Source organism: candidate division WOR-3 bacterium (genome assembly GCA_026418155.1).
Taxonomy (GTDB): Bacteria; Hydrothermota; Tepidihabitantia; order Tepidihabitantales; family CAIPLT01; genus JAOABV01.
Genome location: JAOABV010000010.1, coordinates 1 through 44235 on the forward strand (window position 1 = coordinate 1; position 44235 = coordinate 44235).

Consider the following 44235-nt stretch of genomic DNA (forward strand, 5'->3'; position numbering starts at 1 on the left):
GACAATAAGTCGGTCCTTTTATTATGAACAGATTGGGTTTACGAACAATTATTTATTTTCTAATCAAATGAATCGTATTTTTTTATACTTTGCGGTTAAAATTAATTACAGCCGTATCGTAAAATGTAGTTAAATTTTCAATTTTTCTCTGGCTTTATACCTTTCTATCAAAAATTTTTATCTTTATTAATCTATGACTTCTCTTAAGTTAGGAGATTTGAGTTTATGTTATGTATTTACTTATATTTTTACTTCTCAACATTCAGTTATCACTGCTCATCATTTCAGCATCAGCATCTTTCTTTGCATCTTATTGTCATCGGTTTTCAGAACATAGAAATAGATGCCTTGTCGAACTCTTTTATTATGATTATCAGTGCCATCCCAGTTTGCACTATATGTACCTGCTTCTTTTTGTTCTTTAACTAAATGTTTAATCAATGTTCCGGAAGCATCGTAAATAGAAATTAAGACATTGCTTTTTTGTGGTAGGGAGTATTGTATTGTTGTTTGGTTTATGAAGGGATTAGGAATTGCATTTAGCGTGAGGAGATTTTTTGTAGGCAAGAGCAGTTTTTCTTCTATACCGGCAGTTTGGACATATTTAATTGTTACACAGTCACCACTGCTTGTGCCAGTCACATAGACATAACCTTGGTTATCTACTTCTAAATCAGCAGCACCGTCACTGGCGTTATTCGGACTATTATATCTTATTACCCATTGTTGAACTCCATTAGAGTTATATTTAACTGTGGCATAATCGTGCGATGTGCCTCCACCATAACTTTTACCCGTGACATAGAGATTACCTGCGTTGTCGATTGCGATCGCAGTTGACTTATCTTCTCCATTGGCTGGTCCATTATATCGTTGTGCCCAAATTTGTGTGCCTGATGCATTATATTTGATGGTGACATAATCGTATACTCCTGCAACCGTGCTCGGACCGGTAACATAAACATTGCCTTGACTATCTACTGTAATATCTGTTCCATAATCATAACTATTATCTGCATTATATCTTTGAACCCACATTTGATTACCAGCGGCGTTGTATTTAATTGTCAAGATATCGCCAACAGTTCCGACACCTTCGCTTTCGCCCGTAATATAGACATTGCTTTGAGCATCAACTGCTATAGCATATGGTTCATCCCAATTATTTCCTGTGCCGTTATATCTTTGAACCCATTGCATTTGTCCTGTAGGATGATATTTAATTGTGACATAATCAGCGGTCGTGCCTATTCCTTCACTTCGGCCAGTCACATAGATATAGTTTGAATCATCAATTGCGATTGCTTTTGCAACATCAGCGCTATTTGCTGTCCCGTTGTATTTACGAACCCATTCAATGTTACCTGAAGGATTATATTTAATTATTAAATAGTCTCGGTTGTTGAGACTATCACTATAACCAACAACATATACATTATTCAAATCATCAACCATTATTGCATTGCCGCAATCTATACCATTACCAAAACCATTATATCTTTGCACCCATTGGATTGTTCCTGATGAATTATATTTAATAGTGGCACAATCATAACCAGTTGCATAACTAAAACTTATGCCTGTAACATAAATATTGCCCAAATTATCAATTGCTATTGCGCTTGCTCGGTCATTACCATTATCAGTGTGGTTATAAGTTTGTGCCCACTGTTCGACACCGTTAGCAGAATATTTGATTGTTATGTAATTAAACCCTTGATTGGAATTATAAGTATAGCCCGTGATATAAACATTTCCAGCGTCATCCACGACTAATGCTTCAGCACCGTCGTCATCATTAGTTATCCCGCTGTATCTTCTTACCCAAGCAGTGTCAATCTGTGAATATAGAAACGAGGGAATAAGTATATTTAAGGAAATACCAAACAACAAAATGATATAGAGTATGTGCAATATATTAAACTTATGACGAGTTAGCATCGGTTTAGTTGTTGTGTTATTTACTGACCAATTAGGGTGTTTAGGATTATCTGTTGAGATTTTGTTTCTGGTATGAGCATAGTTTATCATATTTATTTGTTTTTTCATAGGTGCTCCTTTCCGTGATTCATATTATGTTATTGGTTTAATACTTATTATAGCAATTAAATTTAGTTTTATTAGTTAGTTTTAATATTTTTAATTTTATAATTTTAGTATCTATTTAGACCCTGTCAAGATAATAAAGCAACTCTTTCGATTGTAAAGATATTTACTGTTTTCTTTAATGAAAATAAATAATTAGCAGATAGACTTTTAATTTTATAAATTTATTATTTTTTGAGTTATGTCTTAATGTTCTTATTGACTCTTGGCAAAATTTTTTGTAATGTAGGGTATGAAGATTAGACTGGCTGGTTATAATGTTGATTTGGACCATCTTAAAAAGTTAATTGGCGACCGAACCTTTGAGTTAACCCCGGAAACTTTTAGTGCCGCATATGCTCGGATAAGCCGAAGCCCTAAGCCTATTTCTGAATTAAGAAAAATTGCTCGGAAAGAAATTGCTAAAGCCCGGGAACAGAATCGCCGGGTTATTTTTGAGATGGGACATCATTCAGTAGCTGAACATGCAGTATTTAATTTTGATATTATGAATATTTCTCGTTTAGCGGTAGAATATTTGGAATCTCACCGGTTAATGTCCTATACTGAAGCGTCGCAAAGATATATTCGTTGGCATTCACAATTTATCGTTCCTGAGGAAATAAAAAAGACTAAATTCTTAAAACCATTTCTTAAGACAATAGAAACTCAGATTCAAGGATATGATGTTTTGAGTGAAAAACTTAAATCATTTGAAACTAAACTGACAAAGCCAATTGAGGATGCTCGTTATGTCACTTCATTAGCAATGACAACTCAGTTAGGTGCAACAATGAATGCGCGTAATTTGGAATTGGTTATTAGACGGTGTGCTGCTTCTAAGATTAATGAAGTGAGGATGTTAGGCAAAAAATTATTTGATTGTGCGGTTAAAATTGCGCCTTCAATTCTGCTTTTTTACCAAAAGACTAATTATGACAGCAAAACTTATGACGAACTGAAAAAGAGCTACCAGCAAATTGGAAAACTATCAAAGGCAAAATCGGAAACTAACTCAATTTGCCGGTTAGTTGACTACACAAAAGATGCTGATGAAAAATTGATTGCCGTATTGATTCATAAAACGAGCAATATGTCGTTTCCCTTAGCAATGAGACAAACATTAAGTCTTAACTCAAATCAAAAATTGGAGATTGTAAAAACCGCTTTTAAGTATGCAAATTTTTATGATGCGGCATTAAGAGAATTTGAGCATATTTATTTGACTTTTGAACTAATTTTATCTGCTTCCTGTTTTGCCCAACTCAAACGGCATCGGATGGCAACGATATCAACTCAAGATTACGATTTAAATTTAGGTGTTACGATACCCGAATCGATAAAATTGGCAAAACAACTTGACCTATTTAATAAAATTATTGAAAAGACCGAAAAGACTTATGAAAAAATTCATAAAGAATTGCCCCACATTGCGCCGTATATCTTAACTCAAGCCCATCGCCGACGAGTTTTGCTGACATTAAATATTCGAGAACTATATCATATTGCCCGCTTGCGTATGGACCAAACTGCCCAATGGGATATTAGAGAACTGTCAAGAAAAATGGTTGAACAAGCACAAAAAGTAATGCCGATTTCTTTAGCCTTTTGTTGTGCTAAAGACCAATATGATACATTTTATCAGAAATATTTTAAGGAGAGCCTATGTCAAGAAAAACAGCGATGAGATTTAGATATTATATTATATTTAGATTAAAAAACATTTTTAAGAAAAAGAGTTTTTACGAAGCAACGAAAATGAAATTATTGAGAGATATCTCGGTCTGGACAACTTTAGTTGTGCTCGGCATAAGCAGTTGCTCAAAAGTTATTGTGCCGCCGGCAATTGACCTTAAGCAACATCAAGCAATCGGGATTATTAAATTCAATTGTTCTGAGCCGGGTAATCTGGATGCGTTTGTCACTCAGAAATTCATTCAAGAGATTACTAAAGACCAAAAATCAATTGAGATTATTGAGTTAGGAACCCAAACCGATGTGCTAAATGCAGTTGGCCAATCTGCAATTGGTCCTGATGCGTATAAAGCGATGGGTATAAAATATAATGTAAAAAGTATAATTCTTGGCGATATTGAGATTTCCGATATTAAACCCGAAATTAGTATTGCGCCGGGATTTTCCTATGTTGAAGCCCAAGGTATTATCGAAGCCTCATTGATTGTTCGAATGGTTGAAACGAGTAATGGAGCAACAATTTGGTCTGGCACAACTCGTGATAAACGAGAAGTCGGTTCAATTGGTATCATTGGAGGTAAATTTATGTTTGATGCTGAAGACCCAGAACATTCTTATGGGTCCTTAGTTGATGCGCTGGTGAAAAGAGTGACTAAAGATTTTAAAAATACTTGGTATTGGAAGAGAAAATGCCTATAACTTAAAAATATCCAAAGACTTTAAGAATACTTGGTATTGGAAAAGACCTTGCCTATGATTTGAATACCTAACATTGGAAAAGAAATGCTCATAACTTAAAGAACCCAAAATTTTTGAGCGAGACCTAATAAGAAAAAGATATATATCCAATTTAAGTTTAATATACTGAATTGATTCCAAGGTAGCGTCAAGAATTTTGTGTAAATTCTTTTTTCTTCCATAACAAATCTTGACAATATGCTATTTAATAGTTATGCTATATATTAATATTTTTAATGAAAAATTAAAAGAGATGAGACTTCGTTATGACAAAGGCTCCAGAAGTGGATGCATATTGTAAAAATGAAACAAAGAATTTTTATCATAAGTAGCCTAATTCTTTTGGCGGTCTATTGGAACTGTGGCAATAAGGCGCCAAATAAACCCCAAAAGCCTGACGGACCGTCTTCCGTAATTCCTGGAGTGCCAGATACTTTTTCAACAGTAACTACTGACCCAGAAGGTGATAATGTTAAGTATCAATTTGGCTATAAACCTGAAGGTGGCACAGAATCTTATACTAACTGGAGCGATTTAGTTTCCAGTGGTACTGAATATAAGACTGCAATTACCTTAACGCAACCTGGTAAATATTATTTAAGATGCCAAGCCAAAGACCAAAAAGGGAAAATTTCCAAATGGTCGGATAATTATGAAGTCGCTTGCGGTTATGGAATTCAAAAATGGTTTTTTACCTGCTATGACCAACAATTAGAAGACTATGCCGAGTTCAATAGCACTCCCGCAATTGATGACCAAGGTAATATTTATCTTGGATGCTCAATGGGACATATTCACGCATTAAGACCAAATGGCACTGAACTCTGGCGGTATCCGGTTGATGGTGAAATTACTTCCTCAATAGCCTTGGCAGCTAATGGCACTATTTATGCTTGCACTCGAGAAGGAAAGATTTATGCATTATATTCTAATGGCACTTTAAAATGGCAAAGAAATGTTGGTAGTGAAATTGTCGCAAGTCCAGCAATTGGACAGAATAATGAAGTTTATGTATGTACTATAGATGAAGGACTATTTGCTATTGATGCTAATAACAATTTGAAATGGGTAAAAGATTATATCTTCGGTTTATCCTCAGTGGCAGTTGACCGAGCCCATAATCTCTATGTCGGAAGTTATGAAGGTTTTCTTTTCTCACTTGATAGTTTTGGTGATATGCGCTGGAACGAACCTTTTGATGCTGGTGATGAAATAATCTCTTCGCCGGCAATTACTCCCACGGGTAAAATCTGTTTTGGCACACAAGCCGTAGATAGTAATTTTATTATATTGAATCCTGATGGTACTGTCTTCAAAAAAGTCAGTTTACAAGGCTCGATCTCGGCTTCTCCAGTAATTGGAAGTGATGGCTCAATTTATATTGCCACGGAAGAAGGTGTTTTGTATCGACTTAATGCTAATGGAAATGTTGTTTGGAACATTCAGACCAACGGAAGTTTTGCTTCAAGTCCAGCAGTTGTTAAATATCCGCAACATTCTGAGGATGTTATCTATTTCCGAGTCTCTTGGGCAATGAAGGGTAAAAAATCATCTCATAAAACCTTTCAAGATGAATTAGATACTCTGTTCTACATAAAGTCAGATCGAACAAGACTGGGCACAGCAGTTATTCCGCCTATTCAATATGCGAGTGCTGAACTTATTTCTTCACCCATGGTGGGTTCCGATGGCACAATTTATATTGGTGGTGGATATTATGAACCTGATGAACCCGCAACACCTTACGGCGGAGTCTATGCATTTTCTGGTCGAGGCGTAGTGGCAAATTCCTGTTGGCCATTATTTAGACAAAATAGAAAAAATTCTGGCAGGATTGAATAAAAATGAGAATTTTAATATTAGTACCACATTTTAACCACAAAATACTAACCGGGCTGAAGGAAACGAAAGGACTATTATTAGTGCACGATTTTGACCAAATGAAACCCATCAAAATACCAATGGTTAGAAATTATTCTACAAGAATAGAATGAGCATCAAAATGAAAATACCAGTTCCAGTTCCCGACTTTCCTGCAATCGAAAAAGAAATCTTAAAGTTTTGGGAAGAAAAAAAGATTTTTGAGAAACTACGAACTAAAAATAAAGGCAATAAAAAATTCTCTTTCTTAGATGGTCCAATCACAGCGAATAATCCAATGGGCGTGCATCATGCTTGGGGCCGAACCTATAAAGACCTGTTCCAACGCTATAAAGCAATGCTCGGCTATGACCAAAGATACCAAAACGGATTCGATTGTCAGGGCCTATGGGTTGAAGTTGAAGTGGAACGAGAATTAGGCTTCAATTCCAAGCGCGATATTGAAAACTACGGCATTGCTAATTTTGTTAATAAATGTAAAGAACGAGTGCTGAAATATTCTAAAATCCAAACCCAACAATCAATCCGACTTGGTCAATGGATGGATTGGGATAATTCTTATTATACGATGTCAGATGAAAATAATTATACCATCTGGTATTTCTTAAAAGAATGTCATAAACACAATTGGATTTATAAGGGTCATGATGTTATGCCTTGGTGTCCAAGATGCGGCACTGCGCTCTCAGAACACGAAATTGTAACTGAAGGTTATAAAGAACTCACTCATCCGGCAATCTATCTTAAATTTCCGATAAAAGGTAAAGACAGAGAATATTTATTAGTCTGGACGACAACACCTTGGACCTTATCATCTAATGTCGCTTGTGCAGTACATCCTGATTTATATTATGTCAAAGTTAAAGCAGATACCGATATTTATTATCTCATAAAATCTCGCATCGAAGTGATTAATGGGAAATATCAAATACTGGATGAATTCCTTGGCAAAGAACTTTTAGAAATGGAATATATCGGTCCGTATGATGAATTACCTGCGCAAAAAGATGTTGTGCATAAAGTTATTCCTTGGGATGAAGTCTCAGGAACCGAGGGCACAGGTATTGTCCATATTGCCCCAGGTTGTGGAAAAGAAGATTTTGAACTGGGTAAAGAGTTTAATCTACCTGCCATCGCACCATTAACTGAAGATGGCTATTTTCTTAATAACTTTGGTTTTTTAACCGGGAAAAATGTCAAAGATAGTGCTCAATTAATCTTTGACGATTTACAGAAAAAAGGTATGGTCTATAAGATTGAAGACTATACGCACCGTTATCCCGTATGTTGGCGCTGTGACTCGGAAGTAATCTTCCGATTAGTTGATGAATGGTTTATATCAATGGACGAATTGCGCTATAAGATTATGGATTCTGCTCGACAGGTGCGATGGATACCAGAGTTTGGATTAGAACGAGAATTGGACTGGCTGAGAAATATGCAAGACTGGTGTATCTCCAAAAAACGCTACTGGGGATTAGCATTGCCGATTTACGATTGCCAATGTGGTAAATTTGAAGTCATTGGTGGTAAAGAAGAATTAAAAGAGAGAGCAGTGCGTGGTTGGGAGAAATTTGAAGGCAATTCGCCCCATCGACCTTGGATTGATGAAGTGAAAATCAGATGCAACTACTGTGGCCAAGAAATCTCCCGAATCCTTGATGTCGGTAACCCCTGGCTTGATGCCGGCATAGTACCTTTTTCCACGCTACATTATCTTACTGACCGAAAATACTGGGAGCAATGGTTTCCGGCAGATTTTATCACTGAGTGTTTTCCCGGTCAATTCCGCAACTGGTTTTATGCAATATTAGCAATGAGTACCGTCTTAGAAAACCGCGCACCTTTTAAGACCCTATTAGGACATGCCTTAGTAAAAGATGAGTATGGCGAAGAAATGCATAAAAGTAAAGGCAATGTTATCTGGTTTGATGAAGCTGCGGAGAAGATGGGCGCAGATATAATGCGTTGGATCTTCACAAACCATAACCCTCAGGAAAATCTTCACTTCGGTTATCAGGCGGCATATGAAACAAAAAGAAAACTTTTAACCCTATGGAATATTTATAGTTTTTTTGTCAACTACGCACGCATCGACCAACCAAAACTACGACTATTATCAGAACATAAAGATACTGATACATTTGCTGGTCTCCCCTTAACGGTTTTGGACCAATGGATACTATCACGGCTCAACTATGTAGTGCAAAAAGTACGAGAACACCTCGACGATTTCGACCCAGCCCCAGTGCCTAAAATAATTGATGAATTTATTGATGATTTGTCGAGCTGGTATGTGCGCCGCAACCGTCGTCGGTTCTGGAAACCGGGTAAAGACGATGACAAACTTGCCGCCTATCAAACGTTATATGAATGTCTGGTTACATTGATAAAACTAATAGCACCAATAATGCCATTTTTATCTGAAACTATATATCAAAACATCGTTCGTTCCATAGACCCCCAAGCACCAGAAAGTGTCCACCTCAATTCCTTTCCCGAACCTAAATTAACATTTTATAACCCCCAACTAGAGAGAGAAATGGCATTAGTTCGCGAATTGATCTCATTGGGGCTTTCTGCGCGCAAAGCAGGTGCATTAAAAGTTCGACAACCATTACCAACAATCGCCATCATTGGACTTAATTCCGAAGAAAAGGAAAGTCTTAAAAAGTATTTTTGGCTCATTCAGGATGAATTGAATATAAAAAGCATTGAGATTTTTGAAAGCGAAGAAACCTTCAACCTCCTGCGGGATAATAAAAACTACCTTTTTAGTTCTAAAAGCGAAATCGAGCAAACACCCAAGTCAAAATATAAAGTTGCGATTAATAAAGAACTCACTCAAGAGTTAATCGAAGAAGGGCTGGCACGCGAATTAGTTCATAAAATACAGAATCTAAGGAAAACAGCCGGCTTTGATATCATTGACCGAATTGAATTCTATTATTCTGCAACAGAAAAACTTGGTGCAGCAATAAAAACATTTGAGGATTATATTTGCCAAGAAGTTTTAGCCGTCACAATCCAACCGATTAAAAGCGACCTCGCTAATAAAGAAGATTTTGAAATTGCTGGCGAAACCTTAAAAGTAAACCAAGAAACTGTGACCGTTTACTTAAAGAGAGTTCCGCGATGATTAAAAATCGTAAAGAATTACTTGAATTCGAGAAGAAACTAATTAAACTCAAAGAAGCGCTCTTAAAACAACGAGACTTTACGCGAGAGATACTGTTAAAACCACAAGGAGAATCTGCCGGCGAATCGTCAAGTTATCGGACTCATGTCGGAGATATTGGAAGCGAAGCTTATCAACGAGAAATAATTTCACAGGTGACGACATATGAAACAAAGATACTGATGGAAATAGATCTTGCCCTAAAAAAAATTCGGGAACGAAAATACGGAGATTGCGAGCGCTGCAACAAACCAATTTCTAAAACCCGGCTCAAAGCACTACCCTATACCCGGACTTGCATTAAATGCCAGAAAGAACTCTCAAATCGTTAAGCAAAATAACTAAAAATTCAATATATTATATTTTATAGAATATATTATATTTTTATAGAGTGATATAATATAAATTGTTCTTAAATCTTTTAATTGCGAAAAGTGTACTATAAATTTATTACAAATTATAAATATACTAATATCAATCAGTTTTTATAGTTTTTAATATCACTTAACTCATTTTAAATGAATGTGTTAATCGAAATTGAATATGATGGGACAGAATATGCAGGATGGCAATATCAACCGCATAGACGAACAATCCAAGGTGAAATTGAAAAAGCGCTATATAAAATCCTACGGAAAAAGATCCGGATTATCGGTGCCGGGCGTACTGATGCCGGTGTTTCTGCGTTAGGTCAAATTGCTAATTTTCATCTCGACGAAAACTGGTTTTCTCAAAAAGATAATAAATCATTACTAAATCTCCAAAAAGGGTTGAATGCAATATTGCCAGATGATATTTTTATTAAAAGCATTAGGATAGTGGCAGACAATTTTAATGCCCGTTATTCGGCAAAAAGTAAGATTTATCAATATCGCCTTATTACTACTAATTCGCCTTTACGAAAAAGATTTGCCTGGTTCATACCATATGAATTAGATTTGAATAAAATGAAATACGCTGCAAATTTATTCCTCCATCAATTTAATTTTAGTAAATTTTGTCACTTGAAAAATAAAGACGCCATAGTCAGGATTAAATCCCTGAAAATTATGATGTCTTCCAATCCCATTTTCAAAAACCAAAGGCAAGATGAAATTATCATTCGAATTGAAGCCGACCGTTTTTTATATAAAATGGTTCGAAGAATCGTTGGCGCTTTAGTTGATTTTGCACGGGGAAAAATAAACGAATGCGATATTTTGAATAGTTTTTGTGGTGAGAAACATCGACCTATAGTTTGCGCTCCTGCCAATGGATTATTATTATTAAAAGTTAAATACTAAAGAATTTAATTTTAGTGGTAATTTAAAATTAATGAAGTTAGTTTAAGTAGGAAACTCCGAATGGAATCTTATCAGCGATATTTAATTCCCGAAGTTCTCGCTAAACTTAAAAGAATTGATTTAAAAGCTCGACTGGTAGTTGAAGGATTTCTCACAGGGTTGCATCGTAGTCCCTACAAAGGATTCTCTTGTGAGTTTGCGGAATATCGGCCTTATATGCCAGGTGACGAACTTAAACGCATTGATTGGAAAATATATGCTAAAACTGACCGTTTTTTCGTTAAAGAGTATGAAGAAGAAACTAATCTTAAAGGTTATCTTTTGTTAGATGCATCTGGTTCGATGAGTTATACTTCAGGTAAAATTTCTAAATTAGAATATGCTGAATATTTAGCCGCCAGTTTGGGGTATTTGCTAATTAAACAACGGGATAGTGTCGGCTTAGCAGTTTTTACTGCTCAATTGGATAAATATATTCCACCGCGAAGTGCCCCAGCCCATCTTTCTTCTTTACTCAAAGCAATTGAACAAGTTAAACCCGGAGGGGATACTAACTTGGCAAACACTTTTCATCAGCTTGCCGAGAAGATACATCGTCGCGGTCTCGTAATTATTTTTTCTGATTTGTTTGATGATAAAGAAAAAGTGCTCTCGGCATTACACCATTTTCGCCATAAGAAACACGAGGTTCTGGTGTTCCATATTTTAGATAAGAATGAAATCGACTTTAAGTTTTTTAAACCCTTAATCTTGAAAGACCTTGAAACTAATAAAGAAATGACATTAGACCCAAGAGTGATTCGAAAGGATTATCAAAAGGCACTTAATGAATTTATACTCGATTTTAAGCGCCGGTGCCGGGAATACCTGATTGATTATCATCTGATTACTACGGATACTTCTTTAGATAAAGCGCTTTTTGATTATTTAGAAAAACGTAAGCGTTTAGGATGAAAAGAAATTTACTAATGCATCATATCACCACGATTGTCTTCTTATTAGGGCAGCAAGGGTATACTGATTTATGGGCTTTTTAGCTCCATCTTGGCTTTGGCTTTTGGGTTTAGCCGGTATTCCCATATTAATTCATTTGTTACATCGTATTCGTTTGCCAAGAATTCCATTCTCGTCTTTGTTTTTTTTAAGTAGCTCTAAAAAGGAAAAGTTCTCTTGGTTACATTTGAAAGAGATCCTGCTTTTGATTTTCCGTACGGCTTTTGTCTTCTTTTTGTTGTTATCTTTAGCCCGACCGTATTTCAAAAAACATCTTTTTATTAACTTTAACCGGAGCGGCAAATATGATGCCAGTAGAGTTATTATTCTTGATGATTCTTATAGTATGGCTTATGGTGATAATTTTTCTCGAGCAAAAGAGCAAGTTGGTAAACTGCTTCGAGATTTAAGTCGTTCTTCTGAAGTGGCAATTATCACATCCTCAGGAAAATTTATTTCCGATTTTGTTACTCAAAAGGCGTTATTACCAAAGATGCTGGACACGCTTTCGGTCTCGTATTTTGCCAAGTCAATGGAGGAAGCGTTACATAAATCTTTTGATATGTTACAAAAAGCATCGTTTACGCAAAAAGAGATTTTTATTGTTACTGATTTGCAAAAAAGCGCTATCGAACCAATTCTGCCATTGCTCGCTTCTAAGGATTTGTCGCAAATTAAATTTTGGATGATTGATGTCGGTTCGAAAAATCCTGATAATATTGGTATAAAAGAAATTTTTTTGCAGCCAAGTTTTCCTACACCTGATTTGCCATTTCAAGTAAATGTTAAACTTAAAAATTATACTGCAAAAAATAAAGAAGCAGTTTTGCAATGTAATATTAAATTTATTAACTCTAATCTGTCTTTCTCAAATTCCAAAGTATCTGTGCAAAATGCCGTATTGAAAAATGATGTGGTTGAGAGTCAAATTTTACAATCTGCTGTTTTCTTAAAACCAAATGAAGAGAAAGTGATTACTTTTAATACTGAAATTAAAAAACCTGGACATTATCTAATTCAAGCATCGATTAGTGATGATTCTTTATTCGTAGATAATCAATATTATTGGACTTTAAATATTCCTCAAACAACACCAATTCTTTTACTCTATGAGCATCGTCCTGATATTCAATACATTGAGAAAGCACTAGCTCAAAGTTATTTTGAAATTACTGCTTTGGAAGCAAAATTGTTAAGACAACATAATCTGAATAAATATCGGGCGATTGGAATCTTCGCACCTAGCCAATTGAATTATGCTGATTGGGAACGGTTGGCATATTTTGTTCAACAAGGTAAAGGTTGTTTCGTTGTCCTAAATAAAGAGATTAAAGAGACTCGATGGCATAAGATATTAAATCTGCAATTAGATCTAACGGGCTATAATGTAACTTTAGATACACGATTTGGTTTTGTGACGATTGACAAGATAAATTATTCGCATCCGATTATGGAAATATTTCGAGATATTGATTTGAGTTCGGCAAAGTTTTTTAATTACTGGAAACTCAGTGATGTTTCGGATACATCCGTATCGGATAAATCCGTATCGGATAAATCCAATTTAAGTTTAAGACAAAAACAGACTCTGGCTTATTTCTCATCCGGAAATCCATTTTTATTAGAAGACCCTAATCAAAGGATTATCATTGCGCTATCAAGTTTTGATATTCGCACAACTGATTTTATGTTCAAACCAATCTTTCTGCCAATGTTACATCGAATTTTTAGTTATTTGGCGCTTTCCGATTTACCCACAAAATATCAAGTTGGTGATGTCATTAAATTACGGCTTTTATCGTCCCATCCGATGTCGAATGTTAAAATTAAGACACCAACGAGCGAAATATATCAAGTAATAAATCAATCCCCAGAAAATAAAATAATGTCTAAGCCCATGCCGAATGTCAAAACTAAAAATCTGCCCAACGAAATGGACGAATTTATAATTCAGACCTCAAACCTCAAAACTCAAAACCTACTTGAGTTTACTAATACCTCGGTCCCAGGATTTTACCAGATTCAAGACCAATTTTTTTGTGTTAACGTTAATCCCGAAGAAAGCAATCTCTTAAAAATTCCTGAAGGACAACTTAAACAGTATGGAATATCGGTAATCAAAGATGTTGAAGGTTCGTTTATTGATTTTAGCCGAGCCTCAATATATTTATCATTTATGTTTCTTATTTTGGAATTGGTGGTTTTATGTATTTAGCAGAAACAACTGGTCATATCTTCAGCATATATTTGACACTAATCTTCATCCTTTGCGCTTTGTTTATATCGGAAATTGTCTTTTATGTATTGAGTATCGAAATTGGTAATTTTATATCTTTAGAGACCGACTTAATACAAAATACAAAGACTATGCCTGTAATAATCAAAATTATCGGCAGTTATCATTCGGTATTGTATTATTGACAAGGAATAAAAGCATCTATCGTGGCGGTTATAAGCGATGCCCATAATCCTGTTTCGCATGCAGTGTCATCTTTTCAGATTGTGCTTCAAATTAATGTTGACAACAGATAAAAGAATCTATTATTATTGATTATGAGTTTTACAATACGGATTTTGCGACATCTAACACTTAGTCTGCTACTGATTTCTTGTGCTTATTATAATACTTTTCATAATGCCAAAAAATTTTATAAAGAGGCAGTTGTTTTACAACAGAAAGGTTCTGCTCAAGCCAAAGCTAATTTTGAAAAAGCCATTGAAAAATCGGCATTAGTAATTAGTCGTCATCCCCGCTCAAGATATGTCAGCCAAGCGTTGTTTCTTATCGGTATGTCGTATTATCATTTGGCTGAATATCCGAAAGCAATTGCCAAATTCGAAAACTTGATAAATGTCTTTCCCAATTCTAAATTCGTTAACCAAGCAAATTTATATTGGGCATTGGCGTTATTAGAAAATAAAGATTATAACTTAGCATTAGAAAAACTAACCCGACTAAAATCTGATAAAGGTATACAGTTCTTGAATCGAGAAGAACAAGCATTAGTTACCTATAAACTGGCTGAACTTTATTATCGCAAAGGCGACTATTTTTTGGCCAGCCAAGAGTTAGAAAATTTTCGGCTGCGTTATAAAAAATCAAAATATTACAAAGACGCGCTATTACTCCTTGGCAATTTATATCGCGAACAGAAAAATTTTGATGAAGCAATCGCCGCTTATAAAACCTATATAAAATTATTTAGCGAGAGTCACAAATCGGAAAGAATTTTAGGTATTATTGGATTAGCTGAGTGTTTAATGCTCACTGAGCGTTTAGAAGAAGGACAAAAAATCTTAAACGAAATTCTCAATTACGAACTGGATAGTAAAAATTATTTGGCATTAGGTAAATTTTTTCTTAAAATTAATCAATCCGCTCAAGCCCGACAATATTTACGCAAAGTAAAAGGAATCGATGCCCCCCAAGCCTATTTTCTTATAGCCTCAAGTTTCGAAACTGAAGGTATCTTCGACTCGGCAAAAATTTATTATGATAGTCTTCTCATAAAGAAAACAAGTTCAGAATACACGAAATATGCTGAAATTCGACTTGCGGTATTAAATCCTTTATTCACCATTACAAAAAGTGATTCTCAAGTTAAGTCCGATGTGGCTAGATTCGATTCGGTCAGAGCAAAGGCCGAGAGTTTGTCAAACAAATACCAAAACGATTCAATTGTTGAATTAATTGATACTGTTGAAAATAAAAAGACAGGTCCCGCAATCGATTCCGCACAAATCTACTATCTGTTGGCTGAAGTCTATAATCTCAACCTCAATCAATTTGTACGCGCAATAAATGAATACGAAAAAGTGTATCAAAAATTTCCTACGAGTCCATATGCACCCAAAGCACTATTAGCCATTGCCTGGATATATAAAAATAAACTAAATGCCGAATCAGACACGAGTCAATTCTTTACAGCATACCATCAAATATTAAATCAGATTATTCGTCAATATCCAGAAACTGATTATGCAAAAAAAGCATCGGAAATGCTGAAAACATTAAGCCCTAAAAAGTAATAATAATCTTTAAAGTAAAGACCAAAGAGTAATACCAATTGAAACTACCATATGCTTAGAGAACAAACTAAAATTATTCAGCATCAACAATTGGCTCCTGAAATCTATTCTTTATGGCTTTTAGCACCAAAGATTGCTCAACGCACGAAACTCGGTCAGTTTGTCCAATTACAAATATCTGCAACCATCGAGCCATTTTTGCCAAGACCTTTCTCAATTGCCGATGTGAAAGATAACAAAATTAGAATCATTTATCGACTAAGAGGTAAAGGCACTAATATACTGAAACAGAAAACTACCGGTGACTATCTGTGGTTATTCGGACCACTAGGAAAACCCTTGTCGGGAGAACGAATTGTAAACCCAAAATGTCAAACAATAATTATATGTGCTGGCGGAATTGGTATCGCACCATTATTATATGTGGCAAAATCTCTAAAAGATAAATATTTGCTCTCTCTATTTTATGGCGCAAAATCAAAAAGCGAACTCATTCTTTTAGATGAATTTAAATCATTATGCGCCGAAATTTTCTTAGCCACTGAAGATGGTTCAGAAGGCAAAAAAGGATTAGTCACTGACTTATTAGACCTAACTCGACTTTCAGCAACTACAATGTTTACTTGTGGACCAATCCCGATGCTAAAAAAAATTCAGCAATTCTTATTAGAAAATCCCTTGTTGGAAATCTACGGCTTTATTGAAAATATGATGGGATGTGGATGTGGTCTCTGCTTTACTTGCGCTATAAAGAAGAAGACGGAAATGGAAAGTTATTTTCATTTGTGTACTGATGGTCCAGTTTTCAATTTAGCAACAATCGAACTATGAAGAATAGAATTTCTGGTTTTTGATTTAGCGACAAATGAATTATGAAGACAGATATTTCAATTTTCACTTTAGCAGCAATCGAATTATGAAAAATATTCGATGGAAATGCACTAATGTTAAGGTCGGGAACCTTACATTTAAGAATCCGCTAATTTTGGCATCAGGTACTTTCGGATGGGGCGATAAGTTTATTGAAGTTGCAAATAAGATGGGAGGAATTGTCACTAAAGGTTTGACTGTCAAACCGCGCCAAGGTAATCCACCTCCTCGTATATATGAAACTTCAGCCGGGATTCTTAATTCAGTTGGTTTAGAAAACCCTGGCGTAGAAAAGTTTTGTAAAGAAATATTACCGCGACTAAAACCTTTAAAAACAAATTTAATCGTCAATATTGCCGGTAATTCAGTTCAAGAATATAAGACATTAGCCGAGGAATTATACCAAGACTTAATTGCTGGTATAGAAATAAATCTTTCTTGTCCGAATATTGAAACTAAAAAATTAATCGGACAAAACCCGAAAATGACCTATAAGGTCGTTAAGACAGTTAGGGATGTTTCTAAAAAGTTTCTTATTACAAAATTAACCGCTAATTTTATCGACCCATTACTGACCGCACAAGCAGCGGTTGAAGCAGGAACTGATGCTGTCTGTCTCATCAACACATTGTATGGCATCGCATTTGATTATAAGACTGGTAAACCGATTTTAGGTGGTATCAGCGGCGGACTTTCCGGTCCAGCAATTAAACCTTTTGCTTTGTATTGCGTTTGGCATGTCAGCCAAAAATTAAAAGTTCCAATTATTGGCTGTGGTGGTATTACCACCGGAAAAGATGTTTTGGAATATTTGTCAGCAGGTAGTGTTTTAGTTGAAATAGGTTCCGCTAATCTACGCAACCCTTATGTCGGACTTGAAATATTAAAGGAAATTGATATAATGAGCCCATACAAGAGTTGAGATAATATATGACTAAATTGATTTTAGCCGTTCAGGCGGACACAACACAAAAAGCAAAGAAAATTTTTTCTGCAACTGAGGGCTGGATTGACATATATAAAATTGGTATTGATTTATATACCTATGCAGGTTCCCGATTAATTGACTATCTTTTGCACCGAGATGCCAAAGTGTTTTTAGACTTAAAATTCTGCGATATTCCTTCTATTGTCGCCGCTGCCGCTGAAGTTTGTGTTCGATTAGGGGTTTCGATGTTTACCATCCATACAATGGGTGGCGAAGTGATGATGAAACAAACAGTTGACCATCTCAAAGAATATTGTGCCAAAAAACGCATAAAACAACCACCCTTAGTTATCGGCGTAACTGTCCTTACTAGCATTTCCGAAAGAGAATTCAAAAATGTTTGGGGAACTAAATCAAAAGCTGGCATTCTTGGTCAAGTGTTAAAATTATCCGGCTTGGCTAAAAAATGCGGTTTAGATGGTGTGGTTTGTGCAAGTAAAGAAATCGAAGCAATTAAAAAAGAGTGCGGTAAAGACTTTATTACGGTTGTGCCCGGTATAAGAGTCCCACCTTCTATGTTGAGTGAAGAAGAACGAGAAAATGAAATGCAAAATATAACCAATGATGACCAATCTCGCATTGCAACTCCGGCTGAAGCCGCAAAATTAGGTGCAGACTATATTGTTATCGGACGACCAATAATTCGGGCAATAGATAAAGTTAGTCTAATTGAAAAAATTTTACAAGACTTAAAAATCTATTCCTCTAAATGAGAAAATGCACATTCCGATTTCATTATTCTATTCGTATTTTATGAGGTTTTTTGAGGAACAACTATAATTTAAAACTTTGCTCAGCCTAATGAAAAATAAATCTCGAATTCATATTCAGTCGATATTTTTGAAAATTCAATCAATGCTAAATAATAATATAAATTGATAATTTCGAATTTCGACTAATACTAATAGATGTTAATTGAATCAATTTTAAAAGAGAAAGGCGTAATTCGCTCTGGACATTTTTTGCTTTCTTCAGGCCTCCATAGTGCTATTTATTTTGAAAAATTTCGTATTTTAGAAAACCCTGATTTGGTAATAATGTTCTGCAAGATGATTGTTGACTATTTCCGAAAGCATAACATCTCGATTGTCTGTGGACCGACAACAGGAGGCGTAATAATTGCTTATGAGGCTGCCCGGCAATTAAATGTCAAATGCATCTTTGCTGAAACTGCGCCTTCGCCCCAGAAAGGGAGGGTGATAAGGCGAGGTTTTACTATTCATCCAGAAGACCGAGTTTTAATTGTGGATGATATCCTAACGACAGGTAGTTCAATCAATGATACCCTGTCGGCTTTAGATACCTATTCGGCAACTATTATCGGCATCGGTGTTTTTATTGACCGCAAAACTAATCCTGTTACATTTTATCAAGATAACAAAATTTTAGAATTATATGCTTGCTATCAAATTCCTGTGGAAAACTATCCTCCAGAATCTTGTCCTTTATGTAAGATGAATATTCCTATTGAAAAACCCGGCAGTAAGATGATATAAAAATATGGTAAGGTCTAAGACAAGACATCCACTCCAAGGACCTAATTTTATTTTTACTTTATCCAAATGTTGACTTTTTTCTAATTTTTGTTATTATAAAAATTTTAATATGGAGCAAAACAAGAAATTTAAATTCGGTTTTTATTGGGCCGCATCTTGCGGTGGTTGTGAAATCGCAGTTTTAGACCTTAATGAGAAAATTTTAGATGTTGTAAATCTTGCAGATATTGTCTTATGGCCCGTGGCAACTGATTTCAAATATAAAGATGTGGAAAGTTATCCGGATGAGTATATTGATGTTTGCTTTTTTAATGGTTCAGTTCGCAATGCAGAACAAGAACATCTGGCAAAACTCTTACGCAAAAAATCAAAACTGTTAATCGCTTTTGGTTCTTGTGCCCATCATGGATGTATTCCCGGCTTAGCCAATTTACACAACCGCCAAACTATCTTCCAAACTACTTATCAAGAAACCGTCTCAACCAATAATCCCGCAAACAAATTACCACAAATTAATTTTTCATTAAATAATATTCAATTAACTTTACCTGAATTTTATGATGAGGTAAAACCTTTAGACCGAGTGGTTGCGGTCGATTATTATTTACCAGGATGTCCTCCACCTGTACCAATAATTGCTAATGCTGTGGAAGCAATTGCCAAAGGACAATTGCCAGATAAAGGAACAGTTTTAGCACCAATCAAAGCATTATGTGATGAATGTGAACGAAATACTAATCAAGATAAAAAGATGCCGGATATAAAACGAGTTTATGAAATTCAGGCAGACCCGAAAATCTGTTTTTTAGAACAGGGAATTATTTGTATGGGACCAGCAACCCGAAGTGGCTGTCAGACCCGATGTATTAATGGCAATTGGCCCTGCACTGGTTGTATGGGACCAGCCCCTGAAGTTCTTGACCAAGGCGCCAAGATGATTAGTGCGATCGGCTCAATTCTTAAAATTGATGAAGAAAAAAAATTGACTGAAGAAGAAGTTGAAAAGTTAATCGATAAAATCAAAGATCCGATTGGCACATTCTATATGTATGGTTTAGCATCCGCAATCATAAATCGGAAAATAAAAAATGAAAAATAGCAACAAAAAACCTATATTAAAAATGAAATAAATACAAAAATGTTTCTTTCTATATTTTTTTGATTTCGGTATTTGTTTTTTAATTTTAGACTGGATTAAATAAATGTATAATCAAAGACTCATCAAGACTATGTACCTCTTTGTCTTGGTGTCGGGAAATTAATATGAACCGAATAACAATTGACCCAATTACCAGATTAGAAGGACACGGAAAAATAGAAATATTTTTGAATGGCAAAGGTGAAGTTCAAGAAGCCTACCTTCAGGTTCCGGAGTTGAGAGGATTTGAAAAATTCTGTGAAGGTAGAAAAGCCGAAGATATGCCACAACTCACTAGCCGAATTTGTGGCGTTTGTCCGGTTGCCCATCACTTTGCAGCAACCAAAGCTTTGGATATGGCATTTGGCGTTGAACCGACTTCAGTCGCCAAAAAATTAAGAGAACTTATCTATTGCGGATATATTATTTACGACCATATTTTACATTTCTATTTTCTTGGCGGGCCGGATTTCATTGTAGGACCGACTGCTCCAAAAGAGAAACGAAACATTATCGGAGTGATTGAAAAAGTGGGGCTGGAATTGGCCAATGAAGTAATTAAACATCGGGCTTACGGGCAAAAGATGACAGAAATTTTAGGTGGCAAACCAACTCATCCAGTTTGTGGATTACCCGGCGGGCTCACCAAATCACTAACTAAAGATGATAAACTTGAAATAGAAAGGATGGCTCAATCCTGTTATGAATTTGCCCAAAAGACACTGGAAATCTTTCATAAAATTGTTTTAGAAAACCCGAGTTATATGGCTTTAATTGTTAATCCGGCATTATCGCTAAATGTCTATAATATGGGTTTGGTTGATGAAAAAAACCGAGTCAATTTTTATGATGGCATGGTTAGAGTTACTGACCCCAAAGGAAAAGAATTTATTAAATTCCATCCTTCTGATTATCTCAATCATATTGGAGAAGAAGTTTTAGAATGGTCCTATGTCAAAATCCCCTATCTTAAAAATATCGGTTTTCAAGGATTAAAAGAGGGCATTGAATCCGGTATTTATCGGGTAGGACCCTTAGGTCGATTAAATGCGGCTGACGGTATGGCAACACCTAAAGCCCAAGAAGAATATGAGTTAATGTATCAGACCTTTCAAACCAAACCAGTTACCAGCACCTTAGCTTATCATTGGGCAAGATTAATTGAGTTGCTATATGCTACGGAACGGGCATTGGAACTTCTTTCTGACCCAGAAATTACTGATACCAATATCCGTAATATGAATTTCAAGCCACAAAAAGCCGGTATAGGGATTGTCGAGGCCGCACGTGGAACTTTAATCCACCATTATGAAGTAACTGAGGATATGTTAATTAAAAAAGTCAATTTAATTGTCGCCACAACTAATAATTATGGTGTAATTAATATGTCAATTCAAAATGCCGCTCGCCAGTTTATCAGAAACAATAATATCAACCAACCAGATTTAGTCGATGGAATCTTAAATTCAATCGAGATGTTTTTTCGTGCCTATGACCCTTGTTTTGCCTGTGCCTCTCATACTTTAGGCACAATCCATTTACAAATTAAAATCTACGACCAAGATAAAAATCTCATCGCTTCAATTAACCAATAGATTAAAAAATCTCAAGCAGTCTTCGGAAAACATTTTTCTTATGCGGAGTTTAAGATATAATAGTTAAGAATATGAATTATAAAAAAATATTGTCTTTCGCAATACTTTTAATTTCAGATATTTTTGTCCTTGTCATTGCCTATCTGATAGCTTATTTAATTCGAGCATATCTTTTACCAAAGATTTTCCCTTGGTTAGTACCAATTTTGCCTTTTCAAGTATTTATCTCACGATTTTATTTAGTGTTACCATACCTTTTAATCTTTGCTTACGAAGGACTCTATAATCGACGGTTTGAATTTTGGGAGGAAACTCGACGACTGTATAAAAGTAATCTCATTGCAACTGCAATTATTATGATTATACTTTATATTACTCGCGGATTTATTGTTTCTCGACTAATCATCATATTAGTTTTCCTCATCAATTTTATCTTATTACCGATTTATCGACTCATCGTCAAAAAAATACTACTTAAATTAAAAATCTGGTCGAATAATTTATTAGTCATTAGTACTCAAGAAACTTATCAAAAATTACGGAATTATTTTCAACACCATACTACATTAGGTTATCAACCCACTGCATTTATTGAGGTTAACCAAATTAATAATAGTAACATTAGCCAAATTTTGAGAAAAGAAAAAATCAACTCAATTATTGTTTCTGTTCAAGAATTAAGTCAAAATCAATTATTGGACCTTTATGAACAAGCCGAAGGTAAAATCGAAGAATTTTTTGTTATACCGGCAATAGCGCAATTACAAACTATCGGTGTTGGCGTTGAACAATGGGAATCATTATTAGTAATGAAGTTTCGTTACAATCTTTTGCGTTTTGAAAGTCAACTCTTCAAACGGATTATTGATTTAGTCTTAGCAAGTCTTTTCTTGATTATCTTTTTACCCTTTTACTTGATTATCGCAATGCTAATTAAATTATCCTCACCGGGACCAATTTTATTTATCCAAAAACGATTAGGCAAAAACCGACGTATCTTTTCTTGTTATAAATTCCGAACCATGTATCTCGATGCGGATAAGCGATTAGAAAAAATCCTTGACAGTTCTCCAAAACTAAAAATGGAATGGCAAAAATATTTGAAAATCGCCAATGACCCAAGAGTAACTCCGGTTGGAAAATTTTTAAGACGCACCAGTCTGGATGAGTTGCCACAATTATGGAATGTTATCAAAAACGAAATGAGTTTAGTTGGTCCTCGGCCCTACCTAATAAAAGAAGTGGAAAATGCTAAAAAATCGATGGAGATTATTGGACGAGTCAAACCCGGCATTACCGGTCTCTGGCAGGTATCGGGTCGAAGCGATTTGAGTTTTGAAGAAAGAATGCGATTAGATGAACACTATGTTAAAAACTGGACAATTTGGATGGATTTGGTTATCCTGTTAAAGACAATCAAGGTCGTTATCAAGGCACAAGGAGCATACTGATGAACGCAAATACTAAATGGCGCAAGCTAAATACTAAATCTTTTCTATTGGCAATATTACTGATTACTACAATCTGTTTGGCACAATGGCGAACTTATACCAATACCAATTTTATTAATGACATTATTGGTCAAGGAGATTATTTATATTGTGCAACTCGGGGTGGTCTGGTCGTGTTTTCGCGAACAGATGAATTATTTGTTGAATATTATACTAATGTCGAAGGACTACCTTCGAATCGGATTAATTGTCTGATATTCGATAAATCACAACAAATTTGGCTTGGAACTAACAATGGTCTCGCTATCTTTAACCCTAATACAAAAGAAATTAGTCGTTATCCGCTAATTGACCATTCTGCAGACAATATCGACTGTCTCAATGTTTCTGGCGACACAATTTTAGTTAGTTGTAATAACACTTTTTATCTTATTGATACCAAAGGCACAATTCCGTTTTCGGATGATATTATACTACAACCGACTTTACCATCTGTTGCGGGACGAAAAATCTTTTCCTTGCAAGCTGGCCCCAGTGATTTTTGGATAGGCACTTTTCCCGAAGGTGTTATTAAATATAACCGAAACTTACAAAACTACACAATATATCGGGCAATTGGCGATTCCGTTAAAGCGATGATACTAATTGGCGATACACTATATGTGGCAACAGAAAAATCACTATCCCGATTTAATGGAATAAGTTTTGATACTATCAAAATGTTTCCACAGAATTATGTCATATTTGACTTAAAATATGAACGCAACCATTTTTATATCGCAACACGCTCTGCTCTTTTTGACTATGATCGAAGCAACTTATTTGCTTCAGCAACTTTACCGGTGATACTTTGGGAAGATTCCAGATGCATCTATTTATCCAATGGAATATGGGTCGGAGTTGGTGGTCAAGTATTTTTGGGTGGTGGCTTACGATATTATTTTAAGCACTGGCACTATTATTTTACTTCAAGCCCAATCTCAAATAATGTCTCTTGCGTTGTATCGGATACTGGAGGCACAATCTACACAACACATTATCCGAGTTTTACTTATAATTTTAAGACCATAAGTTATAAAAAAGGCAATGAATACTGGCAACTATTACGAGACACTTTATTTGATGGTTGGGTTTGTGCAGTTGATAAACAGAATAGATTATGGGTTGGACATTGGGCAGGAAGCAGTGGAATTAGTTGTTATGACCCGCAAACCGACTCCTGGTCTCTAAAAACCTGGCCCGGCACTCGTGGTGTCATTGGTGCCTTTGGCATTGATAACAATGATACTAAATGGACCTATAATCAAGACAATAAAATAATTGCCATTACTAATAATGACAGCGAATATGTCTTTACTGTGCCTGGGCTTTCCCGTCCTGAACGCCATGGTTATGAATTTGCCTTTGACAGTAAAAATCGCGTTTGGCTGGTGGCTCAAGAAGGAATTATTATGTATGATTACAATAACACCTTGGATAATCCGATTGATGATGACTATAAAATCTATCGCACCGCATCAGAAAAAACAATTAAGTCAATTGCGATTGATACCCGAGACCGGGTTTATATTGGTACTTCTCAAGGCTTAGCATTATTAAAAGATGACTCATTTCAGTTTTTCAATACCGAAAATATTCTGCGTGTAAAAACGGATTGCCAAGACCGAGTATGGTATCTTACCAAAGATGGATTATCGATGTTTAATCCTTATACTCAAGAACATATAACTTACACTAAAGATAACAGCCAGATTATTCCAAATCTTGATCAAGACGAATCATTTTATCAATGGCTCCATATTGATAATGCTCGCAATCGAATTTTGATTGCCACCAAAGAAGGAATAAGCCAATTTCAATTTCAAACCGGACCGCCAGCGCAACTTTCGGAAATAAAGGTTTTTCCCAATCCATTTATTGTCAGCAAGCATCAGACACTAACATTTGATAACTTACCCAATCAATCAATTGTGAAAATCTACACCTTGGAGGGCAAACTTGTGACAACACTTATTGCAACATTATATTCACAACTTTTACACTGGGAACCAAACAATTTACCCACTGGTATTTATTGGGCGTATGTTACTTCACCTTATGGCAGAGGTATTACTAAATTTGCGATTGTCCGTTAAAAATTCATCTCTCCGATTACTAAAATTGCTTAAATCCCGAGTAAATTAGGCAGATTGATTTAGGTGCCGAACCTTTATTATAAATCAACCCTAACAATCAAAAACTAAATCAATATTCTTCTTGTTCTTCTTCATCAAGAAATTCTTCGTCTGATTCTTCTTCAAATCCACCTGCCATACATTCGTCATAATCTGGACATTCGTCACAACAATCATCTCGTAATTTGCCTAATTCTTCACATTCTTCATAATAAGGGCAAATATCACAACACATTTATACCTCCATTAATATAAATTTTAGATTGTTGGATTATTTATTTTTCTTCTAATATGGCATTTTTGCAAAATAGATGGTTTCATCGTCGCAATTTTCATTTTTTAATATATCGTCTTTTCGGTATCGTTATTTTCGGTTTTTCTTTTTCTTCATCCGATAGATCCATACAAGAGTCAAAATATTTACATTGATGACAACAGTCATCTCGAAGTTGGGCTTTTTTTTCACATAATTCATAGCCCGAACAAGCACGACAACACATTGATTAGGTTCCTCCTATGTTTTGACATCGCATTTTTATAAACACAATGCCGGTTATTGGGAAATTTTTTATTTATTTTTTTGCTATTAATGGTATCCATTTTATTTTTATGGGATAAGTTTTAAGGCAACCGCAAAGTCGATAACTGGTTTTCCGAAATGGTTTGTCCCAACATCACAAAACCAATTTTATCTGCTTTTATCCATCATTATAATCAATTCTCGAGCAATTTCTGCTACCGCCGAAGCATAAGCCAAATTAGAATCAGCCAACGGATTATACTCAACGACATCACAACCGACAACATTTAGACCGCTCAATTTTACAATCGATGCGAACAATTCGTGATATGATATACCTCCAGGTTCAGGGGTTTGCACAGCTGGCATAATCCCACAATCTAAGACATCAATATCCAAAGTTAAATAACACGGCCTTTTATCAATTTTCTTTATGATTTCGTCAAGATAGGTTTCGACCTTAAAAAGAAACAAATTGTCATTCTTGGCTGGTCCAGTGAGTGAACGAATACCTAGTTGAAAAATATTTGTTAACGGCAAAATTTCCGCAATGCGTCGGATTACAGTCGCGTGACAAATTTTCTCACCTAAATATTCATCTCTCATATCAGTATGAGCATCAAACTGAATTAAATTAAGGTCAGGGTAGAATTTTTTGAATTCCGAAATAATGGGTAAAGTAATCGTATGTTCACCACCTAAAAAGAGTATTTTTTTACCATTTTTAAGATAATCCGAAATTGCATTCTGAATCTGCTCAAAAGTATCTTTTATTGTTGCATAGGATAAGATAATATCGTTGGCATCATAGATTTTTAAATCGGCAACATCCTTATTAAAATAAGGGCTATAGGATTCAATATTTTCTGTTGCCAGACGAATCTGATTTGGTGCCAATCGACAACCTGGCAAAAATGAGCTGGAACGGTCATAGGGAACACCTAACACTACCGTTTGGGATTCAGTTAAAGTTGCTGTTGCAAAATACAATGCCATCTTCTGGCTATGCCATCATACTGAAAATAATAAACTTGTCAAGCATTTTTTGAAGAGAACAATGTAAAAGTCGATTTTGCCACTAGACCACGGAAACCACAAATTTTTTTACTTATTGAACTCAGACCTGACATTTTTGATGGTGTTTCAGTATTGCAGTCTCAGAGTTATTTTGACCTGAAACGAAAAATATCGTAAATGTTGAAGTGTTGACTGGATTTTTGCATAAACATTTATAAGTTAAATTTAGATCTATTTATATTTTTTGAGTTGGTTTTGACAGAAAAGCCAGGCATCCTGAATAATTGTTTTCAAATCCGATTTTTCCGGCTTAAATCTTAGTTCCTTCTTTATCTTCTCAACATCAGCAATTAATATGGGACAATCACCAACTCGTCTTTTACCAATTTTATAATTAATCTTTTGACCGATTACCTGTTGCGCCATTTGTAATACTTCAAGATTAGAATAACCAATTCCTGTTCCAACATTATAGACTGCAAATCCGCGCGCCATATTATCCATTGCTAAGATATGTGCTTTTGCGACATCATAAACATGAATATAATCGCGGATACAAGTGCCGTCAGGTGTCGGATAATCATTGCCATTAATAATAATCTTTGTCTGTTTCAGGGCTGTTTTTAACAATAGTGGAATCAGATGCGTTTCCGGCCTGTGGTCTTCACCCCAAATACCATCTTCTGTAATATATGCACCAGCCGCATTAAAAAATCTTAAAACAATACAATCTATTATTCTGGAATTAGTGTATTCTTTTAAGAACAGTTCAAAGATTTTTTTACTCTGGCCGTATGGATTCAAAGGATTTGATGGAGTCTCTTCATTTATGGGAATCGCTTTCGGCGCACCGTATACTGCGGCTGAAGAAGAAAAGACAAATCTTCGGCAACTACCCGTCGCCACCATTTCTTGTAACAAATTCATTCCGGCCACAACGTTATTCTTAAAATACTTCTCTGGATTTTTTATTGAATCCGCAATTGAAATCAAAGAGGCAAAATGCATTACGCAATCAAACTTATATTTAGTAAAGACTTTCCGTAATAAGTTAATATCTCCAACATCGCCTTTAATAAATTTAGCCCCTTGAGGAATTGCAGTTATTTTACCTGACGACAAATTATCAATAACAACAACTCGATAGTTATTTTCTAATAACAATTTACTTGTGACTGAGCCAATATATCCGGCACCACCAGTCACAAGTACAAGTTTACAGTGCTTTTGCTTCATATTTATTAAAAAAATAATACTATAACTATAATACATTACTCAAAAATCTGTAATCGTCAATATCTCAAAATAAGTTGATTGAAATTTAAGAGGAGTCATCAAGTTATTAAACTATAAGGTATGGCAATCGACTTGATGGTTTAATAGATACAGTTGTTGATTATTTATACTTAGTAACAGCCATCCCAAAATTTAATTATATCTTTCTTGGAAACATATATTTTTATTATATTATTAAATTACAATATGCTTGTTTTTTACTGAGTTTGAAGAAAATAATTAGGTCTAAAATAATTTTTCTTGGGAGATTTTAGACTGCTGTCTAAATTAATTAGAAGGTACAAAAAACCGACCATAATCGACTTAATATTTTGATATAAAGAAATTGTTGACCATTTGGATAAAAGACTTATAATTGTCTTATGAATAAATCCAATAGTCTGCACTCTGATAAATCAAATATTCCTCTTGCAGAAAGATTAAGACCTAAAGAATTAAGTGAAATTATTGGACAAGAGCATCTATTAGAACAAAATCGACCGCTTCGTAAAATCATTGAAAAGGGTGAATTACACTCAATGATATTTTGGGGACCACCGGGGTCAGGCAAGACGACTTTAGCCCGAATTATTGCTCATTATACTAAAGCCCATTTTATTGAATTTAGTGCGGTGACTTCGGGCATTGCAGATATTCGGCGAGTGATAAAAGAAGCCGAATACCAAAAGCAGATGTTTAATAAACCGACAATTCTTTTTGTGGATGAAATCCATCGCTTCAATAAAGCCCAACAGGATGCGTTTTTGCCTCATGTCGAATCTGGAAAGATAATTCTCATTGGAGCAACCACAGAAAATCCTTCATTTGAAGTCATCAGTCCTTTACTTTCCCGATGCCGAGTTTATATTTTACATCAATTGTCTCCAGATAATCTTAAAACAATTCTGAAGCGTGCGATAAATCATCCCGATGGATTAAAAGAATATAATCCGATTGTTTCGGACGTGATTTTAGATTATATTGTTAATCTGGCTCAGGGTGATGCTCGAGTTGCTTTAATGATATTGGATATTGCAGTTCAATCGACTGAACCTAATGAGAAAAATCAAAGAATTATTACCCAAGAGACAATTGAGCAGGTGGCTTCAAGAAAGATTCTATTATATGATAAGAGTGGCGAAGAACACTATAATCTAATTTCAGCACTTCATAAATCATTAAGAGATTCTGACCCAGATGCCTCATTATATTGGCTGGCGAGGATGCTCGAAGCCGGTGAAGACCCATTGTATATTGCCCGTAGGTTAGTCCGTTTTGCGACTGAAGATATTGGAGATGCCAATAATCTGGCATTAGTAATTGCCAATGCGGCAAAAGATGCGGTAGATTTTATTGGTCGTCCTGAAGGTGATTTAGCATTAGCACAAGCTGTAGTCTTTTTAGCCTTAGCACCAAAGAGTAATGCAATTTATAAAGCGTACGAATTAGCCAAAAAAGATGCCTTAGAAAGTCTTACGGAACCAGTGCCTTTACATTTAAGAAATCCCGTAACACCATTAATGCAGCAGCTTGGATATGGTAAAGGTTACAAATACGCTCATAATTATCCTGAAGCACAAGTTGACCAAGAACATTTTCCATCATCATTAAAAGGAAGAAAATATTATTATCCACCCAAAAGCCCAAAGATAAGTAATAACAAAGATTAAAAAATGCTCGCTTTTATTTATTAGAATAGACACAGATGATATTATTACTGCAGAACTTTTATCATTATCTGATTGAGATTCTCCCGGCATTAGCAATCGGATTTCTATTATCAGGAATAATCCATGAATTTATTCCGACGAAGATTATTGAAAAATATTTATCGGGTAAAGGGCTTAAACCAATTCTCTTATTGACTCTGATTGGCACGGTCTTACCGATTTGTTGTTGGGGCACTTTACCAATGGCTATTACTTTTCATAAAAAGGGTATAAAATTAGGACCAATCTTTGCCTTTTTAGTGGCAACACCTGCCACTTCGGTCAGTGCATTCTTAGTAACATTACAAGTATTGGGTCTAAAATTTGCTATCTTTATATTTGTCGCAGTTATCATTATCGGACTTGTGCTCGGTATTATCGGCAATCATATCCAATACACACCAAAAGGAAACAAAGACCAAATAATCTGTTCGCGCTGTAATTTAGAAGAAAGAGAATGCAACTGCCATAAGAAAATCGCAAACCGAATAAAATCAATTCTGACATTTGCATTTGTGCAAATGCCTAGGGAAATTGGGCCTTTGACTTTACTGGGTATTTTTCTGGCAGCGATGGTAGTTACGATTACGCCGATTGGAGTATTTATAAAAAATTTTCTAACTGGTAGTATTGCTTATCCATTAGCATTAATATTTGGTATCCTAATGTATTTCTGTTCAACTTCAAGCCCGCCTTTGGTCGATGCTTTAATTAGACAGGGTATGAACCCCGGTGCCGGAATGGTTTTGCTTTTAATTGGACCGGTTACTTCTTACGGAACACTGTTAGTATTCGGTAAAGAATTTGGCTTTAGAGTCGTGATTATATATTTAATAGTTTTAAGTATTTTATCCTTGGGTTTGGGATATTTGTTTAGTTTTTTAATAAATCAATAGTTTCAACCTGTAATTAATTTTAGTTCTTGAGAAAATGTATTAAACGGGCTTTACCAAGAATCAAAGTAAAGCCCGTTGGTTTTTTGCAGACTTGGAATAAAAGCTTTTATTTATTTATTTTAATTCTTGTTCCGAGATGCAACTTTGCTAAACCTAACATTTCAATGGTAGAATGCCCCCAACAATCGATACCGCGTTCGGCTTTAGTAGTTTTATCCCATAATTGAATTTCCAGATATGGTCGTAGTTTATCATTTATTTGGTATGCTAAACCAAAACCTGCCCGATAATTATACCATTTCTGCCAACGCATTTTGCGATAATATAAGCCAAAAGTCAAGTAAGGATAGAATCTTTTTAAGGGAAAAGCATAAGATATATCAGCGCCAATTTGCGGAAAGATTAGAAAGTCAGTTCCTCCTGCATATAAAAATCGTAATTCAGAAATACCGGTCCGAATTGTTAGATTTTTGTAAGGTGTTATGTGAAAATCTAAGGCGAAGCAAGTATAAGGTGTTTGAAGTGTATCCGTTAGCCAGGTATCAGGCGGAACATATAATCCCTCAAGTTCTTCAGTTATATTAGTCGAAATCCGCAGACCCATGTCGGTAGCGGATGTACCAAAACAGACGGCACATATAATTAAAGCGGTGGTTGTTTTGTATAACATAATGCCTCCTTATATATAAAGTTCGGAGCATTTTTATACAAAACAATTACTTACCGACCGCTACATCATCTCCTATACATTATAAATTTAAAATATTTTAAGTAAAATACGAAACAAGTCAATACCAAATGTAATCGAGCAAATATCTTGGGAATTGCGGAAGCGGATAAGGCCGATGTGCAGTTTTGCTAATTATGCGAGTTGTGCTCGAACAGTATATGCGGTTTTTAACAAATATAACCAACAACGAGAGGCAAAGCCTTTATGGAAGAAAAAAGAATTTACACAAAATTCTTGACGCTATCTTTACTGTTATGCTTATAACATCACATTCATTTTAAGAAAAATACATTGCGAAATGATCTTAGAAAACCCTTTGGCAATATACTAAATATTAATATCTTGCATAATAAGAGAAGTCTTTATCTTTAACCGAAAATCTTATCTTGACCTTAAAAATCTAATGGTATTTAAGATAAACTCTTTACCATAATTTAATCTTCTTAAAGCATAGTCGGTCATAATACCTAAGGCATAACTGGGTGAAGTTGCCTTAGCTTCTTTAACTTGTTTCAATAATAATAACGCGATAAATCGTGATATTCCAGCAAAGATAAAGAACAACTGGTAATTAACTATATTTAGGCCTAAGACTTCAAGATTAAAATCTTTTAAGAGGTTTGCCAGATAACCCCCTAATAGCGATGATACAAATCCACTGATACCAGTAACCGCAGCAAAGATGGCAAAATAACTTTCTTTAAGTTCTTCGTTATCAGAAAGTGAGAAAAGAATATTAAAGACACTCAGATTTACTCCTGACCAGAAAATGCCGGTGAGAAATGCATCAATCCAAACCGGTAAAAGAAAATTGGCGGTGGGGAAAATCCAGAGCAAAGGCAGAAAGGCAATAGAGAAAAAATTAATAAATAGAATTGGTTTTGATTGAAAGCGGTCAATTGCTTTTCCCCATAATGGTTGAAAGATAAATGTCACAATACCTGCAATAATAGAGTAAATTGCAACAGTAGAATATTGCATTCTAAGATTTTGGAGCATAAAGACTAAATAAAAGGGACTGGCAATACTTGAGGTGATATACCAAAATCCAACAAAACGTAAAAATTTACGAAAATTTGTGTCTTTGAACGGAGCGGAAATAATTGCCCGCAAATTAGTTGGTTGCCTGACCATACTAATCTCTGGTTGTTGAGACAAAAGAATCGTACCTACTAATGCACAAAGGCTGGCGATTAAGAAAATTATGCCAAAGCCAAAGTTATGTTGGTTCGTTGCCTTAAAATAGTCTAGGAGTTTAGCTCCGCTAAAAGATACCGCCATACCAATTAAGCCCATTGCAGTGTTACGAATACCGAAGAACCGGCCGCGCATCTCTTTGGGCACTAAATCACTCATCCACGAGAGCCAGGCATTATCAGCTATCATCAATAATGCATTAAAAACTCCAATAATGACTAAAAGATGCGACAACCGAGGCGTAACATTAAATAACAAGAGTACAGCCAAAATAAAAAATAGGGCACGGCCAATACCTGAAGTAACAACTGTAAGCGGTTTTCTGCGACTTAACCGATTTACTAAAAAAGCCGAAACAAATCCAAAACTAGTTAGAAGCGCAGGGATTGCTGCTAAAAGTCCAATGTGAAAAGCCGAGGCTTTCAAATATAAAGCAAAACCAGTTAAAAACATACCTCCGGTCAGAGTTATATGAATATTAGTAAAAAGTCCTTGCAGAATAGAGATGCGAAGTGCTTTTTTAATAACTGTATCTTGCATAAAGAGTTAATATTACAAAACCTGTTCTCAAAAGTCAATTATAATTATTAAGAAAAACTGTCTTCTATAATTTTGAAATATTTATGCCATGGTTTTATCCTCAAAAAAACTAGCATGATACTAACAACAAAAAATAGATATATCTTTATTTCTTCATACTTTGACAATATAATATTGGAGTGGTTCAATTTTAACGGTTAATAGAATTAGTGTGGTTAGTAAAAAATTTGAAAGATTATTTTCAACCGTAAAACCAGGAAAATATGAAAATGAAAACAATAAGCCAAAAACAATGTCCTAAAAAGCAGATAGTTGCTTATATACATATACTAAGAACTTATAGACCAAGGAAATCAACCTTGTTTATTTTTTGTAGGTTTCGTACTTTTTGCTCTAATAATTAAGTCATAGTCTTTTTGGGTCAATAGCATAAAATATTTGACAGCACTACGATTTTCTATTAAACTTTTGCCAAATATATTTCTGAGAGGCAATATCGACTGCTAAATATACCTAATATTTTCCTTCTTTACTTACTGAATGATAACCGCATTCGCAACCAAAGAGATATAGCATATGCCTCATTACCCAATTTCCTAAAAGATACTATATTTCCTAAAAGATACTATAACCGATGTGTTTTAAGATGTCTTATTCGCCGAGGTTACTTTTGTGCTTTGACGCCCAGTTTTCAATATTCTCTTAACCTTCCTTCGCTATCTATACCTCCGTAGAGGGAGTCATACCATCATTTTGTAAAGTTTTTTATTTTATTCTTTGTAATTCAAAGAGTTGAATGAAAATTTTATCTCTATTTTTGTTGAAATATACATATAACTTCGCTGAGAGGTAAAGTTAACATTATAGGAGCAGACTTTTGGAGTTTTGGGTTAAAAATAATAATGTCTTAATTCGGGGTAACTTTGAATAAGGCGTCCTGTCCGCAGTTGGTCTTAGAGGTCTTTGAATGAATTAATGTTTTCCCCATCAGCACAGATATCTCTGTTATTCTCAATTTTTTTGCAAATTCAGAGGGACTTTTTCATAATTCTCATCTTAAGCTTAAGTCCAAATTGGGAAATCACAAAATGCACTGTATCGAGAAGATTAAATACAAAAACAACTGCAAAATGAACAAATCATGCACTATTTTAACAAATGCTATCTAATAACTAATGACTCTCAGATAATTTTAAGAGTTTGACAATGTTTGTGAAAATTCTGGTAAATTTAGATAAGCATATTGGCTTCGTTAACATTTTTATAAATCTGCTAATTTTTTTTATTCAGATTCTATTACAAATTAGGTTTCGATTTTCTAATCGATAATACTACTTTTTAATTGTTTCAACCAACACTAATTCAGGTAAGCCTTTAATCTTTTTTGTAGTTAAAAAAGTAGGTTATTCAAATCTTGCACTATAAAGACAACCGCAATATTTTTGCCGATATAAATCCAGTTTTTTACTGAGTTGAAAGTCTTTTTCTTCTTGTTGGTAATTGGTTTCAATAAATGTAATGTGATATTTTTTGCCAATTTTTTTACCCAAAGAATTGATGATGGCAGCATTTTTATAAGGACTGGCGGTTAATGTAGTTGCATAATACCGAATTGATTCTTTTTGCGCATATTCTGCAGTTGCCTCAAGACGAATGCGAAAACAACGCCAACAGCGTGGACCTCCTTCTTGCCAATGTTCTAAACCCAAAATTGCAGAATGCCAGTTTAGATTATCGTTTGCCCCATAAATTAGTTTTACTTTACAATGGGTAAGTAATTTCTCAGTTGCAATTAGCCGTTGCTGATATTCAATGGGTGGTTCAATGTTAGGATTATAAAAATAACCAATGACTTCATAATTTTCTTGCAACCGCTTAATAATTTGACTAGCACAAATCCCACAACAGATATGAAGTAATAGTTTATCTTTCATTTATTTTGACCTATGAGAAAACTTTTAATTCTTCAAAACATATTTTTATTTATCGTGCTGTTCGCTTCTTTTAATTCTTTGAAGTCTCAAGATTAGGCGATTCTTAACTACCTTTAGATGGATTCTATTTTATCGTTTTTAATTCTTCTTTTTTCTGTTTAATTTTTTCCTCAGTCTTTTGGAGTCTGTTAATGATTTCTATCATCTTTTCACTAAGATTAAACATCTTCGTCGGGTCGTAATGTTTTTTATATTCAGTATATAATATCTCACCTAAATTTTGTAGTAATCGGTCTTTTTCTCGCTCTAACGAGAAAATCTGGAGTTTGATTTTGCCTTTATAAGTTAAGTCTTCGGCTTCTTTGAGGGCTAATTTGGTCGTATCTTTTAACCAAGTTTTGACATCTTCCCAAATTATCGGCATATTTTACTTCCTTTCATAAAATTGTCTTCAGACTATTCATTCTTTTTATTATTTCTCTACCCACAACTGTCTGACTTTTGTATTTTCAACTCAGATTCAATCTAATTCATTATAATAAACTTTTCCACAATTGATTTTTTCTCTTCTTTACCAGATTCGTATGACCGAGCAATAATTTTGTAAAGATAGACACCGTTAGCAGGTATATCTCCATCTGCGTCTTTCCCATTCCATTCAATCTGATTATAGCCAAAGGAACAATATCTTTCTGGTAGAGTATTAATTAATCTGCCGGCAATCGTGTAAATCTTTATCTGCACCCAAGCGGGTTGAGTCAATTCAAAGGTAAAATACCCGGTTTGAGTGTTAGCATCTAAATAGTATAATACTTTGTGAATATTTAATCGTTGCTCGGTTAACACCTGCACTTTTACCGATTCTTGAGTTACTCTTAAGAGATTATCTGATGCCCGACACAGAATGGTACATGCGCCCGTATCTAAATCTACCGGATAAAAGAACCGTCCTTGAGTAAAATTGCCAATATCATAATTAAAATAAGGGGTTAAATCGACATCATATATAATTTGATTTGATTTACGAATAATGAGCCGGGGATAATAATTTCCTGGAATCGGGGCTAAAAGGATACCTGAAGTATCGGCGACAATACCTGTCAAGGTAAACTGTTTTGGTACAATATCATTGTTATTAATTCTTTTTTCGTCATAATAGAGTTCAATCTTCGGTCCGGTAAAATCTGTGTAATTAGCCACAGCGGTATCAAAGACAATAGTATCCTTAAGAAAACTACAAATCTTATTTTGATTCGGGTCATAACTAATAGCGCTAATGCGAGAAGTATGTGGTATCTCTGTATAATAACCACCTCCAGCACCAGGTAAAATATCATAACGGATAAACCGCGGCAGTCCTAAAGGCACAACAAAACGGAATTGCATTGTGTCATTAATAGTGCGACCAATACCACGAAAGATTTCATAGCCGGATAAAGCATAAAAGATTGTGCCAATCTCCGATTCATATCTTCGTTGCCATCGATTAGAAAATACGGAGGTCGAATAGAGTTCCCCTGAATTTGGTGCTTGGCATTGAATCGCTTTAGCCGGTTGAAAAGTATCAGGTTGGGCATTAATCTTTGTCATTAAATTGGGTAAGGCGGGAATTGTTGCTGGGTCGCCAAAAAGATGATAATAATGATTCTGTGGTGTTGTATAACAGGCAAGTAAAAAAGCCCGACCCAAGGTGCTTTCTGGTTGTGCGATTAGTTTTTGAAAAAACATTTTGGCAAAGACAAAATTATCTGCTGAGAAAGTTGCTTTACTGGCACCAGTGGTGGCAATTGCTCCTTCTTGTCTACGCACTAATTCTTCCGTAATTGACTCAAATTTTGTATCATCAAATCTTCCCACACCACAACTACCAAAAAAGGCAATCAAATTTCTTTTTCCATTTTTAATTAAAGGTATATGTTCCGTCTTGAATACCTGCTCGTGTGCAATCTGAAAACCTGAGCCATGACCAAAATAGGCCAATAATGAAACACCTCGATTAATCTCTTTGAGTAAGGCTTCGCGGGCTAATCGTTTTTCTCGAACTTCATTAAAGGGATATTCTGTAAGATAAATCTTTATAGGCTCAAGATGGTGAAACAATTGATTCGTATTATAAGTTAAAAAGAATTCAAGATTTTCGTTATTGCTAATATGTTCAAACCAGAATCCGACATCAACTGTGCCTTGCCCTTTCCATTCATCGTCTGATAAAAGAATGAATCGTTTATTCCAAAATCCTAAAGTTCGTCTTGACTCATAGTCAATTAATTTATCGTAAAAGTTTCTTATTTCTGTGTTATTGCGCGCGGTAATTCTGCCCAATATCATATCAGGTGTTGTGCCTGGACCATTAAAATCCGCATACCAAGCATCAACCGATAACGCACCGAAAGAATAGACCTGAAAGTCAATATCATAACCGCGTTCATAAGGCGGTACAGTGGGAAAAGTTGTTAATTGTAAAATATTACGATAATCATAAGTGCCGTCACCTAATAATAAACCAAAATAAGGTCGATACTTTTGAAATAATCTCTTAATCGCACCAGGTTCTTCAATACCGAAAGTAAAATCATCATAAATTGCACTCAAGGGAACTGTTTTAACTTGGGCTTGTGGTATTCCAACAATATTATTTCGCCGATAATTTTCTAACAGCAAAGCATTAGGATAAAGTTCATCCGGTGCAATAATAAAATAGTGGATATTTCCATAATTTAGGGTTCGACCAACAATTCGGGATTCAATGCTCAAAACCTTGCGGGCTTTGGTCTCGTCCGTTATATAGTAAAAAGTAGTGTCGTAATTGGTTAATCCAAAGATAATTGTGTCCTGATTTTTATAATAACCAGTAATCATTTTCGGCGCATAATAATTAGTAATATCCCAAACAAGTGGTTTGTTATTCATGCGGGTTATAGCAAAACTTTGAGTGCCGGGCGCAGAATAAAAATACAAATCTCGCATAGTTGGCAGGAATTCCAGTCTTTGTGAATAGTGAACATCAAGATAATCGAAAAATACTTCTTGGCTACTGGTATTATATAAAGTAAAATTAATCGTGTTGTTCGGAACCAATGGTATGCGTCGATTTATAACAAAATCGAAAGGCGGTGGTCCTGATTCACCACCACTAAAATAGAAAGTGTCGAGATGAGTATTGTTTATACCGACTTTTAGATAATTGGATGATGATTTACCCCAAAACCGACCAGAGATAGAAAAGAGTGATTCTGGATTTTGTAAGTTTAAGGTTATATCAAAAGTTTTGGCATTGATACCGGCTTCTTTAGAAAAAAGTTCCCAAATCCATAATAAGCCACTTCGAGCAGGACAATCACGGTCTTGTTCCAGATGAGCATAATTAGACGCTGAATTTTTCGGGTTAGATTGTGCAGTCGACTGTATTTGTTCCATTCTTTTACCATATCCGGAAATTTGTAGCGAAAATCCCCAAGTTAACCAATAGTAGTTATAACGAGTAAATGGATTAGTATAAAAATTAGTCCGTTTGAGATTAAAACGCGATGGGGACAAACCGTAAAATAGAATATAGTCGTCTTTATCAAAAGAACCATCAGATTCGCCTGAAATATAAATTGGAATTTCAACCATAGTATCTGGATAATAGACATTAGAAGTGCATTCACCGATATTGAACAAACGGATTGTTCGTGGGTCGATTAATTTTATCGGAAGCCCGGCTTTTCGCAATTCCTCATAAGTTATTTTATAGACACCGGTCGACTCAACTTTTATCTTATACCAGTTCAAAAATCCTTGGGGATATCGGGGATTAAGCGGATTGAGTTGTGGTGTCTTTTTCCAATGCACGGCGTCTTTTCCATTAAGTAAAAGTTCTTGACAAATACCATCAAAATAGTCAGACCAAGGATTATATTGTGCCGGTTCACTAAAACGCAAGTGCACGACAAAACTATAATTTATTATTGCGCGTTTGTTGGGATATTGATATTGAATAGGCGTAATCTTTATCCGAGCAATGCGAATATCCCGCAGATAGCCAATTTCTGAAACTTCACAAATATTTTCCGGATAAATTGAAGATTTTGCATAAGATGAGTTTAGTTTATATATTGGTTCTTTATCCCAAAACCGCATTGGCACCGGTGGAATATCAATATTGTTAATTGTAACCGCAGATATAACTGTCGTGGTAATAACAATATCACCTTGTTGAGGAATACCAATTAAAATATCTTGACTCGGTAAATCGAATGTCCCAGGTAATTCTTTACGCGTTGTGCCTTCTATCTTAAATACTGTATAAGTCTGATTATCAATAGCAAAACTTTGTTGAGTTAGCGCGTCTTCCGTAAAATCATAACGAAAGGTAAATTCAGTATAATCCGATTTAACGACCGTTATCTTGGTAGGAGACGACAATTTAATTTCAGAAACAGGTATCCGATTCGGACTTAGTTCATTCTCTAAAAGAGAAGGCATTTGAACGGATAAAGGTTTCTCTGGTTGCGGTATCTGTTTAATGTTTGGTACTTGTGGCGGTTTTAGCAAATTTGAAGATACTGCAAAGAGCAAGGATAGAAATAAAAAATAGGATAAGGCTAACGTTCTTCTCATAACAAAATTACAATGAGAATAAAAATTGTGTCAATCAAAAGTTTATTCCATATCAGTATTTCGGATAACAAAACATTTTCCGAAATCTTTCTTATATCAAATTATAATTGTTAACGATAGTTATGTCAATCTATATCTGCAATGTGTCTAAGAGATACTTTTTAGGTGATTTAAATTTTATAATAGTTATGGGAAACAAGTTTTTGACTTATCTAAGATTAATTTCAAATCTTTATTTAAGAATAAAAGGCGCTATGCAAACCACAACCCTTATCAATTATAAAGAACTAAAAAATTCACCCAATAACTGCATGCGTAATTTTGTGTCGATGATGTTAGATAAAGTGGCGATAGAAAAAGGTTCTTGGAGATATAATCAAATTTTGGGGAAAATTGGAAATGTGGTATTTTACGAGCATGATAAAAATGCTGGCACTAATCAAACGTGACAAATGCCGTCGGAAAGGAACCTACAATAAAAGATTATGGCAAAAATCAAATGAAGACAAGACTAATCTTTGACCGCAAGCAAAAATAAGTTATTTTATGAAAATATAATCAAATCTTGTGGATAATTAGAAATAAGGTATTTTATAAGTAAAATAAAAGCGCCGGCATTAATCAAACGAGCCGGCAACTTGTTTGACCAAGGAGGTAAAAGATTAGGTGACTTTATCTGCTATCCCATTGATTATCGTATGGTTAAATCATTCGGCCAATTAGAGGACAATCCGAGCATTTGAAGATTCGACGGTCGGAGAGGTATGCCGGCGGATTGCCGAGGGGTATGCCCCCCGGCCTGCCCACTGGCTTGCCGACCGGCTTACCTATTAGGTGACCGAAGATGCCAAGGAAGCCGGTGGTTAAAACGAAAGTATAATTGAGTTGATTACAGGAATTTTTTATCAACAGAAACAGCGGGACGGAACATTAAAAAACGGGAAGATGTGCTTATCTTTTATCTACAGAATTTCCCCAAACATTGACAATATCTTTTTCCTTCGCATCTTATCTATATCTCGCAACCAATTAGACCCAGTGCTAAAAAATGTTTAGGCTTAAGTATTGTGATAGCACAAATCCAAGTCCCGCACCAACAAAAATTAACCAAGCCGGACTAATTTGAAATTTAATCAGTAGAATAAAACTTACGAGCGCAAATCCAATTTTTATCAGCGAACTGGTTGTGCAATCACAAATTAAAACATTATTGGTAGAACCTAAAATAATTGTTGCTGAGATAAGAAATCCCACAATTGCTGGTTTAACTCCACTAATAAATCCTTTTAGATAATTGGCAATCGCTATTCGCCTGTTATTTTTTATAAATCGGTGGTAAATTCCTAAGATCACTGCCAAAATAATGAGCGATGGTAGAAAGATTGCAATTGTTGCAATGATTGCGCCGACAATACCTGAAACTTTATAACCAACAAAAGTTGCTAATAAAGCCACCGGTCCAGGTGTTATTTGACTAATCGCAACACCAGCCAAAAGTTCAGATTGAGTAAGCCATTTTTGGACAGTAACAACTTCGTGTTCGATAAACGGGATTGCAGCATAACCGCCACCGAAGATAAAAGCACCAGTTTCTAAAAAGATAAGCGATAACATTGCTATGTTCTTTAGTTTAACAATAAGCGGCGTTGTTCCATAGAAGAAAAATAAAGGTAGAATAAGAATAAATTTAGCGTTCGTCCGCTGTCTTAGGATAACACCGATAACGCCGCAAATCAAAAAAATTAAAACTGGACTAATCTTTAAAAAATTAGCACCTAAGGCAAGTACTGCAATTAGAATTGCTTTTAAGTCTTTAAGATACAGCCTTGCCATATCGAAACTTGCCCAAGCAAGAATTCCAATGATAATTGGTTGAATCCAAGCAAAAATATTATTGAGAATTGGTATTTGCTGAGAATGGAAATAGAGATAACTAAAGATTAGAGTTGACAGAAAGCCGGGAAAAAGAAAAGCAATTACTGAACCAATCATTCCTTTTGTGCCTTTGATTTTAAAGCCAAGATATTGGACATAATTCGGAATAAATGGACCAGGAATCATTTGACCTAATGTGACCGCAGTGGCTAAATCGTCATCAGTTGCCCATCTTTTATTAACGATAATATATTTGCGCAGAATTGCCAACATACCAACACCACCACCAAATCCAACACTGCCAATTTTAAGAAAAATTAAAATTAAATCCCTAAATCTTACTGCTTTTGTAGTCTTATCAAAGGTATTTTGCATTAAGTTAATATTATCTCAAAAACATAGATTTAACAAGATTAAATATTAATGGACAACGAAAAAATCAGGAAATGTAACAGTTTAATGTGTTTAGCCAATTTATAACAAAATCATTTCCTGGACCTTTATGCTTCGTGAACAGTCAGTTATAGATAAACTAACATAGATAAACTAATAAAAATGAAAGTTTTCATTTCATATAATGTGACCACTTGTTGTAAGTTACCATTCTAAAGAACGTAACCAGAATAAATCTCCAAAATTAAGAAGTCTTTAATCTTGAAAGGATAAAAAGTGCCCAAAAGTATTTGTCTTAAAAGCACCTATCCCTACAAAAAGAAATTTGTTGGCACTATGTCCAATATTGACAAACTAAAAAATTACACTTTGTATTTATTACATTCTCATTTGATAGTAATTTTTATGACTAATCGTTAACACATCGTAATTGTAATGACTGTTGAAGATGTTGTTGACATTATAAAACATAATACATAACTTGACATTATTTCATAACAACTAATTTTTCTTTTATCATTTCGTCATTCAACTTCACAAAATAGACACCGCTTTTAATACCATCAAGCGAGATACTTTGAACTTTTTCACCTTTGAACTCTTGAACTTTTATTAATTTTCCTGTCACATCATAAATCGCAATTTGTTCAGTCCGATCCGGGCAAACATTCAGCGGATGGCCTACAGCAAAATATGACCTTGCTGGGTTCGGATATATTTTTACCGTTAAGCATTTTGTGTCAAGCGTTATACGTTCTTCTTCAATACCACCTGATGGTCCCCGATAAATATAAAACCCACTATCACCTTGTGCAACATATATATAAGAATTTACGACATACACACCTCTAGCGCTACTAGTAGTAACATAATAACCATATTCTGTTGGCGCTGAAGGATTGGAAACATTAATTATTCTGAGATTACCATCTGCAACATAAGCATAAGAACCTACGACAAAAACATCATAAGCAGTACCATCAGTATCATAATAGCCTACCTCCGTTGGCGACGAAGGATTGGAAACATTAATTATTCTGAGACCAGAATTTCCATCTGCAACATAAGCATAAGCACCAGAAACATAAACATCGTATGAATAACCAGGTGTATCATAGTTTCCAACATAAGTTGGTGATGATGGATTTGAAATATCAACGATTGTCAATCCCCGGGTACCCGCTGCGACATAAGCATAAGAACCTAAAACATAGACTCCCTGCGCATAACCTACATTTGTTGTATTCCCAACTAAAGTTGGTGAACTCGGATTTGAGACATCAACAATTATTAGTTGACCACAAGGAATATAGGCATAAGAACCAGAAACATGGACATCATAGATATAACCTAAATTAGTATAAGAACCAACCAAAGTAGGTGATTGAGGATTAGAAATATTTACAATTCTCAGACCAGACCCACCGTATGCCACATAGGCATATGACCCTGAAACATAAACACCATTAGCCCAACTTGGTGCGAGATAATAGCCGACTTGATAAGGTGATTGCGGATTGGCAACATTAATAACTCTAAGACCAGAAGCTGTGGCCGCGACATAAGCATAAGAACCCACGACATAAACATCAGTAGCATAACTATTGGTATTACAGCGACCTATCAGTCGACAATTCAGTGAATCAGTAAGCAATTTATTAGATGGATTGAGATTTAAGTGTTCAGCATTTGAGAGTGTCGTTTGTGCCAATAGTCCAATAAAAACAATTAGGATTATAGCAATTTTGTCTTTCATGCTGCCTCCTAATTATAAATATTTATAAGGATTAAAAAAATTTTATTTTGCGTACAATGAAAAAATTATATAAAAAATCAGAATAATTTCAAGTATTTTAATAGGTGTGTTCTCCTTTTTTTATTAAAATTATCTGTGTTATCATATCATAGGAGGATACACCTTTATTTTTAACATATCAAGCCTAAATTTACACA

The 44235-nt window shown here is 35.0% G+C and carries 32 protein-coding genes; 20 read left to right on the forward strand and 12 right to left on the reverse strand.

All coding sequences use genetic code 11. The features are described 5' to 3' along the window. Positions 1-279: 279 nt before the first annotated feature. Positions 280-2049 (reverse strand): SBBP repeat-containing protein, encoded by a 1770-nt coding sequence (locus tag N2201_02405; protein MCX7785070.1) that lies wholly within the window; start codon positions 2047-2049, stop codon positions 280-282. A gap of 289 nt (positions 2050-2338) precedes the next feature. Here N2201_02405 and N2201_02410 point away from each other — a divergent pair, with 289 nt between their 5' ends. The 17 genes from N2201_02410 to N2201_02490 all read left to right on the forward strand — a co-directional run bounded on the left by N2201_02410 (position 2339) and on the right by N2201_02490 (position 25555). Next, a complete protein-coding gene (locus N2201_02410; GenBank protein MCX7785071.1) occupies positions 2339-3772 on the forward strand; it encodes an FAD-dependent thymidylate synthase in 1434 nt (477 codons plus the stop codon). Further along, positions 3751-4479, forward strand: coding sequence for a hypothetical protein (locus N2201_02415; GenBank protein ID MCX7785072.1), 729 nt, complete (start codon positions 3751-3753; stop codon positions 4477-4479). Before N2201_02410 ends, N2201_02415 begins: the two co-directional genes overlap by 22 nt. Positions 4480-4821: 342 nt before the next feature. Beyond that, complete coding sequence (locus tag N2201_02420; GenBank protein MCX7785073.1) at positions 4822-6360, forward strand: PQQ-binding-like beta-propeller repeat protein; 1539 nt, start codon at positions 4822-4824, stop codon at positions 6358-6360. A 160-nt stretch (positions 6361-6520) separates the two neighbouring features. After that, positions 6521-9538 carry an isoleucine--tRNA ligase gene (gene ileS / locus N2201_02425; protein MCX7785074.1) on the forward strand — a complete coding sequence of 1006 codons (3018 nt, stop codon included), beginning with the start codon at positions 6521-6523 and terminating at the stop codon, positions 9536-9538. Further along, the gene (locus tag N2201_02430; GenBank protein ID MCX7785075.1) at positions 9535-9909 is read left to right on the forward strand and encodes a TraR/DksA family transcriptional regulator; all 375 of its coding nucleotides are present in this window, start codon (positions 9535-9537) and stop codon (positions 9907-9909) included. The genes ileS and N2201_02430 overlap by 4 nt, the downstream gene beginning before the upstream one ends. Positions 9910-10095: 186 nt before the next feature. After that, the gene (truA, locus tag N2201_02435; protein MCX7785076.1) at positions 10096-10860 is read left to right on the forward strand and encodes a tRNA pseudouridine(38-40) synthase TruA; all 765 of its coding nucleotides are present in this window, start codon (positions 10096-10098) and stop codon (positions 10858-10860) included. 60 nt (positions 10861-10920) lie between these two features. After that, positions 10921-11814, forward strand: coding sequence for a DUF58 domain-containing protein (locus N2201_02440; protein MCX7785077.1), 894 nt, complete (start codon positions 10921-10923; stop codon positions 11812-11814). A 70-nt stretch (positions 11815-11884) separates the two neighbouring features. Beyond that, on the forward strand, positions 11885-14068 hold the full coding sequence (locus tag N2201_02445; protein MCX7785078.1) for a BatA and WFA domain-containing protein: 2184 nt from the start codon (positions 11885-11887) through the stop codon (positions 14066-14068). A 338-nt stretch (positions 14069-14406) separates the two neighbouring features. Beyond that, positions 14407-15882: a tetratricopeptide repeat protein gene (locus N2201_02450; GenBank protein MCX7785079.1), complete on the forward strand. Its 1476-nt coding sequence runs from the start codon at positions 14407-14409 to the stop codon at positions 15880-15882. Positions 15883-15933: 51 nt separating this feature from the next. Beyond that, positions 15934-16713 (forward strand): dihydroorotate dehydrogenase electron transfer subunit, encoded by a 780-nt coding sequence (locus tag N2201_02455; GenBank protein ID MCX7785080.1) that lies wholly within the window; start codon positions 15934-15936, stop codon positions 16711-16713. Positions 16714-16798: 85 nt separating this feature from the next. Beyond that, positions 16799-17674: a dihydroorotate dehydrogenase gene (locus N2201_02460; protein ID MCX7785081.1), complete on the forward strand. Its 876-nt coding sequence runs from the start codon at positions 16799-16801 to the stop codon at positions 17672-17674. 8 nt (positions 17675-17682) lie between these two features. Next, the gene (gene pyrF / locus N2201_02465; GenBank protein MCX7785082.1) at positions 17683-18453 is read left to right on the forward strand and encodes an orotidine-5'-phosphate decarboxylase; all 771 of its coding nucleotides are present in this window, start codon (positions 17683-17685) and stop codon (positions 18451-18453) included. 195 nt (positions 18454-18648) lie between these two features. Next, the gene (locus N2201_02470) at positions 18649-19236 is read left to right on the forward strand and encodes a phosphoribosyltransferase family protein (protein MCX7785083.1); all 588 of its coding nucleotides are present in this window, start codon (positions 18649-18651) and stop codon (positions 19234-19236) included. 109 nt (positions 19237-19345) lie between these two features. Next, positions 19346-20335, forward strand: a complete 990-nt coding sequence (locus N2201_02475) for an oxidoreductase (protein MCX7785084.1) — start codon at positions 19346-19348, stop codon at positions 20333-20335. A gap of 164 nt (positions 20336-20499) precedes the next feature. Continuing rightward, positions 20500-21969, forward strand: coding sequence for a Ni/Fe hydrogenase subunit alpha (locus tag N2201_02480; GenBank protein ID MCX7785085.1), 1470 nt, complete (start codon positions 20500-20502; stop codon positions 21967-21969). Positions 21970-22040: 71 nt separating this feature from the next. After that, positions 22041-23420, forward strand: coding sequence for a sugar transferase (locus tag N2201_02485; protein MCX7785086.1), 1380 nt, complete (start codon positions 22041-22043; stop codon positions 23418-23420). Further along, positions 23420-25555, forward strand: coding sequence for a T9SS type A sorting domain-containing protein (locus N2201_02490; GenBank protein MCX7785087.1), 2136 nt, complete (start codon positions 23420-23422; stop codon positions 25553-25555). Before N2201_02485 ends, N2201_02490 begins: the two co-directional genes overlap by 1 nt. A 109-nt stretch (positions 25556-25664) precedes the next feature. Here the strand turns inward: N2201_02490 and N2201_02495 are convergent, their stop codons facing one another. The 4 genes from N2201_02495 to galE all read right to left on the reverse strand — a co-directional run bounded on the left by N2201_02495 (position 25665) and on the right by galE (position 28367). Then, positions 25665-25829: a hypothetical protein gene (locus N2201_02495; GenBank protein ID MCX7785088.1), complete on the reverse strand. Its 165-nt coding sequence runs from the start codon at positions 25827-25829 to the stop codon at positions 25665-25667. A gap of 97 nt (positions 25830-25926) precedes the next feature. Next, positions 25927-26094, reverse strand: a complete 168-nt coding sequence (locus N2201_02500) for a hypothetical protein (protein ID MCX7785089.1) — start codon at positions 26092-26094, stop codon at positions 25927-25929. Between the two features lie 188 nt (positions 26095-26282). Beyond that, the gene (gene speB / locus N2201_02505) at positions 26283-27110 is read right to left on the reverse strand and encodes an agmatinase (protein MCX7785090.1); all 828 of its coding nucleotides are present in this window, start codon (positions 27108-27110) and stop codon (positions 26283-26285) included. Positions 27111-27362: 252 nt separating this feature from the next. Then, complete coding sequence (gene galE, locus N2201_02510) at positions 27363-28367, reverse strand: UDP-glucose 4-epimerase GalE (GenBank protein ID MCX7785091.1); 1005 nt, start codon at positions 28365-28367, stop codon at positions 27363-27365. Between the two features lie 422 nt (positions 28368-28789). Here galE and N2201_02515 point away from each other — a divergent pair, with 422 nt between their 5' ends. Both N2201_02515 and N2201_02520 read left to right on the forward strand, forming a co-directional pair. Next, positions 28790-30076, forward strand: a complete 1287-nt coding sequence (locus N2201_02515; protein MCX7785092.1) for a replication-associated recombination protein A — start codon at positions 28790-28792, stop codon at positions 30074-30076. A gap of 35 nt (positions 30077-30111) precedes the next feature. After that, the gene (locus N2201_02520; GenBank protein ID MCX7785093.1) at positions 30112-31011 is read left to right on the forward strand and encodes a permease; all 900 of its coding nucleotides are present in this window, start codon (positions 30112-30114) and stop codon (positions 31009-31011) included. Positions 31012-31117: 106 nt separating this feature from the next. Here N2201_02520 and N2201_02525 read toward each other — a convergent pair whose 3' ends face one another. The 5 genes from N2201_02525 to N2201_02545 all read right to left on the reverse strand — a co-directional run bounded on the left by N2201_02525 (position 31118) and on the right by N2201_02545 (position 40014). Further along, positions 31118-31681 carry a hypothetical protein gene (locus N2201_02525; GenBank protein MCX7785094.1) on the reverse strand — a complete coding sequence of 188 codons (564 nt, stop codon included), beginning with the start codon at positions 31679-31681 and terminating at the stop codon, positions 31118-31120. Between the two features lie 441 nt (positions 31682-32122). Further along, positions 32123-33478: an MFS transporter gene (locus tag N2201_02530; protein MCX7785095.1), complete on the reverse strand. Its 1356-nt coding sequence runs from the start codon at positions 33476-33478 to the stop codon at positions 32123-32125. A 1403-nt stretch (positions 33479-34881) separates the two neighbouring features. Next, on the reverse strand, positions 34882-35412 hold the full coding sequence (locus tag N2201_02535) for an epoxyqueuosine reductase QueH (GenBank protein MCX7785096.1): 531 nt from the start codon (positions 35410-35412) through the stop codon (positions 34882-34884). A gap of 124 nt (positions 35413-35536) precedes the next feature. Then, complete coding sequence (locus N2201_02540) at positions 35537-35836, reverse strand: hypothetical protein (protein ID MCX7785097.1); 300 nt, start codon at positions 35834-35836, stop codon at positions 35537-35539. Between the two features lie 101 nt (positions 35837-35937). After that, positions 35938-40014, reverse strand: coding sequence for a C25 family cysteine peptidase (locus tag N2201_02545; protein ID MCX7785098.1), 4077 nt, complete (start codon positions 40012-40014; stop codon positions 35938-35940). 143 nt (positions 40015-40157) lie between these two features. Here N2201_02545 and N2201_02550 point away from each other — a divergent pair, with 143 nt between their 5' ends. Beyond that, positions 40158-40463, forward strand: a complete 306-nt coding sequence (locus tag N2201_02550) for a hypothetical protein (protein MCX7785099.1) — start codon at positions 40158-40160, stop codon at positions 40461-40463. A gap of 592 nt (positions 40464-41055) precedes the next feature. Here the strand turns inward: N2201_02550 and chrA are convergent. Both chrA and N2201_02560 read right to left on the reverse strand, forming a co-directional pair. Next, on the reverse strand, positions 41056-42264 hold the full coding sequence (chrA, locus tag N2201_02555; protein ID MCX7785100.1) for a chromate efflux transporter: 1209 nt from the start codon (positions 42262-42264) through the stop codon (positions 41056-41058). Positions 42265-42769: 505 nt separating this feature from the next. Next, positions 42770-44038: a T9SS type A sorting domain-containing protein gene (locus tag N2201_02560; protein ID MCX7785101.1), complete on the reverse strand. Its 1269-nt coding sequence runs from the start codon at positions 44036-44038 to the stop codon at positions 42770-42772. Between the last annotated feature and the right edge of the window lie 197 nt (positions 44039-44235).

What these genes read in the sequence shown, in the direction of transcription:
- N2201_02430 (MCX7785075.1), top strand. Translation starts at nt 9,535, where the DNA reads ATGATTAAAAATCGTAAAGAATTACTTGAATTCGAGAAGAAACTAATT.
- N2201_02495 (MCX7785088.1), bottom strand. Translation starts at nt 25,829, where the DNA reads ATGTGTTGTGATATTTGCCCTTATTATGAAGAATGTGAAGAATTAGGC.
- speB (MCX7785090.1), bottom strand. Translation starts at nt 27,110, where the DNA reads ATGGCATTGTATTTTGCAACAGCAACTTTAACTGAATCCCAAACGGTA.
- N2201_02440 (MCX7785077.1), top strand. Translation starts at nt 10,921, where the DNA reads ATGGAATCTTATCAGCGATATTTAATTCCCGAAGTTCTCGCTAAACTT.
- N2201_02560 (MCX7785101.1), bottom strand. Translation starts at nt 44,038, where the DNA reads ATGAAAGACAAAATTGCTATAATCCTAATTGTTTTTATTGGACTATTG.
- N2201_02530 (MCX7785095.1), bottom strand. Translation starts at nt 33,478, where the DNA reads ATGCAAGATACAGTTATTAAAAAAGCACTTCGCATCTCTATTCTGCAA.
- N2201_02500 (MCX7785089.1), bottom strand. Translation starts at nt 26,094, where the DNA reads ATGTGTTGTCGTGCTTGTTCGGGCTATGAATTATGTGAAAAAAAAGCC.
- N2201_02545 (MCX7785098.1), bottom strand. Translation starts at nt 40,014, where the DNA reads ATGAGAAGAACGTTAGCCTTATCCTATTTTTTATTTCTATCCTTGCTC.
- chrA (MCX7785100.1), bottom strand. Translation starts at nt 42,264, where the DNA reads ATGCAAAATACCTTTGATAAGACTACAAAAGCAGTAAGATTTAGGGAT.
- N2201_02415 (MCX7785072.1), top strand. Translation starts at nt 3,751, where the DNA reads ATGTCAAGAAAAACAGCGATGAGATTTAGATATTATATTATATTTAGA.
- N2201_02485 (MCX7785086.1), top strand. Translation starts at nt 22,041, where the DNA reads ATGAATTATAAAAAAATATTGTCTTTCGCAATACTTTTAATTTCAGAT.
- N2201_02535 (MCX7785096.1), bottom strand. Translation starts at nt 35,412, where the DNA reads ATGAAAGATAAACTATTACTTCATATCTGTTGTGGGATTTGTGCTAGT.
- N2201_02540 (MCX7785097.1), bottom strand. Translation starts at nt 35,836, where the DNA reads ATGCCGATAATTTGGGAAGATGTCAAAACTTGGTTAAAAGATACGACC.
- galE (MCX7785091.1), bottom strand. Translation starts at nt 28,367, where the DNA reads ATGAAGCAAAAGCACTGTAAACTTGTACTTGTGACTGGTGGTGCCGGA.
- N2201_02420 (MCX7785073.1), top strand. Translation starts at nt 4,822, where the DNA reads ATGAAACAAAGAATTTTTATCATAAGTAGCCTAATTCTTTTGGCGGTC.
- N2201_02520 (MCX7785093.1), top strand. Translation starts at nt 30,112, where the DNA reads ATGATATTATTACTGCAGAACTTTTATCATTATCTGATTGAGATTCTC.
- pyrF (MCX7785082.1), top strand. Translation starts at nt 17,683, where the DNA reads ATGACTAAATTGATTTTAGCCGTTCAGGCGGACACAACACAAAAAGCA.
- N2201_02460 (MCX7785081.1), top strand. Translation starts at nt 16,799, where the DNA reads ATGAAAAATATTCGATGGAAATGCACTAATGTTAAGGTCGGGAACCTT.
- N2201_02410 (MCX7785071.1), top strand. Translation starts at nt 2,339, where the DNA reads ATGAAGATTAGACTGGCTGGTTATAATGTTGATTTGGACCATCTTAAA.
- N2201_02490 (MCX7785087.1), top strand. Translation starts at nt 23,420, where the DNA reads ATGAACGCAAATACTAAATGGCGCAAGCTAAATACTAAATCTTTTCTA.
- truA (MCX7785076.1), top strand. Translation starts at nt 10,096, where the DNA reads ATGAATGTGTTAATCGAAATTGAATATGATGGGACAGAATATGCAGGA.
- N2201_02480 (MCX7785085.1), top strand. Translation starts at nt 20,500, where the DNA reads ATGAACCGAATAACAATTGACCCAATTACCAGATTAGAAGGACACGGA.
- N2201_02525 (MCX7785094.1), bottom strand. Translation starts at nt 31,681, where the DNA reads ATGTTATACAAAACAACCACCGCTTTAATTATATGTGCCGTCTGTTTT.
- N2201_02475 (MCX7785084.1), top strand. Translation starts at nt 19,346, where the DNA reads ATGGAGCAAAACAAGAAATTTAAATTCGGTTTTTATTGGGCCGCATCT.
- N2201_02470 (MCX7785083.1), top strand. Translation starts at nt 18,649, where the DNA reads ATGTTAATTGAATCAATTTTAAAAGAGAAAGGCGTAATTCGCTCTGGA.
- N2201_02515 (MCX7785092.1), top strand. Translation starts at nt 28,790, where the DNA reads ATGAATAAATCCAATAGTCTGCACTCTGATAAATCAAATATTCCTCTT.
- N2201_02405 (MCX7785070.1), bottom strand. Translation starts at nt 2,049, where the DNA reads ATGAAAAAACAAATAAATATGATAAACTATGCTCATACCAGAAACAAA.
- N2201_02450 (MCX7785079.1), top strand. Translation starts at nt 14,407, where the DNA reads ATGAGTTTTACAATACGGATTTTGCGACATCTAACACTTAGTCTGCTA.
- ileS (MCX7785074.1), top strand. Translation starts at nt 6,521, where the DNA reads ATGAAAATACCAGTTCCAGTTCCCGACTTTCCTGCAATCGAAAAAGAA.
- N2201_02455 (MCX7785080.1), top strand. Translation starts at nt 15,934, where the DNA reads ATGCTTAGAGAACAAACTAAAATTATTCAGCATCAACAATTGGCTCCT.
- N2201_02445 (MCX7785078.1), top strand. Translation starts at nt 11,885, where the DNA reads ATGGGCTTTTTAGCTCCATCTTGGCTTTGGCTTTTGGGTTTAGCCGGT.